This window comes from Youngimonas ophiurae (nom. illeg.) (assembly GCF_049803795.1).
Lineage (GTDB): Bacteria > Pseudomonadota > Alphaproteobacteria > Rhodobacterales > Rhodobacteraceae > Thalassobius.
On the sequence record NZ_JBNAGJ010000006.1, the window covers coordinates 1 to 55,918 of the forward strand.

Sequence of the window (55,918 nt, forward strand, 5' to 3'; positions counted from 1 at the left end):
ACGGCCGCGCGGGTGTCTTGTGTATTGACGGTCTTGCCAATCGCAGTTCCGGGGGCCCAGACCGTCCCGCCTGACAGCGCTGACGTGCCGCCGACATATGCGGTTCGCTCTACCAGCAAGACTTTCGCGCCGGACAGGGCTCCGAAGACGGCAGCCGACAGGCCGGCGGCACCAGCCCCCATGACGATTACGTCATAGTGCTCTGACACCTGTTCAAAAGCCACAACGCTCAAAGTGTCCTCCCACAGCATCGAATCACGTTGGCACCCAACTTTTCACAAAATGAAAAACTTTTCCAGTTTTTAAATCTCTTTCATTTTTTATCTGTTCACCCTATAGTTTCGACAAGACATTGAGGAGGGCACAGAATGAGCAGTGCATTGGAAAAAGGCTTGTCAGTTGTTTCGTACCTTTCGAAATTTCCCGAAGGGGCTCAGATTTCGGACATTGCGCGCAATCTGGATCTGCCGGTGTCTGGCGTTCACCGTTTGCTCAAAGAGCTGGAAAACCTTGGCTATGCACAGCAAACGCGTGACCACGGCGACTATCGGCTGACCCTGAAGCTGGCGACTGCGGGTCTGAGCTTTCTGGCGCGCACCGGCATTCCCGATCTGAGCCAGCCGATTCTTGATAAGCTTGCTGTTAAATCGGGCGAGCTTGTCCGGATGGCGCTGTCCGACGGGCAGCAGCTTGTCTGGGTCGGGGTGGCGCAGGGCGCGACTGCGGGCCTGCGATATGACCCCGGCGCCGAGCAAGGCCAGATTGTACATCTTGCTTCGGCTTCGGGCGGCCAGGCGTGGCTGGCTGCCATGACCGACAATGATGCCGTCGAGGCTGTTGTGAAACAGGGGCTGGAAAAGGCCGACGGGGCGGGTGTGTCTGCGCCGCAAACGATTACTGAGCTGCTCTCGGTGATCGGCGATGTGCGCCAGAAGGGCTATGCGATGAATGCCAACAGTTTCATGCTGGGCATGGCGGCGATTGCGGTCGTGATCCGGCACCCGGACACGGATGATCCGATCGGAACGGTTTCGATTGCGGGCCCCTCGGCGCGGGCAACGCCAGAGCGGCTGCTGGAGTGCCTGCCCGATCTACAGGAGGCGGCGCTGGAATTGTCCAGGGCCAGCCATGCCGGGCGCAGTTTCAATGCCTGGTACGCCGACCTTCACGAAGGACGGAAAGAAGCGTGACTCACCCAATCGAGCCGGATGCTGTTCCGCAGGACGGCGACAGCTATGACTTGATCGTGGTCGGCTCTGGCGCGGGCGGTCTGTCGGCGGCTGTCACTGCGGCATATCTGGGGTTGCGCGTTGCGGTTCTGGAAAAAGAGCCCGTGCTGGGCGGGACATCCGCATGGTCCGGTGGGTGGCTTTGGATCCCGCGTAACCCGCTGGCCACAGAGGCCGGAATCCAAGAGCCGCCGGACGCCCCGTTGCAATATCTCGAAAGCATCATGGGCAATCGGGCGAAAGACCCGCGAATAGACATGTTCCTTGAAACAGGGCCCGAGATGGTGCGCTTTTTCCGCGATGAAACCGCGCTGGACTGGATTGACGGGAACGCCGTGCCGGATTTTGTCGATCTTCCCGGTGCGGCTGGTGGCGGGCGATCTGTCTGTGCGGCCCCGTATGATGCTCGTGGGCTTGGCCGCTGGGTGACGAAGCTTCGGCCGCCTCTTGGTGTCATCTCTCTTGCGGGGATGGGGATCGCTTCGGGCGCTGATCTGCGCCACTTCTTTAATGCGACGCGCAAGGTGTCTTCGGGGCTGTATGTTCTGAAGCGCCTGGGCAAACATGTATGGGATCTGATCCGCTATCGGCGCGGGATGCAGCTGGTCAACGGTAATGCTCTTGTGGCCAGGCTGGTGCGCGCGGCGCTTGATCGCGATGTGGCCTTGTTTGCCGACAGCCCGGTGCGCCAGGTGACCGTTGAAAATGGCCGGGTGGCCGGGGTTGTCCTGCAAACGGGTACAAAGCTGAGGGCCAAGGCCGGTGTGGTTCTGGCAACCGGAGGGTTTCCTCATAATACAGCGCTACAAGAGAAGCTGTTCGGCACCGAAACCGGCAAGAGGCACCATTCGGCGGCCCCAGCGGGCAATACTGGCGACGGTCTGAAGATCGCAAAGGCCGCAGGGGCCGGGATTGAGACTGATCTCGCCGATGCTGCCGCATGGGCGCCGGTGTCCAGAGTCCCGCTCAGCAATGGTGCATTCGCGAATTTCCCGCATCTGATCGAGCGCGCAAAGCCGGGGATCATCGCCGTTACGGGGCGCGGAGAACGCTTTACCAACGAGGCAGACAGCTACCACGCCTTTATGCGCAATCTGTTTGATGCCGCGCCGGATGTTTCGGACATTCACTGCTGGCTGATCGCCGATCATAGGGCACAGCGGCGATGGGGGCTGGGGTGGTCACGTCCGTTTCCGTTCCCGCTTGGGTCCTATCGGCGCAAGGGCTATCTGAAATCCGCGCGCAGTCTTGCGGGGCTGGCGGCGCAATGCGGCTTGGATGCGGCCACTCTGGAAAAGACAGTCCGTCGCTTCAATACCCATGCCGCCAAAGGCGAAGATCCCGATTTCGGGCGTGGTGCGTCGCGCTACAACCAGGTGCAAGGCGATCCGGATCACAGGCCTAATCCGGCCCTTGGGTCTCTTGTATCGGCCCCGTTTCACGCGGTGAAGATCGTTCCGGGCAGTCTGGGCACCTTTGCTGGCCTTGCCGCAGATGAATATGCCCGTGTGCTGGACGCCGGGCGCGCGCCGATACCCGGACTCTTTGCTGCCGGGAACGATCTAAGCTCGATCTTTGCGGGGCATTACCCCAGCGGGGGGATCACGCTCGGTCCGGCTATGACCTTTGGCTACATCGCCGCACACACCGCTGCGGGACGCATGGGCCCTGACGAAACATCCCTGAACACGGAAGGAGGCTTTTATGCCACTGCTTGATATTACCACGCTTAACACTCAGCTTTTCGCAACCCCGGCAATCGTGCCGGCATTGCAGGCATGGCTGGACGCCCCCGAGGCCAAAGGCACGCTTTTGGGCGCTTGGGCGCCGGATGTCGGCACGCTGAACGATATTCTTTTGCTGCGCCAATACGACGATGCCGAGGAAATGATCGCCGAGCGCACCCGCACCCGTCTGTCGGACAATCCCTTCGGTTGCATGGAACATCTGCGCGGCTGGACCGCAGACAGCTATATCCCGCTGGAGTTCACCCTGCCCGTGACGCCCGGTGACTATGGTAAGGTCTATGAAATCCGCACATACCAGCCCAAGCTGAACGGCATGGTCCCTACGATTGAAAAATGGGCAGAGGCCCTGCCCTCTCGTCAGGAATATTCGCCCTGCTCTGTTGCGATGTACTCGTTGGACGGGCCAACCCGCTTTACCCAAATCTGGCCCTATGAGAGCGCAAACCACCGGGCCGAACTGCGTGCCCAGGCCGTGGCCGAAGGTGTCTGGCCGCCCAAGGGTGGCCCGGCCTGGCTTTCGGCTGACATGGTTTCCACCCTTGCCGTTCCGCTTCCCTTTTCGCCGCTGAAGTAACCGATGGGTTATCGCTATTCGCTTGCTTTTCTGACAGTATCCGAGCTTTCACCGCCTCAGGCGGTGGAGGCCGCAGCAGACGCAGGATTTGACTATGTTGGGTTGCGTCTGCTGCCTTCGGGTATGGATGGGCCCTACCCGCTTCTGACCGATGTCGCATTGCAACAAGAGACCCGCGCGGCAATGCGTGATACCGGCGTAACCCTGGCCGACATTGAGATCATAAAAATCACGCCCGAGTTCAATATCCAACATACGCGGCGGTTTCTGGAAACGGGCGCGGCGCTGGGGGCCAGGCACATTCTCACTGCGGGATATGATCCCGATACGAATCGCATGATCGACAATTATGCAGCGTTTTGCGGTTTGGCGCAGAGCTATGGCATGACGGCGGATCTTGAATTCATGCCATGGACCAGCGTGACGGATGTTGGCGTGGCCGGGGCAATCGTTGCTGCGGTGGGTCACCCGTCTGCCGGTGTTTTGGTGGATGCGTTGCATGTGCAGCGGTCCAACAGCCCCTTTTCCGCCATTGCGGCGTTGCAGCCCGGCTGGGTTCACTATGCGCAGCTTTGCGATGCGCCGGGCGTTTTTGACACCAGAGACGAAGCCTTGATCGCGACAGCGCGCGAAAACCGACAGATGCCGGGCGACGGGGATTTTGATTTCGGTGCGCTTCTGGATGCGCTGCCGGATGATATCGTGCTAAGCGTCGAGGTGCCTCAGTTGCACCGGGTCTCGAAGGTTCCGGCCGCGCGGCGTGCCGCCGAGGCTTTGACAAAGGCCAAGCGCGTTGTTGCCACCGGGCCGAAGGGAAAAACCTGAGGCGGGATGGCGTATCCGGGCCTTGTCTTTTGTCTGGTAGACAGGACATTCCCAGGGCGCTGTTTGCCAGGCTCAGCGTCTTTCCGTCAGATGGATGCCTGCGATGGTACAGCGTACTGAACCGCCGGCTTTTTCAAGCGTCGGAATATCCAGCGGCACCAGACGCATGTTCTGACCCAATGTGGCGCGCTGGTCTGCGGTCAGGGCGTCGAATGCGGTTTGCGACAGCGCCAGAAGACGGCCACCCCTGCCCTGAAGCTCGATCGCATTCCCGGCAAAAGCGGCGATCTGCGCTTCGCTCAGCTGGACAATAAAACGCCCGCTTTCCGCAAGCCGTTCCAGAACCTCGTGGCGCCGGGCGGTATCGGTGATCATGTCTGCTCCGATCAGCACGAATTCCGTCCCGATACACATCAGAACATTGGTGTGATAGATCGGCACCCCGCGCGTGTCTGCCGCCGGAAATACCATCGGTTCGAAATTGAAATGGGTGCAGAAACGCTCTAGGGCGATGGGGTTCGTCCGATCCGAGGCCACCGCATAAGCGACACGGTTGATATGATCCAGCACCATTGCCCCGGTGCCTTCAAGAAACAGCCCGTCCGGTTCAAGCCCGGAATAGTCGATGACATCCTGCACCCGATACCGGGCCTTGAGCATCTCGATAATATCGGCGCGGCGTTCCAGTCGGCGGCTTGGGGCTTTCATCGGGTAGATGGCCACATGCCCGCCGATATGAGTCGAGAACCAATTGTTCGGAAACACGCAATCGGGGGTGGCGGGGTCCCTGCCCTCAAAGACATGCACCCGGACGCCGTGGCTTTTGAGCGCGGCCACCGCTTTGCTATGTTCCGCATAGGCCTGGCGCGACAATGCGGCACTGTCCGCGGCGTTTTCGTTCGACTGAAACGCATTGTCATGGGCCGTTTCCGTGTTCACCGTGAAATGATGCGGCCGCACCATGACCACGGCCGCCGGCGCCTGAGCCGAGGCGCGGGTCATGCGGCACCGCCGTTGGCGCGCTGTACCATCCCGAAAAGATCGCGGGGATCGTCCGGGTCTGCCAGAAGATCAAGCTGTTCATACAGGTCGGTGTCCGCAATCTGATCACGGATATAGCGCAGGGCCGAGAAATCCTCGGTTGCAAATCCCACGCCGTCGAACAGGGTGATCTGACGCGCGTCACGGCGGCCCGGCGTGGCCCCGGTGATCACCTGCCACATCTCGGTTACCGGGAAATCCTCGGGCATCTGCTGAATCTCGCCTTCGATGCGGGTTTGCGGCGGGTATTCGACAAAGACATCGGCGCGATTCAGGATGTCTTTGTGCAATTCGGTCTTGCCGGGGCAATCGCCGCCAATGGCGTTGATATGCACCCCCGCGCCGACCATGTTGTCGCTTAGGATCGTGGCATATTGCTTGTCTGCGGTGCAGGTGGTGATGATTTGCGCGCCCTCAATGGCCTCTTGCGCGGATTTGCAGGCGGTCAGCTCAAAGCCCTGATCGCTCAGGTTGCGCATCGCCTTGTCTGTGGCGCGGGGGTCAATGTCATATAGCCGCAGCTTGGTGATCCCGCACAAGGCCTTCATCGCCAGAGCCTGAAACTCCGATTGCGCGCCATTGCCGATCATCGCCATGGTGTCAGCGTCCCTGGGGGCAAGATATTTCGCCACCAGAGCCGAAGTCGCTGCCGTGCGCAATGCGGTCAGCACCGTCATTTCGGTCAACAGTACCGGATACCCATTTCCCACATCGGCCAGCAGGCCGAACGCGGTGACAGTCTGGCGCCCTTCGCGCGTGTTTTTGGGGTGACCGTTGACATATTTGAAACCATAGGACACGCCGTCCGATGTGGGCATCAGCTCAATCACGCCGTCCTTGGAATGCGCGGCAACCCGTGGCGTTTTGTCAAAGCTTTCCCAGCGTTTGAAATCGTCTTCGATATAGGCGGCCAGCCCGCTCAGCATCTCGGGCAGGCCGATACGATGCACCAGACGCATCATGTTCTCAACACTGACAAAGGGGACAAAAGCAAGATCAGAAGGCGGAATCACAGACATTTCAAAGTCCTTTTCTGGGGGTCAGGGATGACTATCGGACAGAGCAATTTGTATAGAAAATAGTGAACTTGTACTATTTTTAACCTCTGACTATACAATTTGATCTATACCTTTGTGCATATTGAGAGACCCATGGCCGAACCTGGTGGAAAACACATTTTTGACGATCTGGATCGCGAATTGATCGCGCTGCTGCGCAAGGACGGCCGCGCGCCGGTGTCGAAGCTGGCCGAGATCATGGGGGTCGCGCGCGGGACTGTGCAGACGCGGCTGGATCGGCTGCTGGCGTCGGGGGCGTTGCTGGGGTTCACAGCGCGGGTCCGGAAGGATTATGACGAAACGGCGGTGCGGGCGATCATGATGATCGAAGTCGAGGGGCGCACGACGTCCCATGTGATTTCGCGGCTGCGCGGCTTGCCCGAACTTCAGGTCTTGCATACGACAAGCGGCAAATGGGACTTGGTGGCGGAAATTATCGTCGAAAACCTGAACGAGTTCGACCGTCTGCTACGTGAAGTGCGGCTGGTCGATGGCGTGCGCAACAGTGAAACAAGCATCCTGTTGTCCTCAATCTGAGCCAGGCCCCCTGCCCTATTCCCCGAATGCGGATTCTCCGTGGGTTAATTGAAACCAGCCGAGGATCAGAGACGCTCGCCCAGCAGCCGGTAACACCAAAACGCTTCGTCTGTCTGGATCGCTTTGTTCAACCGCGCCGGAGAGAACCCGGTTGCCCGCCGAACAGCCCGCCCCATGTGCGACTGGTCGGAATATCCTGCCTCAAGGGCGATTTCAGCCAGCGTGCTTTCGGGGTGCCGCTGGACCGTGTGGTGCAGGTTTTCGAAAGCCGCATAGAAGTTGAGAGCCCGCTGATTTTGGCCGCTCGTCTGCTTCAGGCGGCGCTCGATGCTCCGCAGGCTGCGCCCTGCCCCGCTCAGTGCGGCGCGCGTCGTCGCGGCCTGAGCCCAATCGGCGATACCGCCCAGTTTTCGCCAGCCCGCAGGCCGGGCGTCACGCCAGATTTGCTCGAATGCCGCACACAGGGTTTCCCATCCTTGCCTGGGCTCGGGCGCGGTGCCGAAACGTGCTAGCGCGGTTTCGATCCATCCGGGCACCGCCTGAAAATCCGGGTCTCCTCCGATGCGCAGCCAGGCGTCGTGGTAAATCCCGATCGTAATTGCGGTAACCTCTTGGGGGGACCAGCTGGATACAGGGGCGTCGGACGGCCCCATTGCAAAACACCGCGGGAATGCTGTGCCCATGGTCATGCCTGGCGGGCGCTTTACGGCTGAGATGTCCCGCAATGCCCCATGAATCACATAGCTGACCGAGACCAGAGGAGACGCCGGAAAGTGGTTGATCCGGTCTGCATCTGACAGAGGCACGCCGCGCGTGTCGCGGTAGATCCCGGCGAACAGACACGCCGCCAGAGCGTCCGGCGGCAGCAGAAGTTTCGAGATCGGAAGCGGCACAGGGGTCTCAGACATGTCGCACTCGTTCTATATCCTTCCCCCCTGCCCCGGCAATGAAAGAAGACCCCGACAACAGAGGTGATCCATGGCAAAGCTCGTTTTCTCCGGTCCGGTCCGATACCGCCTGCGCAGTCTCTTGGCGTTGCAGCGCGTCACACTGCAAACGGTTTTCAGGCGGCTGACAGGACGTCCGATCATGCCAGATTGGGACATCGGTTTTGAGATCGGCGTGAGGTTCTGGCGTCACCAGTTCACAGCGGCGATGACTGCTCTGCGGCTGGAAGACGGGCGCAAGATATTTGACAGTCTTCAGACCGAAACCGATGACCTCTACGATGTCCTCATTCAGGAAATTTCTGAGCCGAAAGGCACCTGGTATCTGCCGCGTCATCGACGGGGGGATACGACGGTTCTGCATTTCCACGGTGGCGGTTATGCGTTTTACGGGGGGATTAGCCGCAGGCATGTGGCGATGCTCGCGCATCGTCTGGGGGTTCCGGTTTTTGCGCCTGATTACCGGCTGACCCCCGAGCACCCCCACCCCGCTCAGGCCGAAGATGCCCTGACGGCGTGGCACCATGTTTTATCTCGGGTGCCCGCCGAACAGATCGTCGTGACCGGAGACAGCGCCGGCGGGCATATGGCGCTGATGCTGCTTCAGTCGCTCAAAGCGCAAGCAGAGGCGCAGCCCGCATTATGCGTTGGGCTTTGCCCCTGGACCGACATCGCAGATCGCGGCGATAGCCTGCACAGCAATGATCGTTACGATCTGGTCCAGGGGTGGATGGCGCTGAAATTCGGAGAGTGGCTCGATCCGGGGGGTGTTTATGGGCGCGCGCAGCTGTCCCCGATCAGTCACGATTTCTCAGGGCTTGCGCCGATCTATATTCAACTGGGGGGACGGGAAGTCTTGCGGGATATGATCCTAGAATTCGTTGAGGTTCAGAAAACGATGGGCGCGGCGATTGCCTGTGATCTGTGGCCGGATATGCCGCATAATTTCCACGCCTACGACAGTTTGAAACAGTCCTCGACCGAGGCGCTTGCGAAGCTTGCAGATGTTGTTGAACGCCGCCGCTTGCCCGGTGATACTGGGGATTAAGTCGGCCCCGGCCCCTGTGTCGGGTCGTTTACAGCTGTAAACATGACAATCAGGAGCATGGTGCATATAGTCTCTACTTGCGTTAACAGACACTATATCGTGGAAAAATCTTGACTTAGCGCCGTGAATCACGGCTCTTATCCCCAAGTGGCGCGAAAAAGGCCACATTTTCGAATTTGGGGCAACTAGATGATTCCTGTGACACCACTTGCAAATGAGAAGCCCTCGGCTCTTGCGACTGATATTTCCGAGCGGTTGAACGCTGCCATCCGCGAGCACCTTCTGTCTGCATTTGCCCCCGATAGCACGAAAACGCTCCGTCCTTTTTCCGCGCCCGAGGCGGCCGACCTGCTGGGCGTTTCCGGCCAGTTCATGCGCAAGCTGCACGCTGAAGGGACAATCCCCGAGCCCGCAGATGTCCGGGGTGGGCGGCGTTTCTACACTGCGCAGGAGCTCTGGAACGCGCGTGAAATCCTTGAAAAATCATCGCGCAAGAAAGGACGTTATCTGCCGCGCCGGACTGGCGATGAAAAGTTGCAAGTCTGGCAGCTGATGAACTTCAAGGGGGGCTCTAGCAAGAGCACCACAAGCATCCATCTTGCGCATTATTTCGCGTTGCGCGGCTACCGCGTGCTGGTCGTTGATCTGGATCCGCAGGGCTCGCTGACTTCGATGTGCGGCATCAGCCCTGAGATCGAATTTGACGGGCTGACGGTCTATGATGCGATCCGCTACGACGATCCCGTCAACATGGCGGATGTCGTGGTTCCCACCTATTTTCCGGGGCTTTCGATCGCGCCTTCGCGGCTGATGCTGTCCGAGTTCGAAACCGAGTCGGCCGTGCATTCAAATCCGGACCAGCCATTCTTCACGCGGATTCGCAACGCTCTGGCCCAGGTCGAGGACGATTTTGACCTGGTGCTTATGGATAGCCCTCCGCAGCTTGGTTTTCTGACCATCGCGGGGATGGCGGCGGCAAGCTCGCTGATCGTTCCGCTGACGCCCTCGATGCTGGATGTTTCCTCGACCGCGCAGTTTCTGGAACTGGCCGGTGCCTATATGGGCGTGATCGAGGAAGCCGGCGCGACGCTGCAATACGATCACTTCAAATTTCTGATCACCCGCGATGAGCCTACGGATGTGCCCTCGCAGCAGCTGACCTCGTTCATGCGCGCGCTTTTTCAGGATCGGGTCATGTCTGCGACGGCTTTGAAAAGCACGGCGATCAGTGACGCGACGATGCTTAAACAGTCAATCTATGAGGTGGTCCGCGCCGAGATGACACGCGCGACCTATGATCGTGCAAAGGGCGCGATGGACGCTGTCGGGCACGAGGTCGAGACGATGGTTCATCAATCGTGGGGACGTGAATAATGGCCAGAAAATCCCTTCGCGATATGTCAGGTATCGCCAGCACAATCGCGCGTTCTGGCAATTCGGCGACTGAAAGAAACCCCAAGACAAGCGCCCCCGCGTTGGGCGCGTTGCAGGGCTCTTTGGCGTCGATCCGAGAGCTGGACCCCAACTTGATCGACGACTGGGGCCCCAAGGACCGGCTGGATGAGTTTACAGCTGTAAACCCCGAGGATGACAGCGAGGGGTTCGAGGCGCTTAAGAACAGTATCCGCGAGGGCGGCCAGCAAGTCCCGATCCTTGTGCGCCGGTCCAAATCCGCGGATGGCCGGTTTGAGGCGATTTACGGGCGTCGCAGGCTGAAGGCCTGTCGCGAGCTTGGCATTAAAGTACGCGCAAATGTGCAGGATGTCGATGACGCCACGGCGCTGTTGGCCAAGGGGCTGGAGAACGCAGCGCGGCGCAATCTGTCCTTCTATGAAAAGGCTCGCTTTGCCGAGGCAATCCGGGCTGCGGGCCACGAAAGCGCGACGGTACGGCAGGTTCTGAACCTGTCTGCCTCGGGGCATTCTCATCTGACAAAGGTGACACAGAATGTGCCGTCCAGCGTTGGCGATCGGATCGGGGCCGCGCCCAGGTCCGGCCGCCCCAGGTGGACCGATCTGGCCGCGCTGTTCGCAGATCGGAAGCTCACCGAGAAATCCGCGCTGGACCTGCTGTCCAAGATCAGCGGCTCATTGACATCGGATGAACGTCTGGAGGCCCTGATCAAAGAGGCCTCTAAGCGTGGAACGAAAATGCCCAATAGCGCCCAAGAGATCACGCCGATGGAGGGCGTTGTCATCAAAGCGGGGCGCGGTAGCCTGTCTTTGTCCGTCAAGAAATCCGGCGTGAATGCCGATTTCGCGCACTGGCTCGAAGGCAATCTGGCCGAAATCATCAAGAAATCCTACGCCGAGTTTACAGATGTAAATTCGGGGGATGACAACTGAGGACGAGCAGAAAGGAGGAAAGGTAAACAAAGAAACCCCCGAAACCGAAGCTTCGAGGGCTGCTGCGCAAAGCGCAATTCTTAGATTAGACACCTAGAATCTAGCAGCCAGCGAATCGCCACACAAGAGAAAACGCTCCTGAGCGAACGGGATTTCTTTGTCTGCTGACATAAAATGGAAAAACATGATGGCGCTCCGCATGGGGCAACTGAGGCAGACATGGCTCAGAACGGGTATGCTATGTCTAATTTTAATTATTCCGCAGGTTGGCGGAAGGCGACGGCGGGGCTCGCTGTTGCCGAACGATATGCGCAGGATGGTGAGCGCGCAGCTATCCCCAAGCCGCGGGCCTTTGTGGCGGTAAAGCGGGTGGGGGCATACATTGGCCTCAAGGCCGGGGATATGCTGCTCCTCGATACGCTTGGGGCGTTTACGCAGGCGCAGGACTGGGAGCAGGGGCAGCGCCCGATCGTCTGGGCATCGAACGCCTATCTGATGGAGCAGACGGGGTTTTCGCTCTCGGCGCTGAAACGCCACGCCCGACGCTTGGCCGAGATCGGCGTGATCTCCTTCCAGGACAGCCCGAACGGCAAGCGGTGGGGCCGCAGGGACGCCGAGGGGCGCATCGTCGAGGCCTATGGCTTTGATCTGTCGCCGCTGTCCGCACGCGCCGAGGAGTTCGAGGAACTGCACGCCGAATTGCAGGCTGAACGCGAGCTCTGCCAGCGCCTGAAGCGTCAGATCACCGTGGCACGCCGCATGATCCGCGCGCGGATCGAGGCCGCCGTCAGCAGCGCGTTGCGGGGTCCCTGGACGCAGTTCACGAGCCTTTTCGAGGAGCTTCTGGACCGGCTGCCGCGCCGCCACGAGGCATCCGAACAGCTTGCCCTGCTGCTGGGCTGGTTCAGGGAACTTCAGGAACGTGTCAAAGCTGCCTATCTCAAAGCGACCGAGATCATAGAGCCTGTGGAAAACACTGCTGAATCTATTGAACAATCCAGTGAGAAGACTCAAGAAATGAACCCCACGGAGGTCATTTTTGACCCTCATATACTAATTACAAACCAACTTAATCCTGTAACTCGTAATTCCTCAGAAAATGAGGAAATCGCGGCCGTGGTGCCCAATGTTCAGCCCGAAGATCAAGTTGATAGGGATCTGGAAGAGTGGGTTGCCGAGGTGCGCAAGAAGCGCGCGGCACTGGATTTGCCGACTGTGATGCAAGCCTGTCCAGAATTCGCATCCTGGGCCCGCAACATGGGCGGGTTCCTGAAGGATTGGGGCGATCTTCATCGGGTTGCCGGTCAACTCAGGCCGATGATCGGAGTGTCTGAACACGCCTGGAACGTGGCGCAGGACCGGCTGGGCAAACAGGTGGCAACAGCAGCGCTGGCGCTTGTCTTTGAGAAACATTGCGCGGGCGAAGTGTCCTCGCCGGGCGGCTATCTGCGCGGCATGGTCGAGAAGGCCGGGGCAGGGGAGCTGCATCTCGAGCGCAGCTTCTACGGCAGGCTCAGCGGGCAGGCAGCGTGATGGAGCAGGGGGTCAGAGCCCGGCGGCCTTGGTCAGGTTCACGCGGAACCGGTCGCGTCGGCGCTGGTAGCGGCGGGTCATCTCGGCCGAGGTGTGCCCCAGCTGCTTCTGGACATAGCGTTCGTCAACCTCAGCCGAACTGGCAAGACCCGCGCGCAGGCTGTGACCGGAAAACAGCGCCAGGCGCTCTTTCTCGGGCAGGTCAGCGCGAATGCCAGCGTCCAGGACGGTGCGCTTGATCAGCCGCGCGACATGCCTGTCATTCAGCCGCTTATCGGACGCGCGTTTGCCATCGCGCGAGGTTCCGACAAAGACAGGGCCGAAGTCGATCTTGGCGAAATGCAGCCATTGTTCCAGTGCATGAACGGGACAAGTCTGATCCTTGGAGCCGCGACCGATCTCAACCTCGCGCCAGCCGGTTTTGGCATTGAGCGTCAGGAGGGCCCCGTTTTCGAAAAACTCGATCCAGCCGCCGGCGTCCGGCGTGTCATCCTTGCCCACGTCCAGGCAGACAATCTCGGACCGGCGCAGACCGCCAGCATACCCCAACAGCAGGATCGCCCGATCCCGCAGCCCGCGCAGATCAAAGGGCAGGGTGGCGACCATCGCAAGGATGTCTTCGGCAAGGATCGCTTCCTTCTGCATTGGTGGCTGGGCATGTTTCCGCTTGATCCCGGCCAGCACCGTCGCGATGTGCCGGTTCTTGCGATCGAGGGTGAAGCCACGCTGCGCATAGTTCCATGCCAGACCGGACAGGCGACGGTCTATGGTGCTGACCGATAGAGCAGGGGAGGGGCCTGATGCCAGGTCGGCGAGATAAAGCCCGATCATCTCGGGTGACGGTGGCCCTGGCTCGGCACCCTTCATCCGGCACCAGCGGGTAAAATGCGCCCAATCCTTCGCATAAGCCTTCAGTGTGTTGTCCGAGGCCGCAGCACGCGCATAGTCGCGGGCGGTGTCGACCAGTTGATCGAGCGTGCCGGAGCCAGCCACGTGGGTGGGCAGGGCGATACTGTCGCTTTCCTCTCGATCTCTCTCGTCGACGCGAGCATCATCCAGCTCACCAGAGGGGGCTGACATCGATTTCTCGGTCTCTGAGGGCATCTTTCCAGTGAATCCGGCGATGAAATTGAACTGCCCCCGCAGCATATCTCTTTATGTCCGATAATGCAAACTTATTGGACATAAATAGGAGCCATAGGGTGGGGCGGTTTCTACACTATATTGTGGCAGAAAGCGCCGCCATGAGATAGTCTTGTGGCATGACATACGCCCGGCATGATCACATAGACGACCCTGACACCCTATCTCGGATGCCCTCTTGGGTCACCTCGACGCGCGCGGAAACCCTTGAAGATGTGGCCTTTTTGTCAGGTGCGGCGCTCAGCCACCTGCATCTTGTGTTGAACCTGGAAGAGGTCCCCCAGAGCTTGTTGCGTGAGAGGTTGGCGCTATGTGCGGCGGAGGCCTGCGTTGCCCATTCAGGGCGGCCAGAAAGGGTAGGGGATCTGCGGGATGCAGTTCATTTGCTGCGCCCCGGCGATTTGCCGGGACCCGCAGGGGAAACCTACCTGTCCTGGCGGCGGGCCGTGGAGCGGCCGACCTCGGTTAAGGCGCTGCATCGCGCCTTGCCTACTATCGAGGCTGGGCAGATTGCCGAATGGCTGGATGCCGGGCAGGGCGCTCCGGTGACCCGCGCCGCGATGGTGTTGGAAACCGTGTTGGCCGACGTACCGCGACAGGATGTGGCAGCATTGGTTCTGGCGGATGCCGCGCTGGCACAGGCGCTGGGTTGGAACCATGTTCTGCCGCTCCTGGCGCCCGGTCTCAAGCGGACCGACTTGAGGAAGGGTGGCACAGAGCTAGGAATGGCCTGTCATCGTGCTATGACCAATTCGGCAATCGAGGTCGTACGGCTGGCCGCGGAACTGGCGCGCCGGACAGCGCATTTGAAAGAGGTCGCGCCACGGCTCCGGGCCAAGGGTGCCGGGGACGCCGTTGATATGTTCCTGGCTCGCGATGCCGTGGCCCCTTCGGCCTTGCCCTTGCCGGATCGCGCCGCGCGGCGGCTTTGCGACCGGCTGGTTGATCTCGGCGCGGTCCATGAACTGACCGGCCGCGACACGTTCCGGCTCTACGGGGTGTAGAGATGGCCAGGGACCACGCCGAACCCGATCTGGACAGAGAGCTCGAGGAATTGCCCACCGAGTTGCGCTGGCGCGAATGGATGCGCCGGGTCGAGGCGGTTCTGTTCGCCTCTGCGTCACCAGTACCGCGCGAAGACCTCGCCCGCGTGGTGGGGCAGGGGACCTCGGTTGAGTTGTTGATCGAGGATCTTGCGTCAGATCTGGGCGGGCGGGCCTTTGAGATTGCCGAGGTGTCCGGCGGATGGATGTTCCGAACGCGGGCCGTTTATGCCCCGGCGATCCGCGCCGCCGCAGATGTGGGCGAGCAGGTGCTGGACTTGAACGAGTTCGATGTCGCCGTGCTGGCTGCGATAGCCTATCACCAGCCGATCACGCGCTATGGGTTGAAGGACATCTTCGGTAGGGAGATCAGCCGTGACCTGATTGGGCGCCTGCATGCGCGCGGGTTGATCGGCACCGGGCCGCGCGCGCCCAGACGTGGGGCGCCCTATACCTTCGTGACGACAGAGCAATTCCTGGTGGCCTTCGGGTTGGAAAGCCTCGCTGATCTTCCGGATCGAGAACAGTTGGAAGATGCAGGGGTAGCTGGAGACCAATCGCCGCCTTTAGTGCCGGGCGACAAAGAAACCAAATCTCAAACGGTTACCTTGTAGTGTGCGTCCGGGAATCTTGCTATTTTGAGCGAGATCGCTATATTTGGATCGCTATGACCCAAGAGATGCAAACAGCTTTGCTCACGACCGTGAACGCACCGTACCAGACTTATCTGGACGGCGGCGCGTTGGCGGCTGCGCTGAATACGGGTGATATTGCGAAAGGCCAGGTGAACTCGTTCTTCACGGAAACGACCGTGGCGGAACAATTGGCCTTTGCAGAGCTACATGGCGTTCTAGAAGACACCTTGACCGCGACCGCGACGGCATTCGCCACATGGTCCGGTCAGAAGCTTCCCCTTCTCGCGTGACGCCGTTTCCATCCCGTTGGGAAGATCTCCTCAAAGAAGCCTACAATATCATCGACGCCGTAAATCGCGATGGTGACATTCTGGGCGGTTGGACCTTCGGTGGTGGCACGGCGATGATGTTGCAAATCGACCATCGTGAAAGCCACGACGTCGATCTGTTCCTCGATGATCCACAGTTGTTGCCCTACGTCGAAGCGACTGTCGCTGAGATGCAATTCCAAATCGGGACCCCCACTTACAACGGCGACGGACGCGGGCACCTCAAGATCGCTTTCGAAGAAATCGGTGAAATCGACTTCATCGTCACAGGGCATGTGACGACCGACTACGCTGTGGAGTGCTCAATACTCGGTCGAGATGTGCTTTTGGAAACCATTCCGGAAATCATCGCGAAGAAGATCCGGTTTCGAGGCACGCGCATCCAACCCCGTGACGTGTTCGACATCGCCGCAGCCATTGAATCCGGCTATTGGTCGGAGATCGAAGCTGTTCTGGCTGACAACACGGATGCAGTGGCCATCGCTTCGGAACGCCTTGCGGACTTGTCGCCGAACTATGTCGAGACAGTCATTGGGCAACTTATGATCCGACCTGCGTTCCGAGACCTGGTGCCACGCGCGTTGCCAATTGTAAGAGAGCTCTTCGACAACCGCTAAGTTGAAGAGCACGCCAAGCTCAAATTTGCTGAACAGTGAATATGGCCTATTTCGCGAACCTAGCTTGAACCGCAAGATGGGTGATCCCGAGCGAGTGCACATTTCTCATTGTGGCGGTGTGGATGATTTTAGCTTCCCACCATCAACCTCCATGTCCCATCCCCGTGCGAGCAATGGGATCGCGGGTCTGGCAGACGCCGCCGCCCGCGCAATGGTCTGCCCGCTCTATTCGCTGACGCTCCCGTGTTGACCATGTCCGGGCGGCTTATTGCGTCCGCCATTTCCTCCCGCGTCCCGCACGGGGACGAGACAATGGAGGATCACATGGCAAAGCCCGACATCTACACCCGCATCACCGAGAAGATCATCGCCGATCTCGAAGCTGGCACCCGACCCTGGCACAAGCCCTGGAATGCCGAGCACCTCGCCGGTCGCATCACCCGGCCCTTACGCCACAACGGCATTGCCTATCGCGGTCTCAACATCGTCCTGCTCTGGGCCGCTTCCGTTGCCCATGGCCACGCTGCACCCACCTGGATGACGTATCGCCAGGCTCTCGAGCTCGGCGGGCAGGTCCGCAAAGGCTCCAAGGGCCAACTCGTCATCTACGCCGACAAGATGCGCAAAACCGAAACCGATGATGCAGGTCAAGACCACGAGGTCGAGATCCCCTTCATGAAGGGCTACACGGTTTTCAACGTCGATCAGATCGAGGGATTACCCGAGCAGTACTACGCAGTGGCCGAGCAAATGCCAGAGGTAGTTGAGCGCGATGCCACCGCCGAAGCGTTCTTTGTGGCCACCAAGGCCAATATTCGCCATGGCGGTAACCAAGCCTTCTATGCGGTCGATGCTGATTACGTGCAGATGCCGCCCTTCGAGACCTTTGAATCCCAAGAGGCGTATTTTGCAACCCTTGGCCACGAAATTTGTCACTGGACTCGCCACCCGAAGCGCCTTGATCGCTGTTTCGGAAGAAAGAAGTGGGGCGACGAAGGTTATGCCCAGGAAGAGCTCGTAGCCGAACTTGGGGCTGCGTTTCTGGCAGCTGATTTGGGCCTGTCGCTGGAACCGCGTGAAGAGCATGCCGCCTATATCGCGCATTGGCTCGAAGGTCTTCGCAACGACAAGCGGTTCATTTTCCAAGCAGCCGCCCATGCGCAGCGGGCTGTCGACTACCTTCATGAGCTTCAACCTAAAACCGTTGAGACCGCCGCTTAGGCGGCCTCAACTCGGGCTGGTTCGCGATGTGCGGTACTGGAATTGCGGACCTTCACCGCGCCGTGCGTGAACTGGTAAACTGTGGACAAACCCGACTTTTGCTCGCGCAGCTATTGCTCACGCAGAAAGCCCTCGCATGTGCGACAAGCATTTTGCCGCGATGCAGCCTATTGCGCCGAAGCGGTCGTTGAACCACGTCACAGATCGCCGAACCCAATCCGACCTTTCGCTGCCCTTTATATTAGGTAATGCCGTTCTGATCGCGCGGTTCGGCCCAACCTAAGGTCACTCCGAGGCCTGCTATTCCAATGATAGCCGCTCCAGCGATCTGCATTGGACTTATTATTTCATCGAATACCAAAAACCCGAATCCAACCGCAGCAAGCGGGTTCAAAAACGCGCAAATGCCAATCGTCGCGATGCTCAGCTTAGGATAGGACGCATAAATCATAATGTAGATGCCGCCTGTGTGTATGACCCCAAGGCCAATGAGCCACAGCATCGAGTTCTCGGGCGCAGTATCAATAGCTGAAATTCTTAACAATGGAGCGAATACAATCATCCCGCAAAGGCAATGTATGATAGTGAGATGAGCAGGCCGTACAGATTTCAGAGCGCGAGAGGAGAGTGTCGAACCAGCGTAAAGCATGGATGCAAGCACCGCGAACGAGATGCCTTTGAACCAATCGGTATCACCTACGATGTCCCCAATGCGGGGCCAGATCACGGCGATGAGGCCGCCAAATGCCAACAGAAGCCACACTCCCTTAGCTTTGGAAATCTTTTCGTTCAGAAACACAGCGGCGAACACGACGATCCAAAATGTCTGAAAGTGATAGATGATTGTCGCAAAACCGATGGAGATCAGACGATAGGCCTCAAAAAGTGCTGCCCAGTTGGCCACCAGGAACAAGCCACTAAGCGCGATCAATGGGTAAAGACGCTTCTCAATCTGACCAAAGCCATTCAATTGGGAAGTCAGCAAGCACCAGAACAACAAGGAGGCAGCCCCCAAAAACACCTGAAGAAGACAACATTGAATGTTGGCTGACCCGACAGAACCGAAAAAACACCCGAAGACCCGAGTACGATCACTGCAAATGCCAGCGTGAAACCGCTCTTCAGATCAACGGTTTGAAATGTCGGGGTGAATGTGTTGTTCATTCCTTGGGAAATCTAATGTATTTGTTTTGCCCGTAAGCCACGCATTACTGATCTGCCAAAAATAAGTAACATACCTATTCTCTATAAAAGTGGATCGTCATTGTGCAGGCGGCATCCCGCAAAGGAACTATAGCTTGATACTCAGGTGATCCATAAAAAGCTTGAGCGGCTTCCATGCTGGGATATCGGAACACAGCAGCGATGTGCGGAGTTTTTTCACTTCCCTGCATTGTCCGTTCAAATTCGCCTCGAACAACGACCTCAACATTATGCTGTGTCATAAGGGCAGCGGCGGCAGAAACGTATTCACGGAATTTCTGTGTATCTTTGATCTCAGCATATGAAAAATTCAGTACAGGCATCGGTGGTTCTCCACTCGGTTTGTGTTGACGATTATCTGGTTTCGAAAGCGGGTTTGGATGGTTCAAATGGATAACTCCATTTGATGACGATGAGCGCTGTGACAGTGACTTGTATCACTGCAAAAAACAGCATCGCAGATAGAAGACCGAGCAGATCCGCAAGCGCGCCGCTGGCGATTACGGGAAGAGAGAAGCCGAAGTAGGCGTAGACAAATAGCCCGGCTGTTGCGCGCGCCCGGTCATCCGGCGCACGCAAGGAGACCTCCGCCAAAGAGGCGAGATAGGTGAAACCGTAGCTCGCTGCGCTGGTGATGCAGGTGCCGACAAGAACAAATGCAAGCACCTTCATCCAGACACCGGCAAGAAGAACGAGAAAGCCAAGCGGGATCAGAAAGAAACCGAGAGCGAGAGCACGCCCATTGGTCATGCGTCTTGCAATCGGCTGGCACAGGAAACCCACGAAGATTGCCAAAAAGATGACCAGACCGGTCCACCCCCCGAGATTGTTCTCTGCCAGTTCCAGTGGAACGACAGCGATGGTCATGCCGGTTGTGGACCATGCCAGTGCCATTGCCGCTCCAAAGACCCATGTTCCATCGGGGAACACCGGAAGGCGCAATAGTGAGACCGGCCTTGGCTTGTCGATGCGGGGCAGTGTCAGGGCAATTATCGCAAGGATAGGAGCAGCCGCGAACAGGGCAATGTAGCTGGCTGGTAAGAGCGTATGACCTTGCAGGCCGAGACTGATACCGGTTGCTAGTGCGCCGCCGCCAAAACCTAGAGATGTAGCCGAAGTCACAATTAAGGCCGCATTCTTCGCGCGGTCAGCGCCCAGGATTTCCGTCATGTAGGCGGTTCCGGCTGTTGTGGCCAGGCCGGTGCCGATCCCGAGCATGAAACGTGCGATCACTAGGCTGATCCAGCTTGGGGCTTGTACAAGTAGTGCCGTCGCCAAGGAGCCAAGGATCAGAGCCAAAGCAATCGGAATCCGCCGTCCAATCCGATCTGAAAGCCCGCCGAGCAATAGCAGCGTCGGCATCAGACCCCCGACATATGCCGCAAACGCTATAGTTACGGCCGTCGCGCCCACATTACTTTCCGACGCGTATCCGCCGGGGGCGGGCAGCGAGGTGCTGATCGCAGCATTTCAATCCGGCAATGACGAGGGGTTGCGCGACGTGCTCGAGCGCGCCGAGGAGGCAGGCATGGACAGCGAAGAGCTGGTGGCCCGGATTGCAGCCGGCGGGACCCGGAACTACGGAATGGCGCAGGATTGGGTCGAGCGGGACATGAACGCTGTGCTGGCCAAAGACGGTCTGAGCGTGGAGACGGCCAATGACGACCAGCTCGACGCCGCGCTGGAAAAGGTCGACGGGGTGATGGACGCGCTGATGGAACGCGCCAAGGAACTGGGCGTCGAGATCGGTCGGACCCTCGCTGACGAAGAACAGGAGATCCTGCCCCTCATCGATGAGGATGACCGGACGCCCAATCCCTACCTGCAGGACCTCGCCGACATGCTGCGGGACGGCAAGCTCACCGAAGAACAGGAAGAGACGGTCGAGCGGACCCTGCAATCCGAGCTCTTCAAGGAGTTGGGCGCAGAGGGCTTGGCCGAACTCCGTCGCGGCAACTACGAGGTGCTGGACGCGGCCCTGCCGAGCAAGCTCGACCAGATCACCGTCACGCAGGAGTTCCTGGAGATGACCTTCGAGGAGACCGGCGACCAGGTCTTCACCGACCGCGCCGCCGGGCTGCAGCAGGACAAGGCGACCGAAGTGGCGCGGCTGCGCGGCCAGCAGGAGGCGCAGGAACTCGGCCGTGATCGCGGTCTCGACGACGAGATGGAATTCTAAAGAGGAGATGACCACCATGACCAAGACACTTCCCCTCTGGGCCGCGCTTCTCTTCGGTGTGATCTGCGGCGCCGTCATCGGCACTATCGTCGCCGCCTTCTACCTGACCCTGGCTCTGAAAACCGGCTTTGGCAGCTTCGACATGCTGGCGCTCTGGAAGGCGAGTACGGCTACACGCGCAGCGCACCCCGAGGCCTTCAAAGTGGGTTTCGGCGCCGTCTGCTTCGGGGCGATCGGTCTCGGCGCCCTCGCGCTCGCCTGGACCTGGAAGAAGGAGCAGGACGATTACGGTTCCGCGCACTGGCAGACCAAGGCGGAGCTGAAGAAGAACGACATGCTGCAGGCACCCGGCAAGGGTTTCGTCTGTGGCAAGCTTGGCGCGCCAAACTCTAGGCCCGAGTTCATTTCCTCGACCACCATCCCGCATGTGATGATGGTGGCCCCAACCCGCGCCGGTAAGGGTGTGGGTTTCGTGATCCCGAACCTTCTGAGTTTCGCGGGCTCGGTCGTGGTGCTCGATGTGAAAGGCGAGAACTTCGAGAAGACTGCCCGGCTACGGGCGCTGAATGGTGACGAGGTCTATCGCTTCAGCCCGTTTGATTGGGCCAATGCCACGCATCGTTACAACCCGCTGGCCCGGATCGCCAAGGCCCCGAGCTTTGCGCAGCGCTTCACCGAGGTCTCGATCCTCGCCGACCTCTTCCTCGACAAGGACAACAAGACGCTCGATACCTTTTCGGAGGCGGGCAAGTCGATCTTTGTCGCGGCGTGCCTGCTGGCGATCCAGCGCGGCACCCCAAACCTTGGCGAGGTGAACAAGATCGTCGCGGGCGGCGAATACAAGAACGCCCAGTACAAGACCTATGCGGACGAGGCTGAGGAAGACATCCTGCGCGAACTCTGGACCAATGCGGCTTCAGCCTCGTCGCGGCTTCTGACCTCGAACATCCAGGCGCTGATGACCGCCGGCCTCAAGCAATGGGACAACCCGGCGGTGCGCTCGGCCACCGAGGCGAGCGACTTTGATTTCTCGACATTCCGGAAGATCCCGCAGTCGCTCTACATCGCCGTCTCAGAGGATCACATCGCGACGTTGGCGCCGCTCCTGCGCCTGATGTTCGCCGATCTCATCGCGTCAATCCGCCTGAACGAACCGGGCCCGGATGAGCCCTGGCTGGTCATGATGATGATCGACGAATTCCAGCAGATGGGAGCCATGCCCTACCTCGAACGCGCGATTCATTCGCTGGCGAGCTATGGCGGCCGCGTCGCGATGATCGCGCAGTCGCTGGCCTCGCTTGATCGCATCTATGGACCCGAAGGCCGCGAGAGCCTCGAGAACGGGGCAGGGCTGAAGCTCTACATCACGCCACGTGATCAGCGGACGGTGAAAGAAGTTTCCGCCGCGGTCGGCAGCACGACCCGCGAGGCGGTCACCCGGATGTATGGCCGCAACAAGGGCTTCCTCGGGGCGACTTCGACCTCGGCGCGGCTCGAAGAGCGGCCGCTCCTCTCCGAGACCGAGGCGCGCCTAATGGATCCCGACGAGGTGATCATCCTCGCCTCGCCGCAGCATCCGATCAAGGCGAGCCGGATCAAGTATTACGACGATCCCTTCTTCAAGGTGATGCTCGCCCGCCAGGAGGGCAAACCCTTCCCCTATCCGCCAAGCGTGCAGGGTGTGGGTCCTTGGGGCGGCGACAGTGAAGACGAGGTCGGCGCTGATGAGGCAGTTAAACCAGCCGAATGCGCGCCTGTGCGGGATCGTTCGCAGCGGCGTGAAGCGCGCGCGATGCGCGTGATTGCGATGGAGGCGGGGCGCGGGCAACCTGAACCAGAGACGCTTGAGCGGGAAGTGGACGTGCCGAAGGAATGGGAGGCGGCGCTCTACGGCCAAGAGGATTTCATCGAGGAGTTGTTGGGAGGGTGAAGTTGGCGGAGGCCCGGATTGTTAGAGCGGACCTTTGCGATCAGCGCGGAGAAGTTCGGTCGGAGCCCTTAAACACCTTAATGTCGTGATTGTTAAGTTCTATCAGCCAGTCGCGATTTGAAACAAAATCGAAATCGTTATCCAATTTTGGTCGCATGACGCCCCTCGCATCAAACGAGAGGCGCCATTGTTCCGACGCTGGGCTAGAATAGTCAGGTCATTTCAGCAGAACATCCATCGGTACCGCTTCGCTGATTGTCCACTGGTCCACCGCAGCGGGTGTGCCATTCGAGATTTCGATGATCTGCATCTCTGCCGAATTCTGATGGTGCAGTTCGCCAGAGAAGCTACGCGGACCAAAAGCGGTCGGTTCGTTCTTCATCTTTTCCAGAGCGGCAGTCACGGCAGCCCCTTCCAGTGTGCCTGCACGCTCCACGGCTTTTGCCCACAAATCGATCAGGATATAGCCGGGATAGGCATATTGGCTGGCCGGGCGGGATCCGGTTGCAGCCTCGTAAGAGGTGTTGAAAGCTTCAACCTCGGCCCGCGGATCATCGCCATAGATCGACCCCTGTACCGGCACCACAAAACCCGACAGATTGGGCACCGCATCAAGCCAATAGGAACCATCCACCGCCGATCCGTTCAGGATCAACGAATTGATCCCTGCGGCACGGATTTGACGTACAGCAGCGGCGGCGCCCGGAATGTACGAGCACAGCATGATCACATCAGGCTCTTCCGGCAGGGCCTTGATACGGCTGATCTGGCTGGCGATCGAGGCATCGTTGTTTTTGAACGTGTCGCGCCCGGTGATCTCGCCGCCTGCCTTGGGGAACATCCAGTCAAAGCCGGTGCAGATGCCCTTGTTGTATTCAATCGTGGTGTCGAGCAGCACGTAACCCGTTTTTGCGTCGCGCCGGTCCGTCGACCATTCTGCCATGGTGGCCCCCTGTACAGCTGCCAGAACCGAGCCCGAGAAGCTGTTCGGGCCGACGCCCTGAATGCCCGCTTTCACGTCTTCGGCGCATAGGAAGAACGAGTTCTTGCCGTCAGCTTCGGCAGCCAGCGCGGCGGGCGCCCCGAAGTCGTAGTCGCAGCTGACAACCATCATATCGGCGCCTGCATCCAGAACCTGCAATCCGGCTTTGGCCGATTGTGCGCGATCTGTCTTGGTATCGACCTCTATCCATTTGACTTGCTGACCAAGCAGCCCGCCGTTTGCATTGATTTCATCAATGCGGATCTTGGCGGCAGTGGCAGCGGGGGTGTCATAGGCCTCCATCCAGCCGGATTGAGCGATGGCGAAGCCGACCGTGATGTCGTCGGCGGTGGCTGGCACCGCAAGCGTCAGGGTCAAAGCCGAAGCAATGAGTGTGTGTTTCATGAGATGGTCTCCTCTGTTGGTTGGATTAGTTGATTGGATTAGTTGGTCGAAGATTGCTTGCTTGGGGATCGCTGTGAGACAAATTGGAAGCTCAGTTCCTTGCCTGCCAGCAACCCAGCTGGACGCAGGATCAGAACAAGGATCATCACAACGCCGATCAGAATTTCCTGCGCTCCGCTGGGCAGTGCGATTTCGCTTGCGCCGATGGTCATGCCCTGTTCCAGACGCACCAGCGTTTCAATCAGCAGGGAAAGGCTGAGCACGCCGACAACCGCGCCAGACAGGCTGCCGATGCCACCGATCACAAGCATGGCCAAGCTGATGAAGGTAATGCCCAGATAGAAACTGTCGGGGTTCAGCACGCCAATCGAATGCCCCAGAAGCGCGCCGGACACGCCGGTGAAAAAGCCGCTGACCACAAGCGAGAGCAGGCGGTGACGATACATGTTGATACCTGAGGCGCTGGCCGCGACCTCGTCTTCTCGGGTGGCACGCAACGCAAGGCCACTGGCAGAGTTGGCATAAAGGTTGGCCGCGATAATCGCCACAGAGGCCCATGCCAGAGCAACCCATTGATCGACATAGCGGGCCAACCCGACCACCGACGAAGTCGCACCGGTCACACCTTCCCAGTTGGAATAGACCGTGTTGACAATTGCCAGGAACGCGAAGGTGGCGATCGAGGCAGCGATCCCCGACAACCGCAGGATTGCCGCGCCGGAAATCAGCGCAACAAGTGCCGCCAGAAGGCCCGACACGATCGCGGCGGGCAGCACCGGCCATTCAGCCTGCGCCAGCCAGGGTGGCAAGTCGGGCAGAAACAGGGATTTCATTTGCGGTTTCAGCGTCAGCCAGGCCGAGCAATACGCACCAATCGCCATATAGCCCGCATGACCGAAGCTGACCACGCCAGAGTTGCCGACAAAGATCCACAGACCCACGACAAGAACCACCCGGATCAAGGTTTCGGCGGCCATTCGCCCCAATGCCTTGTCCCCTGTCAGGGTGACGGCGATGACGAACAGAACAAGCAGTCCGATCAAAACCACTGGCGTCGAATAGGCGAGAAGCCGGTTTTGTGCATGTTTACCCATCATGGTTCAGATCCTTGGTTTGGCAGAGCTGGGCACGAACAGACCCTGCGGACGCATCAGCAGGCAGACGATGACCAGCGTGTAGAGAAACGCATCGCGGAAGGGGCGCACCTCAAGCGGCAGGAACGCCTGAAGCAACACCGAAGCGGCACCGATCAGGAACCCAGCCGCCACCGCGCCCGGCAGCGATCCCAGCCCACCGATCACTGTGGCGATGAAGGCCACCAGCATGATCTGACCACCCATGCGGACATCGGCGACACCTGTCTGAGTGGCCATAATCAGCGCCACCGCCGCGGCCAGAGCCCCCGACAGGGCAAAGGCACCGGTGATGACCACGTTGGCCCGCACGCCCAGAAGCCGCGCCATCGTGAAATTTTCGGCTGCGGCCCGCATCTCAAGCCCCAGCCGGGACTTTTTCAGCAACAGCGCAAGGGCACAGACCACCACAAGCGTTGCCAGGATGACGATCAACTGCAGCAATGGCACCTGTGCCCCGGCCAATGCCACGGGCGTATTCAGATCGGGCCAGAGGCTGATCGCCTTTGGACGCCCGCCATACACCGCCAGAAGCGCGTTCTGGATCACAAAGCCCAAGGCAAACGATGAGATCATCATTGCCACAGGCGTGGCCTTGCGCATGTGGCGAAACACCAGGGCTTCGCTGGCGATCGCGGCCCCGGCCCCTAAACCCAGGAGGATCGGGATCAACAGGAAAGCCGGGGCCTTGCCAAGAAACATCACCGCGACCGCTTCGGTCGAGGGAACGATCAGGGCAAAGACGCAAAAGGCGATGTATTCGCCATGTGCAAAATTCACGAGGTTCATCACCCCGAAGATGAGCGCGATACCAAGAGCGGCCATCGCATAGATGCCGCCAAGGGAAGCCGCATCAAAGAAAAGCTGGGCAAGCGAACTCATTGCGCGGCCTCCTTTTGGGATTGTCCGAAATAGGCTTCGCTGAGCAGGTCTTTCTCGGCAAAGGTCGCGGCATCGCCATCGCCGACAACAGCGCCACCGCGCAGCAGAATCATGCGCCCGCCCACACGGGCAGCGCGGGTCGAGCTTTGTTCGACGATCAACAGGGTCAGCCCGCGATCTTCCTGCAGCTGCACCAGCGTGTCATAGACCTGATCGACGATCTTGGGCGCGAGCCCAAGCGACGGTTCATCGACCATCATCAGTTTCGGGTTGGTCATCAGCGCACGGCCAATGGCCAGCATCTGTTGCTGCCCGCCTGACAGGGCACCGGCGCTGGCATGGCGTCGATCACCCAGAATGGGAAACGCTTCGAAAATCTCAGCGATGTCACCCTCAATGGCGCTGCGGTCGCGGCGCAGACCGGTTCCAACCCTCAGGTTCTCTTCGACGGTGAGGCTGCCGAAGATTTCGCGCCCTTCGGGCACCATTGACAGGCCCAGCCGGGCGATGGCCTCGGGTGGGCGCCCGGTCAACAGATCGCCATCCATTTCTATCCGGCCATGGCTGGTGGCAACTGCGCCGCTGATCGCGCCCAGAAGCGACGATTTTCCGGCGCCGTTTGGCCCCGAGATAAAGACCCTCTCGCCCTCTTCCAGATGTAGGGTCACGTCGGTTAGTGCCGGCACCTTGCCATACCGAACCGACACATCAAAAACGCCTAGTTTGGACATCACGCGGCCTCCTGATCTGCGCCGAGATAGGCGTCGCGCACGGCCTGGCTGGCCAGGATCACGTCGACATCGCCTTCTTCGATGACCTGACCTGCATCCAGCACGTAGACATGGTGCGACACCGACAGGACCAACCCGACATTGTGCTCGATCAGCAAAACACCCGTGCCCAGCTCTTCGGCGACGCGTTTGATCAATGCCGCCAAATCCGCGGCCTCGGCTTCGGACATGCCTGCGGCTGGTTCATCCAGCAAAAGGAAATCCGGGGCAAACATCAGCGATCGGGCAATGCCCACGCGCCGTTCATCGGTATAAGGCAAACCTGCGGCGGGCTGCTCGGCAAGATGGGGGATGCCCATCCAGTCAAGCAGCCGCAGCGCCTCGGCCTCGGATGCTGAGCGCGCATGGCCCAGCCCCACTCCGGTCACTGCCAGATTGTCCAGTACATCCAAGCCAGTGAACAAACGCCCCGCCTGAAACGTCCGGGCCACTCCGGCCCGGCGCAATTCATGTGGCGGCAAGGTGCTGACATTCCTGTCCCCGAGCGTCACTGTCCCGCTGGTCGGGGCCTGGAAACCGGTCAATGTGTTGACCATGGTGGTCTTGCCCGCGCCATTGGGACCAATCAGCCCATGTACGGCACCCGGAGTAATTGTCATCGTGACATCGGTGAGGGCCTTGAACCCGCCGAAGGCCACTGTCACCCCGGATGCCGCCAGGGAGGAAATCTTATCTTTCCGCCGTGCCATCGATCAGACCTCGGCCAGTTCTTTGAGCTGATCGACCTGACCTGCCTCTGATGCGGCATCTGCGGTCAACACATAGACCCCGCTGTCGTGCAGGCTGACAGTCCAGCCCGGCTCTACCACGATGGTTGTCGTGACTTCCTCGATCACAGCAGGCCCGTGCAGCGTATCCCCGGCACCCATGGCCGAACCGTCATAGACCGGCGTGTCCTGCGCGATGCCATCGGCGTTGAACACCATTGGGCGGGTGCCCTTGAGGGTTTCATGCGCCCCTTTTCCGGCAGCGATGGTCATGCGGTCGGGTTTGTCTACGTGACCGGCAATGGTGCTTTCCACGTTGACGATTTCCACCGCATTGTGCGGTTCGTCATAGGTGAAAAGCTCTTTGTGGCGGGCATGGAACGCGGCCTTGATGGTTTCCAGTGTTGCCTCGGTCACTTCGAACGGATCAATCTCGACCGTGCATTCATGCACCTGGCCGACATAGCGCATATCCAGCGAGCGGCGGATCGAGATACGGTCCTCGGCGAACCCATCACCTGCAAGGTCGACCTTGCCGCGCGCTTCGAGCGAGTTGAACAGATCGTCCAGCTTTTTGGCGGCCTCGGCCCCTTCCAGACGGATCGGTGCAGGTGCCATGTAGTTGTATTTGACGTCCGAAATGATCTGACCATAGGCACACAGCCCCGAGGCCAGTTTGGAAATCAGCACTTTGGAAATGCCCATTTCACGCGCCAGCGCCGTGATATGCGCCCCGGTGGCCCCACCGGCCCCCATCAGCACGAAGTCACGCGGGTCATAGCCGCGCTCGACCGAAACACGGCGGATGGCGTTGACCATGTTGTTGTTAACGATGGTGAACATGCCATAGGCGGCTTTCTCGACGGAAATACCCAGCGGGTCTGCAAGGTTCGCCCTGATCGCGCCACGCGCCTTTTCCACGTCCAGCGGCAGGCGGCCACCGACAAGACCGTCGGCATTCAGATAGCCCAGCACAAGGTTGGCGTCGGTCGTGGTCGGGTTCTCACCGCCCTGGCCGTAACAGGCCGGTCCGGGCTCGGACCCTGCGGATTGCGGCCCCATCTGCATCAGCCCCATCGAGTCGATCCAGCCGATCGAACCACCGCCCGCGCCCAAGGTTTCCACCTGGATCATCGGGATACCGATGCGATAGCGCAGGAAGTCGATGTTCTTGTTGACATTGGCCTGACCGTCCTTGGTCAGGGTAATGTCGAACGAGGTGCCGCCCATGTCACAGGTGATGATGTTCTTGTCACCCCACGGTTCGGCCACGTCCAGTGCCGCTTGTGGTGCCGATGCCGGACCCGAGTTAATCGCATAAACCGATTGGTCGCTGACCACCTTGCCAAGCGCCAGACCGCCGTTCGACTGGAAATAACGCACGGGATGCTGGCTGCCCAGTTCGCGGAAATAGGCGTCGATCGCTTCGACATAGCGCTGCAGGATCGGTGCCAGATAGGCGTTCACGATGGCGGTCGAGGTGCGGGTATATTCGCGCACCTGCGGATACAGCTGGCTGCCCACGGTCAGGCGCACATCGGGCATCATCTCGCGGACGATCTCGGCGGCGCGGTTTTCATGCTCGGGGTGCAGCACCGACCAGACAAAGCTGATCGCGACCGATTCAACACCTTCGGCGATGAAATAGCGGCAGGCGGCGCGCACGTCTTCCTCGTTCATCGGCGTCTTGACTGACCCGTCCGAGATCACCCGTTCGCTGACCCCTTTGCGCAGGTGACGCGGCACCAGCATGGTCGCGGGGGGATAGTCCGGGTCATAGCGATAGCCGTCTTCCTTGTGACCCAGGCGGATCTCGATCGAGTCCTCGTGCCCCTTGGTGGCAATCAGGCCGGTCTTGGCCCCGGTATGGGTGATCAGCGCGTTCAGGCCAACCGTGGTGCCGTTGATACACAGGTCCGAGTTGGACACGATTTCCTGCGCCGTCAGCCCGGTTTCTTCGGTGATCAGGGCCAAGCCATTCTTGATGGCCTTGGTCGGCTCGGTCGGGGTCGACAGAACTTTGAAGATCCGCGTCCCGCCCTTTTTATCGGCAAGAATGAAATCGGTGAATGTGCCGCCGGCGTCGATGCCCAGACGATATTGGGTTCGCATAGTAATATTCCTTTCAGTCAGGGGCTTCAGGCCGCAGCACGGGCTTTGGCCGTGGCGTCTTCGTCGATAGAGAGGGTGTCGGCGTCGGAAATGACCACGCCATAGTCGAGCCGCGCGCCCTCGATCGAGACGAGGCCATTGCGGACGTCTTCGACCACCTTCAGGGGGTCACGCTCAAACGGGTTGCCAAAGCCGCCACCGCCGGGGTTCAGGTTGGCGGCGATCTCGCCGGGTTTGATGGTTTCGATCACGTTATCGGTGATGATCTGGGTTTCCCCATCGCGGGTGATTTCAAGACGGCCAACCTTCTTGTGCACCATTTCGGATTTCGCCCCGGCGGCCCCCATGGCCGGAATGCGACGGCCTTCGCCGAACGTCACAAGGGTCATGTCGGTGTCCAGAGGTTCAACCGCCCAGCGTGTGCCGGACCCACCGCGGAACTTGCCCGCGCCGCCGCTGTCTTCCATCAGCCCGTATTCGTGAATGATGATCGGATAGGAGTGTTCCAGCATCTCGATGTCACCCGAGGTCAGCGCGCCAAAGCAGCATTCTGGTCCGCAGGCATGCCAACCATCCTGGCTGGCCGTGGCCCCAGCGCCCGAGATGATCGAGGCCAGCACCATGGTGACGTATTCCTCGTCATGGCGGCTGTCCCACCCGGCGATGTTACAGCCGTTGGCGTGGCCCCAGCTGGCCGACACTTTGTCGGGCGCGGCCTGCTCAAAGGCCAGACGCACCGCATCGGTCAGCGTTTCCATTGGCGTCGTGGTACAGTTCATATGCGGTGCGGGCGACTGTGCGTTACACAGCGAACCCTTCTTGCCCATGTCCACCGTCACATTGCGGTACAGCCCTTCGTTATAGGGCGGCGGCAACTGGGCGAACATCATCAGGCCGAGATAGACCCCGGAATAGGAGTTCCCTTCGTAGGAGTTGATGAAATAGGGCACCTGCGGCGGGCTTTCGATCTCGATATGGCAGCTGTCGCCAGTGATCGTCACCGTCGCGGTGATGTCGAAATCCCCAAACCCATGGCCCGCGTCTTCGAGAACGGCGGTCCCGGAATAGGTCCCGTCCGGCACCTGCGCGATCAGCCCGTTCATGTGGGCATTCGCCATGTCGAGCAATTCGGCAATACATTCCTGCACCACGTCCTTACCGTATTTGTCCATCAGCGCAGTCAGGTTGCGCGCGCCCACCTGGCAGGCCCCGATCAGGGCGTTAAAGTCGCCTTCCTGGTCGCGGCGTGCGCGCATGTTCGTCAGGAGCATGTTCATGATGTCGTTGCGCGGAACACCCTTGTCCCACAGCTTGATCGGCGGAATCCGCAGACCTTCGGCAAAAATTTCCTTGGCCTCGGGGTTATAACCCGCCGGAACCGGCCCACCGATATCGGTCAGGTGGCCTTTGCAGACCGTCCAGAAAACCAGCTCGCCTTCATAGAACACAGGGTAATACATGCAGGTGTCGATGATGTGGCTGCCACCATAGGCCGGATCGTTGTGCAGGATCAGGTCGCCTTCGTGGATGTCTTCGCCAAAGAAGTTCGCCACCGATTTCATCGCCGGGATGAGCGACCCGAGGTGGATCGGAATGTCCTGCCCCTGCAGGATCATTTCAGGCGTGTGGTTAAATAGTGCCGTGGAATAATCATGCGCCAGATTGAACACAGAACTGCGCGCGGTCTTTTCCAATGCCAGCGTCATTTCGCGCTGGGTGGTTTCCAATACCCCCCGCACCACGGAAAGTGTAATAGGGTCTACTTGTCTCTTTGCCATTCGTTCTGGTCCTCTGCATGGGCACAGAAAGGTCGCCCGACGGGTGTAATTTCTTTCCCCGATCTGGCGCGCTCCTCCTGCGCGTCGATCACATTCAACCAGCTTGTCGCAGCGCATCGCGGTGGTCTTGACGCTCCGCGCAGAAGCGTTTGCAAATTTGTGCAAAACATTTTGTCACTCAGCGCAAAACCGTTTGCGGCTGAGTGCAGAGCGGCCAATTTCTTTTGTTTTATTGATGTTTTCGATTAAGCTCATCAAAAGGAGGAACGCATATGACCGCCGAGTTCACATTCTCGACGGCCGCAACAGAACCGCAGCACCGCTCCAGCAAATGGAACGCGGTTGTGAATGAATCGTATTTTCCACTGGAGCTTCAGTTCCGCGATCCGATCCGGTTCAATGGCCAACTCAGCCGCATGTCCATGGGCCATGTCGCCATGTCCCGGCTGACCTCGGACCCTTTGAGCTACGAGCGTCGGCGCGCGCATATTCGTGACACGCACGAGGGCGAATACCTAATCACCCTGCCTCGGGCGACCTCAGTCGAGTTCCGCCAGCTGGGGCGGGAGGTGCGTTGTGATCCAGGCGGCTTCATCCTCGAACGTGGCGATGAACCCTACCGGTTCCTTTATGAAAAGCCCAATGACCTGTTTGTTCTCAAGGTTGGCCGCAAGGCGCTTGAGGAACGTGTGCGGCAACCCGACCGATTTTGTGCCCAAGTGTTCAACGCAACCACGGGTACGGCGGGCTTGTTTGCCTCGATGGTGGACCAGGCCCAATCAAGGCTTTCGGATATTGGACCAGCGGCAAGCGAAACCGTGGGACGCCAGCTTTTGGAACTGCTCGGCTTGGCGCTTGATGAAACCGCCGACGCCAGTACCAGCAACCTTTCAGCGGTTCGTTCAGCACACATCGCGCGGGTTGAGAAATTCATTCGGGAGAACCTGAAAAACCCCGACCTGTCGCCAGACCTGATCTCGGAAAGATGCGGTATCTCGAAACGCTACCTACATGACCTGTTCAAGGACGTGAACGGCACGGTCAGTCAGCAAATCCGTGACCAGCGCCTGATTGCGGCACGAGATCGCCTCGCCTCTGCGCCGGGCCTGCCGGTCGCGGAGGTGTCTTACCGCTTCGGATTCTCGGATCAAGCGCAATTCTCGCGCCTGTTCAAGAACAGGTTCGGGATCACTCCATCCGCGTTCAAATCCGAAATCAGCGGATAAAGCATCGGCCTTCGCCTCAAGAGAGGCAAAGGACCGAATTCATCATCGTATCAAAGCCCCTTGGAGCGGTAGCTGTCGGCAATCCTTTCGATCGACACGCAGTAGGCTGCGGTTCTCAGGTCCCCAATGTCCGGCCGCGCATGCCACAATGCGCGAATGGATTGGTAGGCGCTCCGCATCGTGTCATCGAGACCGGAACGCACAAGCTCAAGCTCATCAGCACCGCGCAGGTACCGCGACTTGAAGTCCGCTGACAATTCCCAGGTCGTTCCGATCGCTTTGGACAATCGTTCCAGTTCGTCCACGACAAGCTGATGCCGGGCTTCTTCCTGTCGCCGCTGCATACGTCCGAACTTGATATGGCTCAGGTTCTTGACCCATTCGAAATAGCTGACTGTGACACCCCCGGCGTTGGCATACAGGTCCGGAATAATCACGGTGCCTTTCGCACGCAGGACTTCATCGGCGTGGAATGTGATTGGCCCGTTAGCTGCCTCGATAATAAGGGGCGCCTTGATGCGTGCTGCGTTGTGCTGATTGATCACACCTTCAAGGGCTGCCGGGATGAGAATATCGCAATCCTCTTCAAGCAGGGCAGGCGCATTTTCGACGTAAAGAGCATCAGGGAACCCGGTCACCCCGCCGTTCTGCAGGATCCACTGGCGTACGGCCTCGACATCCAGCCCGGACGCGCTGAACAAACCACCATCATGCTCAAGAATGGCGACGATATTGGCGCCATCTTCTTCAGACAGGAACTTGGCCGCGTGATACCCAACGTTACCCAACCCCTGCACGATCACCCGTTTTCCGTCGAGCGATCCTTGCAATCCGGCCCGTGCCGCGTCTTCGGGATGCCGAAAGAACTCACGCAGACCGTATTGCACGCCGCGTCCCGTCGCTTCGACGCGGCCCTCGATTCCACCCGCCGACACCGGTTTGCCGGTCACGCAGGCTTGAGCATTGATATCGGTCGTGTTCATGCGTGCATACTGGTCGGCAATCCACGCCATTTCGCGTTCCCCCGTCCCCATGTCGGGGGCGGGCACGTTCTGCGACGGGTGGATCAGGTCACGCTTTGCAAGCTCATAGGCAAACCGTCGCGTGATCCGCTCAAGCTCTTCTTCGGAGTATTGACGTGGATCGATGCAAAGGCCGCCTTTTGAGCCACCAAAAGGTGCCTCGACCAAGGCGCATTTGTAGGTCATCAGCGACGCCAGCGCTTCTACCTCGTCTCGGTTCACATCCAGCGAATAGCGGATACCCCCCTTCACCGGCTCCATATGTTCGGAATGAACCGACCGGTAGCCGGTAAAGGTCTCTATCCCACCACGAAGCCGGACCCCAAAGCGCACAGTATAAGTGGCGTTGCAAACGCGTATCTTCTGTTCAAGACCCGGCGAAAGGTTCAAGAACTGAACCGCCCTGTCGAACATATGATCAACAGAGGCGCTGAAGCCATGTTCCAAAAGCGGATCGGGAATGTGTACGTGTTCCATGACACCCTCAGAGCTTCTCGGTGAGTTCTGGTACGGCAGCGAAGAGGTCAGCAACGAGGCCAAAGTCTGCAACCTGGAAGATCGGTGCTTCTTCGTCCTTGTTGATCGCGACGATGACTTTCGAGTCTTTCATACCAGCAAGGTGCTGGATGGCGCCCGAGATGCCGACTGCGATGTAGAGGTCGGGTGCAACGACCTTACCGGTCTGACCAACCTGCCAGTCGTTCGGGGCATACCCTGAGTCAACTGCGGCACGCGATGCGCCAACGGCGGCGCCCAGCTTGTCGGCGAGTTTCTCGATCAGGGCAAAGTCCTCTTCCGAACCAACGCCACGACCACCGGACACAACTACGCCAGCCGAGGTCAGCTCGGGGCGGTCGCTTTCGGCAACCTTGTCTTCAACCCAGGACGACAGGCCGGGGTTTTCGGCAGCACCAACGGTTTCAACCGAGGCAGACCCACCTTCGCCAGCGGCGTCGAAGGTCGAGGTGCGGAAGGTGATGACCTTTTTCGCATCCGACGAACGCACAACCTGGTTGGCGTTGCCGGCGTAGATCGGGCGTTCGAAGGTGTTGCCGTCAACCACTGCGGTTGCGTCCGAGATCACCATGACGTCCAGCAGGGCTGCGACGCGCGGCATCACGTTTTTCGCGTCGGTGGTGGCCGGAGCGACGATGTGCTCGTAACCATCCGCCAGCGACACGATCAGCGCTGCAGTCGATTCCGCCAGGCGGTGGCCCAGGGTTTCGTCTTCGGCGACCAGAACCTTGGCGACGCCGTCGATCTTGGCAGCCGCTTCGCCCGCTGCAGCGGCAGACCCGCCCGCGGCCAGAACGGTCACGTCACCCAGGGCTTTCGCCGCGGTGACAGCCTTGGCGGTGGCGTCCAGCGCCAGTTCGCCGTTGTTGACTTCTGCGAGAAGAAGAACAGCCATTACACAGCCCCCGCTTCTTTGAGTTTCTCTACCAGCTCGTCAACCGAACCAACCACGATGCCTGCGGCGCGGGCTTCGGGCTCGGCGGTGCCGACGATTTCCAGACGCGGGGTGACGTCGACGCCATAGTCGGCGGCGGTCTTCTCATCCAGCGGCTTTTTCTTGGCCTTCATGATGTTCGGCAGCGACGCATAGCGCGGCTCGTTCAGGCGCAGGTCGACAGTGATGATCGAGGGCATTGCAACCTTGATGGTTTGCAGACCGCCGTCCACTTCGCGGGTCACAACAGCGTTGTCGCCGTCGATGTCCAGCTCAGAGGCGAAGGTGCCTTGCGACCAGCCCAGCAGAGCCGACAGCATCTGACCGGTGGCGTTCATATCGTTGTCGATGGCTTGCTTGCCGCAGAGAACAACGCCGGGCTGCTCTTCTTCGACAACTTTTGCCAGGATCTTGGCGACGGCCAGAGGCTCGATGTCGGTGTGCACGTCATCGGCGGCCACAACCAGGATGGCGCGGTCGGCACCCATGGCGAGTGCGGTGCGCAGGGTTTCCTGGGCTTGCTTGACGCCAATCGAAACCGCGACCACTTCGTCAGCCTTGCCGGCTTCCTTGAGGCGGATGGCTTCTTCAACGGCAATCTCGTCGAACGGGTTCATCGACATTTTCACGTTTGCGAGATCGACACCGCTTCCGTCCGCTTTCACGCGAACTTTTACGTTGTAGTCAATCACGCGCTTTACAGGCACGAGTACCTTCATAAGCGATAGACTCCTATTGAAACTAACGGGTGGGCACCGGGGTCTCGCCCCGGTAATCATAGAAACCGCGGCCAACCTTTCGGCCCAGCCACCCGGCCTCGACATATTTGGTCAGCAGGGGGCAGGGCCGGTACTTGGTATCGGCCATCCCGTCGTGCAAAACGTTCATGATCGCAAGACAGGTATCTAGCCCGATGAAATCCCCAAGCTCGAGAGGCCCCATCGGGTGATTGGCGCCCAGCTTCATGGCAGCGTCGATGCTCGCCACGTTGCCGACACCTTCATAAAGCGCATAAACCGACTCGTTGATCATCGGGATCAATACACGGTTCACGATGAACGCGGGATAATCCTCGGCGCTTGCGGAAACTTTGCCGATCCGCTCGATCAGGCCCAGCATCGCCTGATAGGTTTCCTCAGACGTGTTGATGCCCCGGATCAGTTCCACAAGCTTCATGATCGGAACAGGATTCATGAAATGCAGCCCGATAAACCTTTCTGGGCGGTCCGTCCCTGCGCCAAGCCGTGTGATCGAGATGGATGACGTGTTGCTTGCAAGAATGGTGTGGGACTGCAGGGACGGCTGCAGGTCTGAAGAAATGCGGGCCTTTATGTCTTCGCGTTCCGTGGCCGCCTCAATCACCAGATCGCATGCGCCGAGCTCCCCCAAATCGGTTGTCGTGCCGACCCGGGACATCACGTCAGCTTTCTCGATATCCGTCGCCTTACCACGGGCCACTTGCCGATCGAGGTTCTTGGAAATACGCGCAACCGCGCCTTCCAGCGCATCCTCTGATAAGTCGTTCAGACGTACATCAAAACCGGATGCGGCAAACACCTGTGCTATCCCGTTGCCCATCTGCCCGGCACCGATGATCCCTATTGTCTGAAACGTCACGAGGTTTCCCCTGCTAAAACGGCCAGAGCTAGCAAAAGTGCGTTGATACGGCGCGCGGCTGAGTCCGAACGCGAATTCAACAGCACCGGCACACTTGCCCCAAGCACCAGTGATCCGGTTTCTGCCTGGCCGTGAAATTTCCAGGATTTCGCGACGGCATTCGCCGCCTCGATTGTCGGAAACAGCAAGAGGTCGGCCATACCTGCGACCTCCGACTGATCCAGTTTCTTGCTGATCGCCGCCGAACGGCTGACAGCGACGTCATAGCCAAACGGCCCGTCCACGACGAAACCTGGCAATTTCCCGCTGCAGCTTTCCTCGCTCAGCGCGGCCGCATCGCGCGTCGCTGACAGCGCGTCTGACACTTTCTCGGTCGCGGCCACCACCGCAACCTTGACCGGATCTACACCAAGCCCACGAAAAAGCCGAGCCGTGTTCAGGATGATCTGCCTCTTCTGGTCAAGATCGGGCGCCGGAACGATACCGTTATCTGTCGCGGCAAGGAACTTGGGATAAGACGCCATTTCCGCCACGGTCACGTTGGACAAAATCCCACCGTCGCGCAGTCCGTTTGTGCGGCTCACAATCGCGCGCAGATAGGACGTGCTGTCAACATGGCCTTTCATCAGGATACCGGCTTCCCCTGCGCGCACTACTTCGACGGCCTTGTTGGCACATTCGGCGGGCGTTTCGGCATCACGCAAATCAACCCGCTCCGCCACGTCCGCAGGCACATGCCGCGCGATCGAACCCACATCTCCGGTCACGACGACGCGCCCGACAAGGCCAAGTCGCAACGCGTCCGCAACTGCGTTGAGAACCTCCGGATCGTTCCCACCTGCAACGCACAGGCTTCTGGCGCGTCCGGCGTTGGCAAACCGTGCCATCAATTCTGCGAACCCGGCGCCCGACATCAAACCGCCTCAGCCATTGGCTGAACCGGCCACGTCATCGCCGCTTCTTCTCCCGCCAAAACCCGCACCGCCCCTTCGGCCAATGCCAGGCATTCGTTGCTGCCCGGATAGACGACGATATCCGCTATACGACCAACCTTTTCCTTCAAGGCGGCAACAATACGAGGGCTGTTCACCAAGCCACCTGTAAGTATGATTCCGTCCAGATCGAAATCGGCAACCGCGCCCATGGCACCAATGGCCTTGGCAACCTGCAGGATCATGGCGTCATAGACCAACCGGGCTCGTTCATTGCCATCATCGACCATGGCTTCGACCTTGCGGATATCCTTGGTGCCAAGATGGGCGAACACACCGCCATTGCCATAGAGTTTCTTCAGCAACTGGTCCTTGGTGTAGGTACCCGAATAGCAAAGCTCGATCAGCGGAAGAGGCGGCAATCCTCCCGCGCGCTCGGGTGTGAACGGAGAAACCTCCATCCGGTTCGAGCTGTCCACAAGCCGCCCATCCACCAAGGCCGCAATCGAAAAACCCGCGCCCAGATGCGCGACCACCGTCCGCAATTCATCCAGCGTTTTTCCCTTGGATGCCGCCAGTTTCCGACCACACGCCCGGATATTCAGCGCATGAACAAAGCTGAACCGGGGAAGCTCGGGGCAGCCGGTAATCCGTGCCACGGGGGGCAGTTCATCCACGCTGACCGGGTCGACGACAAAGGCCCGCACACCATGTTGAAACGCAATCCCCGCAGCAAGCGGTGCGCCGAGATTGCTGGCATGGTGATATGTCGGATTATAAAGCGCGAACTGCACCAGTTCCGCGTTTACTTCGATCACACCGGGCGGGACGGGTGTAAGCATGCCGCCGCGCCCGGCACAAGCAACGAGCCTGTCGGTTTCACCCATCTCCTCAGCCAGAAACGCCGAAACGCATTCCCTCCGATAAGGCAGCTGCGCCGCGATACTGCGGAACCCCGCCATGACGGTTTCGTCATGTTCAAGGGTCCGCACACACACTGCGTACAGACCTTCAGCCCGTGTCTCGTAAAGCGCACAGCGCGTGGTCGTGGTGCCGGGATTGATTGCCAGGACAAGTTCTCGCGACATGTCTGATCACCCCGCGAAACTATAGGCGGTCTTGACCACAGTATAGAACTCTGCCGCATAGCGCCCTTGTTCACGCGAACCGTGAGATGATCCTTTTCGACCTCCAAAAGGCACGTGATAATCAACGCCCGCTGTGGGCAGGTTGACCATGACCATACCGGCCTGGCTCTTTTGCTTGAACGTGCGCGCGTGTTTGAGACTGCCGGTGCAGATGCCCGAACTCAAGCCGAACTCGGTATCATTGGCCACGGCAAGAGCCTCATCAAAATCCGCAACCTTGATTATCGACGCACAGGGGCCAAAGATTTCCTCGCGGCTCGACCGCATCTCGTTTGTTGCATTCACGAACATGGCCGGGGCCTGGAAATACCCTTCCGTCTCCTGGTTCAGTCGTTCACCACCAATAACCTCGGCCCCTTCTGCGCCCGCGATGGCGACATAGTCGAGGTTCGATAGCAACTGTTTCTCGGACACGACGGGTCCGATCTGAACCGACGGATCGAGCGGATTGCCAACGGTGAGGGCCTTCATTTCCGTAGAAAGACGCTCGACAAACGCGTCATGAATCCCGGCCTGAACAATGATCCGGCTCGAGGCCGTGCAGCGCTGTCCCGTAGAGAAAAACGCACCGCTCAAAACCGCAGGTACCGCGATATCCAGATCCGCATCATCCAGAACCACCATCGGGTTCTTGCCACCCATCTCGAGTTGGACCTTCTTCATGTGCTGCGCCGCCGTAACCGCCAACCCACGCCCAACCGGAACCGAACCGGTAAAGGAAATGGCATCCACTTGCGGATGGGTTGAGATCGCATTACCCACAACAGACCCCTGCCCCATGACAAGGTTGAACACCCCGGCGGGACACCCTGCATCATGGATGATCTCTGACAGAACATGCGCGCTGGCCGGAGTCAGATCGGCAGGTTTGAACAGCACCGTGTTGCCATAGGCCAGCGCCGGGGCAATCTTCCATGCGGGAATGGCGATCGGGAAGTTCCAGGGCGTAATCAGGCCAACGACACCAACCGGTTCGCGCACAACGTCCACATCCACATCCGGGCGAACCGAAGCAATTGCATCACCGGTCACACGAATGGCTTCCCCCGCGAAAAACCGGAAAATCTGGGCGGCCCGAACCGTTTCCCCAATGGCCTCGGCAAGGGTCTTGCCTTCTTCGAGCGCCAGAAGAGTGCCGATCTCGTCCTTGCGCGCAAACAATTGCTGCGCAACCGCCTCGAGCAGGTCCGAACGCACCTGGGGCGAGGCGTTTACCCAGCTGGGCAAGGCAGCACGCGCCGCCGTCGCGGCGGCATCAACCTGTTCTGCGGAGGCACGGGCAAAATGCCCGATCAATTCGGAGATATTCGCAGGATTACGGTTTTCAGACGCGTCTACACCGTCCAGCCACTGGCCGGCAATAAGGTTCTTTTTCATGACAAGCTCTCGGAGTTAAGGCAAATGGGCGGTCAAAACCGGTCCAGAAAGGCCTGCTCCACGGTAAGGAAAACCGCGGGATAGGCGAGTTTGAAATCAGGCAAAGGCCTGCAACCCTGTCTGTGCGCGCCCGAGGATGAGGGCGTGCACGTCGTGGGTGCCTTCATAGGTGTTCACGGTTTCCAGGTTGACCATGTGACGGATCACGTGGAAATCGAGGCTGATGCCGTTGCCGCCATGCATGTCGCGCGCGTGACGGGCGATTTCCAGCGCCTTGCCGCAGTTGTTGCGTTTGATGATCGACACCATTTCCGGCGCGGCGTTGGCCTCATCCATCAGCCGCCCCACTCGCAGCGCCGCTTGCAGGCCCAGCGAGATCTCGGTCTGCATGTTGGCCAGCTTGAGCTGAAACAGCTGCGTCTGCGCCAGCGGCTTGTTGAACTGCTTGCGATCCAGCCCGTATTGACGCGCCGCGTGCCAACAGAACTCGGCCGCGCCCATCGCGCCCCAGGCGATGCCGTAACGCGCCCGGTTCAGACAGCCGAACGGTCCTTTGAGCCCTTCGACATTGGGCAAAAGCGCATCGTCGCCCACCTCGACATTGTCCATCACGATTTCACCCGTGATCGACGCCCGCAACGACGCCTTATTCTCGATCTTGGGCGCGCTCAGCCCCTTGGTGCCCTTCTCAAGCACGAAGCCGCGGATCTTGCCGCCATGGGCGTCGGACTTGGCCCAGACCACGAAAACATCCGCAATCGGCGCGTTGGAAATCCACATTTTCGAGCCATTCAGCACATAACCGCCGTCGACCTTCTTGGCGGTGGTCTTCATGCTGCCCGGATCCGATCCGGCATCGGGTTCGGTCAGGCCGAAACAGCCGATATATTCCCCCGAGGCCAGATTGGGCAGGTATTTCTGACGCTGCTCTTCGCTGCCATAGGCATAGATCGGGTACATCACCAACGAGCTTTGCACCGACATCATCGAGCGATAGCCTGAGTCAATCCGCTCGACCTCTCGCGCGACCAGGCCATAGCTCACGTAGCCCGCACCGATGCCGCCGTATTCTTCGGGGACCGTGGTGCCCAACAGGCCCATCTCGCCCATTTCGCGGAAAATCTCGGGGTCGGTCTGCTCGTTCTCAAAAGCCGCCGTAACGCGCGACATCAGCTTTTCATCGCAATAGGCCTTGGCCGCATCACGGATCATCCGCTCGTCTTCAAGCAGCTGACTTTCCAACAGAAAGGGATCTTCCCAGTTGAAGGCATTCAGGTCGGGTTTCGATTGGGGGGCGAGGTCCTTTGCCATCTCTCCGGTCTCCTTATTCCGCGGCTTGCGCGGTTGCATTGATTGCGGCCTCGATGGAGGCCTCGAGGATATCCAGCGCCTCGTCGACATGCGCCATCGGCGTTGTCAGCGGCGGCAGCAGGCGCACAGCGTTGGCGCGCGTTCCGCAAGGAAGGATGATCAACCCGCGCGCTTCGGCTTCGGCCACGATGGCCTGAGTCAGCGCTGGGTCCGGCGCATTGGTCTGACGATCCGTGACCAGTTCAAAGGCAATCATCGCCCCAAGCCCGCGTACATCTCCAATCGCCTCCATGCCCTGACGTGCGGCAATGTCGGTCAACCGGCTCTTGATCATGTCGCCAATCTCGGTCGCACGTGCGCAGAGGCCTTCTTCCTCAATTACGTCGAAAACGGCATTTGCTGCGGCAACCGCCAGCGGGTTCCCTGCATAGGTGCCACCGATGCCGCCAACCGGCGCTGCGTCGACTATTTCGGCCCGGCCGGTCACGGCGGATAGCGGGAAGCCCCCCGCAAGACCCTTGGCCATCGTCACGAGGTCAGCAGCAACGCCTGCATGCTCAAAGGCAAACATTTTGCCAGTCCGGGCAATACCGGCCTGCACCTCGTCGGCGATCAGAACGATACCGTAATCGTCACAGATCTTGCGAAGGGCACGCAAGAATTTAGGCTGAGCAATGTTGAAACCGCCCTCGCCCTGCACGGGTTCGATGATCATTGCCGCCACGCGCTCAGGGTCGATCGAGCTTTTGAACATGTTGTCCAGAATGGCCAGAGACTGTTCCACGGTGACCCCATGGAATTCGTTCGGGAAGGGCGCGTGCAGAACTTCCGGCGGCATGGCGCCAAATGCTTTCTTGTAGGGCGTGACCTTGCCGCAAAGCGCCATACCCATCAGTGTCCGACCATGGAACGCACCAGAAAACGCGATGACACCGGACCGGCCGGTATAGGCGCGCGCCATCTTGACCGCGTTTTCAACAGCCTCTGCACCGGTCGTGACCAGCATACTTTTCTTATCGAAATCACCGGGGGTAGAAGCATTCAGGCGCTCGGCCAGTGCAACATAGCCTTCATAGGGCGCCACGTGAAAACAGGTATGCGTGAATGCTTTCGACTGTGTCGCGACGGCTTCCATCAACTTGGGGTGACGGTGGCCGGTGTTGTTCACGGCAATACCGGCTGCAAAGTCAATGAACCGCTTTCCGTCAACATCCCAAAGTTCGGCGTTTTCGGCGCGTTCGGCATAAATTCCACGTGTAGCGACGCCAATGGCGACGGCAGAGGCCCGGCGGGCCTTGAGATTGTCAGTGACGGTCACAACGATTCTCCTTCGGAACGCTCAGAATTGCATACACCATTGCTCAATATTAAGAGCATTACTAGCAAAAAATTGCGCAGCATACGACGGAGCTGTTACAATGACGCGAACCGAAAAAGGAGTGGACGGTATGGCCGATGATTTTGACGTTGGTGAAAGACTCAAGACACTAAGGACACAATTTGGATTATCTCAGAGGCAGTTAGCCGATACCGCCAATGTTCCGCATGGCCAGATTTCCATGATCGAAACCAACCGAAGCAGTCCCTCTGTCGCATCTTTGCGCAAAATATTGGGCGGAATGAACATTACGATGTCAGAGTTTTTTGAGCCTGAAACGGTCAGCAACCAACATCCCTTCTTCACCCCATCCGAATTGCGCGACCTAACTTCGCTTCTCTACCAGAACGACGATCTGGCGCAGAAGATGATCACCATCAAGCAAGTCGGCGATGCCAAGGCCCACGGGCTTCAACTGTTACATGAACGGTACGAAGCCGGGGCGGACACCGGTGAGTCGATGATCGAACATGAGGCCAACGAGGGCGGGATCGTGATTTCAGGTGAAATCGAAGTCACTGTGGGCGAAGAGGTACGCGTTCTGAAGGCTGGTGATGCCTATCTCTTTGACAGCCGGGAACCACACAGGTTCCGCAACATATCTGATCGTCCGGCAGTGGTCATTTCGGCATGCACACCTCCCTATCTTTAGAGCTATTAGGCAGTTCAAAGCTCACCAAGGAACAACCGTAAATTGCATTGATCCCACGGCGGCGTTCGGAGGTGCCAACAAGCACTCCAACGTTACAATTAGATTTGTCTGACTATCAGAGATTGCTTGAAACTCGGCCTCGTTCGCACTCAGGCCATTCCTACAAGTTGCAGCTAATGGCGGCAACCTAGACACCCATTTAAAAGCCGCCATCAGACCGGCAGATAGAACTCCGTAATCCCCCGCTTCCCGTCGGCCCGCCCGAGCTGCACAATCACATCAATGGACTTCCGGATGTATTCGCGCACCTCGGCGAAGGTCAGCGGTGTGCCGGCCTGCAGCACCATGATCGCCAACCGATCGATAGCGAGTTCGGCAGTCTCTGCGTGGAGGGTGGAGACCGACCCACCATGGCCGGTGTTGATGGCCTCGAGATAGGTCAAGGCCTCGGCGCCGCGTAGCTCGCCAACGATGATCCGGTCGGGGCGCATGCGGAGGGAGGCCTGAAGGAGGGCGTTAGCGCTGCGTTGCGAGCCGGCGCTGCGGTCGGCCAGGAGTGCGACGGTGTTGGGTTGACCGGGGAAGAGTTCGAGGGCGTCTTCGATGGTGATCAGCCGTTCGAGCTCGTTCACGTAGGTAAGAAGATGGCGGGCGAAGGTCGTTTTGCCGGTCGAGGTGCCGCCGCTGATCAGGACGTTGAGCCGCGCCTCGACCAGGGTTTGCAGCGCGGCCTCAAGGTTCTCCTCTGCCAGACTGGCGGTGTTCTTCATCTTCTCAGCGCGGAGCGCGTCGAGCGAGACGGCCTTGCCGAAGAGATAGGTTGGCGCGTAGTCCCTGACGCTGCCCGAGGCGAAGAGGCGGATGGTGATCGAGGCGCCGCGATCTATGGCGGGCGGTACGGCAACCTGGACCCGGAGGGGACGGCCCGCATATTCCACCTTGCCGGAGACGAGGGGGTTCTTTTCAGAGACGCGCGCCTTGGCATCGCCGACGATGGTCTGGGCCATGTTGAGCGCGGTGGTCCGGTCCACCGTCTGGCCTTCGTGGCGCATGGCGGCGTCGCCTGCGACCTCGAGCCAGACCTTGCCATCCGGGTTGATCGCGATCTCGACCACGTCGTCGCGCCGCAGAAGGTCGCGGAACGGGTCGAGATAGCGCTCGAGGTAGGAGGCTGGGCTTTCTATCCGGGTCAATAGATCACCACATCCTGGTCCACGAGCACGGTGACCGAGGCGCCCTGATCAACATAGATCGTCGGGGCGATCGAGACCTGGTCGGCGATGACCGAGCCGACCGCATCCCGAAGATCGCTGCCGACATAGCGAGGCAGTAGTTTTCAACGAGCAGGGGCAGGGGGGTGCGGTGGCGGTCGCGATTGGGGTCAGTCCGCCAACTCGGCAGACTTCTGTACGGCGGCTTTCTGGTTGCCCGCGGGATCCGCGGTCAGAAGCGAGGGTTGGAAGCGCACGTCCTTAACCTGGGTAATGCCAACGAAGTCGAGCCACCAGGACAGATAGGTCGAGTGGAAGTCCGCCCCGTATTTGGCCGGGGCGCCCGGTGCGTAAACTCCCGCACTGTAAAATACGCGCGCGACTTTGTTTTCCAACAGACCGCTATACCCGTCCTCCGGATCAAATCCGAACAACAGACCCGGCTGGGTGATGATGTCGATATATTGCTTGAGCTTATAGGGAACGCCGCCATTCCACATCGGCACCGAAAGGACATACTCGTCGGCAGAGGTAAAGCGCTCGGTGATGGCGACGATCTGGTCCCAGGCCGTCTGGCTGGAGCTGTCCATCTCGCCCACGCCGAAGAATGTCATTTTGGCCGCGGCCTTGTCGCCGTCAAACTCTGGCAGATCCGCTTGCCACAAGTCCAGAAGGTCAATTTCGACGTCAGGGTGCCGCGCTTTTTGGGCTGCAAGATAGGCATTAGCAAGTTTGGTGGATTGCGAGGCGTCGCCGCGCGGCGAGGCCATGATATGCAGAATCTTGGTCATGGTTTTCTTTCCTTTGCTGGGTTTGGTTTGATGACGGTCGGCGGGCTTAGCGCGCCATAAACCGAAGAATTTCATCGGAGATTTCAGATACATGAGTTTCCAGGGCGAAATGGCCGGCGTCGTAGAGGTTCACCTGAGCCTCTGGTAAGATGCCCTGAAGTGCTGTGACCCCGGCTTGGGTGAAAAACGGGTCATTGCGACCCCAGACAACCAGAGTGTCAGGCTGCGCCTGCTTCAGATACTCATGCCATGACGGATAGCGTGCGATGTTGTCTTGATAGTTCCATAGATACTCCAGCTGGATCTCGGAATTGCCGGGCCGATTCAGCCCAGCCTGATCACTGACCCAGGCGTCGGGGCTGACCTGATCGCTTCGGCCGGAGCCATGGGTGTATTGCCATTGGGTGGTCTCGGGTTTGAAGAACGCACGCAATGGTTGCTCGGTCTCGGCTGTGCGCTCCGCCCAGAAGGGCGCAAACTGTGCGACGATGTCCGGGTTCCACCCCTCGGCATGGAAGGTGGCGTTCTGGATGATGAGCCCCTCGACGCGTTCAGGGTGTTTTTGTGCCAGGCGCAGGCCGACAGGGCCGCCAAAATCCTGCATATACAGGGTGTAGCTTTCAATCCCGAGGCCTTGGGTAAACGCGTCGATCGTTTCCGCAAGTGTCGCGAAGTCGTAGTCATAGCCTTCGGCATCTGGCGCAGAGGATTGCCCAAAGCCGGGATAGTCCGGTGCGACGACATGGTATTCTTGGGCAAGCTTTGGGATCAGATCCCGAAACATGTGTGACGAAGATGGAAATCCGTGGAGCAGCAGGATCGTTGGTGCGTTCTTTGGGCCCGCTTCGCGATAGAAAATCGACACTTCGCCAATCTCGGCGCGGTTGTAGCTGGGTCTGTCCGAATTCATTGCCTCTGCCCATGTGCCTGAGCCGAGCAGGAATGCGGCGAGGGGGATTGCAGTTTTTAAGGGGCGTGTCATGTGCAGTTCCTTTGGTAACCTATGAAAATAAAATAGACGGTTACTTTTGGGTAGCTGTACAAAGGCAAATTTAAAAGTTACTTTTACGTGATTGGGAGTGAGATCGCGTTGGCTGGAAATAACTTTCTAAATGGGGTGTGTCCGGTTATATTGAGAGGCTGTCCGACTGATCCCTTGCCAATGAGGCCGATATGACCACTGCGAATGACCGAATGGGCGCGATGTTCGTTGGTGAACACCTGGCTCTCGATTTCCTGAACTCGGTTGCCGCGCCAAAGGGGACGCTTATTGACTGGCTGCAGACCGAAGCGGATCTCTTGGAATGGCTTGAACGCTCTGGACTTTGCGAAGCGGATGAACTTGTTACCATTCAAAAGGGGGCTCGGGCTGGCGAACTTGCAGTGGCCCTGAAAGAAATACATGACTTCCGCGACGCCTTGCGCGACTTCATCCAGATTGCCGCTGGGCAGGAAGAATTGCCGCTCACCCATCCGGTGATTGCCAGAATCAACGAGATTTTGCGCGGCGGGCACATGACCGCGCAGATCGAGACCTCGCAGGCAGAGGATGGTCAGACAACGGCGCTTGTTCTGAGAAAAAAGTTCGAGCTTGGCAGCCCGCGGGACCTGCTGACCCGTATCGCCGAAGCCAGTGCCAAGCTGATCTGCGAAGCTGACTTCACCTATGTCAGAAATTGCGAGGGTCCGACCTGTACCTTGTATTTTCTGGATATCAGCAAGAACCACAAGCGGCGCTGGTGCAGCATGAAGGTCTGTGGAAACCGCGCGAAAGCTGCTGCGCACCGAAAGGCCAAAGCTGCGTCCTAGAGCCCGTAATCAAACGGCGCTTTGGCCTGGCGTTTTTCAACCTGACCCAGATTCTGAATCTGCGCACCGATCTACACCTCGCGTGCTGTGAAGAACCTTGTTGACAAATTAGGACAAGTGTCCCAGAAGTCAACATTAGGACAAACGACCTATGATCGAATCTGGGAGATCAAAGTGAGGCACGGCCTCTTCTCGTCCGCCTGGTTGACGAGGTTTGAACGTCCATATTGAAAGGTTTGAAAATGGCAGCATCCGCAACACGAGAGAAGATCGTCATTTCAGCCGATAGGTTGTTCTATGAACGCGGTTTCGAAGCCACTTCGTTTGCGGATGTCGCCGAAGCGGTCGGAATATCGCGGGGCAACTTCTATTACCATTTCAAGACGAAGGACCAGATCCTTGATGCGGTTATCGAGCGTCGCATTAAAGAAAGGCACGAAATGCTAGGTAGTTGGGTCGAGGCCGACCAGACACCGAAGCAATGCGTTGCGCGCTTCATTGGTATCTTGTTGATGAACAATAAAAAAATACGGTCGTTCGGGTGTCCTATCGGGACATTGTTTTCGGAACTGGCAAAATTGAATCACCCAGGCGAATCCGGCGCACGAGAGCTCTTTGATCTGTTTCGTATCTGGCTGCGCCGTCGTTTTGAGGACATGGGACGGGTGCAGGATGCCGACGCACTTGCGATGCATATTCTGGCGCGCAGCCAGGGGGTGGCCATGTTGGCCAATGCCTACCCGGACGAGCCGTTCCTTGAAAGCGAGGTCGATCAGATGGTGGCCTGGCTCGATGCGGTGGCTGAACAGAAAACTCAAAAAGGCTGAAAGGGCTGAACATGTATATCATCACGTTGACACTCACAGAACTGAAATCGAAAGCGCCGGACTATATGGCCGCGCATAACGCATGGATTGCGCAAGGTTTCGAGGACGGGGTATTTCTGCTGGTTGGCGGTCTCAAGCCTCAGGGAGGCGGGGTCATTTTAGCAAGTGGTTCTGATATTACTTCGATTGAAGAGCGCGTTTCTGAAGACCCGTTTGTGGCCGAAGGCATTGCCACACCCCACATCCAAGAGGTTGCGCCCGCCCGCACCGATCCTCGGCTGTCCTTTTTGTCCAAGGCGGCATCATAACCGGCTACATCGGGTCAGATGGGCAAACTAGATGCAATTGGGCAGGGTCCGCGCCGGAGTTTCTCGACTCCCATGATCAAGAGCGGGGCTCTGCCTCAAATGATCGTCGAGCCATTCCCCTTTGGGCAGGATTTAGGCTACTCTCTGCTCCTGCCAATTGGGTGCGCGGCCGCGGCTTTTCCGGAACCATGCGCAAGTCAGAGAATGGGATTTAAGAGCATCGCGCTTAGCCACATTCCCAACCCGAAAACGGAATGATTGATCACGCTTTTCAAACGCATTTTCCACGGCTCTGGCGCTTTTGACATGGCAACTCCCCATCCGAACAACGGTTGAAAAATGAACCAAGGCACAAGAACAGTGGCAAGCCCAAAGAGTAGACCCTGCCAGAGTTGAGGCATGTCGAAGAACGCTGGACCAACCAAGACGGCGAAGCTGATCCCATAGACCACACCGAGGGCGATATGGGCACCCCATCCGAGCACTGCTTCATGGCCAACTGGCGCAGACGTTCGAATGTCGTCATGGACAAAGCCCTTGTACGCGAGTGACCCAACCCAACGGCCGACTAAACAGTAAAACCCGTGGGTCATGGCCCAGCCTTGGCGTAATACTGCAACAAGATCAGCAATAACGGTTGCGCCCAGCCCGGCTGCGGCTCCAAGAAACAGTAACTCCGCGACATTCATGTGCTTTCCTTTCTTCAACGAATCCCGCATCTTTTCTGCAACTTGAAGCAAGGTTTAAGTCAATATGTATCGGCTGGATATCGCGGAAGTCGCTCAACGTAGCGGTTTGCCCCCCTCGACTTTGCGTTACTACGAAAAGCGGGGCTTGATCGCGTCAGATGGTCGGCGAGGGCTGCGCCGTGAATACGATGACGGAGTGCTCACACGTCTTGCGTTGATCGCACTTGGCCGTAGAGCTGGTTATTCGCTTGATGAGATTGGAAATCTGTTTCGCCCACAGGGCGGCAAGCTGGAAATCAGTCGCGGCGAGTTACGCAACCAAGCAGATACTTTGCGAAACCAAGCGAAAGAACTGCACCTAACAGCGGATTTACTGGATCATATCGCAGCGTGCACTGCGCCATCCCACCTTGAATGCCCCAGATTTCAAAAGATCCTGATGGGGGGTCTCAAGCCCCAGGAAGATGAATGATGCTTCGGTTCGGTGCGGAGTTTGGATAGCGCGCGACAGCTAAGACTTGCTGCGGAAACCTGTGCGTCTGCTTAGTTAATCACGCGCGTCTTTGGTGCTGGTAAGGCGGGCTGAACATTCTCGAAAAGATGGCCGTAAAGAGAAATCCAATCGTGGGTTTCTAACGTACTGGTCAATGTATTGTTCATGCCAGAAGGTTCGTTGAGCGTGCAGATCGTTTGGTTCAAAAGAGACCTACGGGTGAAAGATCACAAGGCTCTGGCAATGGCGGCCGAGCTGGGGCCCGTTTTGCCGCTCTATATCGTTGAGCCTGAGCTTTGGCGTCAGCCAGATGCGTCCTATCGCCAATGGGCATTTATCGCCGAAACCCTGTCCGAACTTCGAGAAGATCTGGCCCGCCTAGGGCAGCCTCTATTGGTGCGCAGTGGCACGGTGATTGATGTGCTTGCGGACCTGAAGAAGCGGTTTGGTATCACGGCGCTCTGGTCACATGAAGAAACAGGAAACGGCTGGACATATCAGCGCGATCTTGAGGTTGCCGCATGGTGCAGAGGCCAGGGGGTGCCGTGGCACGAGGTGCAAAACCATGGGGTGTGGCGCAGGCTAAAATCGCGAAACGGCTGGTCTGGTCACTGGGACGCGTTCATGAAACAACCTGTATCAAGCGCGCCCCGGCTGGCGCCGCTCGGCCTGGACGTTGGGGGCATTCCTTGCGCTGGTGATCTTGGTCTGGCTTATGATACGTGCCGTGATCGGCAGGCAGGGGGCCGCCGCGCCGGGATTGAGCGCCTGAACAGTTTTTTGAACACGCGCGGCGAATATTATCAAAGCGCCATGTCCAGCCCGGTTCAGGGCGCGACGGCCTGTTCGCGCCTATCGCCCTATTTGGCGTGGGGTGCGCTATCAATGCGCGAGGTAGCGCAGGCCACAGAGGCAAGACGGCATGCCTTGCCGCCAGAAGCCAAGGCATGGCGCAAATCTCTGCGGTCGTTTTCTGGGCGCCTGCACTGGCATTGCCACTTCATTCAAAAGCTCGAAGATGAGCCAAGAATCGAGGTTGAGAACCTTCATCGCCTCTATGATGGTCTACGCCCTCGAACGCCCGATGCAACATTGTTGGCTGCGTGGACGCGGGGGGAAACCGGGTATCCGTTTTTGGATGCCTGTATGCGGTCCTTGCGCATGAGCGGCTGGCTGAATTTTCGGATGCGAGCGATGGTAATGGCGACGGCGTCTTATCATCTGTGGCTCGATTGGCGGGCGCCGGGGCTGCATTTGGCGCGCATGTTCACCGATTATGAGCCAGGCATTCATTGGAGCCAGGTGCAAATGCAGTCTGGCACCACAGGTATCAATGCGGTGCGCATCTATAATCCGGTTAAACAAGGGTACGATCAGGATCCGAAAGGCGTTTTTATTCGCAAATGGCTGCCTGAACTGGCCGCGATCCCCGACTCTTATATCCATGAACCATGGAAGGCCGATAACGCGGCCAGCGTGATCGACGCCACGTATCCCGCGCGCGTGTTTGACCATATGCTGGCGGCCAAAGCCGCGCGCGAAAAGGTATGGAGCATTCGGAAAGGCCGGCAGTTTCGGGAGCAAGCCCAAGCCATTGTGGCCAAACATGCCAGCCGAAAATCCACGCAACGCGCCCGCAAAAAAACCGCGAAAGTAGCCAACACACGGCAACTCAGCCTACCATTCGGAGAGCCATAATGAAGATGCGCAAGAAATCAGGCTTGCCCGTTAAAACATGTCCTGTTTGTAAGCGGCCATTCATATGGCGCAAGAAGTGGGAAAAGGTTTGGGACGAGGTGAAATATTGCTCGAAGCGTTGCCGGGGCGCGGCATGACTGATGGGTTCGGCTTGAGGAAAATATCCCCACCAAACTGCGCGATCTGAACCTAACCGCCAGCCTGATCACAGATCCCCGATGAAAGATAAAACCTTGCTCTCAGCGACACTTCTGTTGCCCAATCAACTCTTTGCCGCGCACCCCGGATTGGCGGGATCACCGGCCAGGGTGGTTCTCTTCGAAGACCCGCTGTTTTTTGGGGATCCACAATATCCGGCAAAGTTTCACAAACAAAAACTGTGGCTGCACCGGGCCAGCATGGCGCGATATCAGCAGGATTTAATCGCCCGTGGTCTCAAAGCGACGATCTTCCAATATGACGGGCGTGCCGATGCTTGCTTGCGCTTGTTTCAAGGTCTCGCCACTGAGGGGATTACGCGGGTGGCCATGGCGGACCCGGTGGATTTCATTGCCGAAAGGCGCTTGCGCAAAGCCGCAGGCCAAGCTGGTATCCGGTTAAATATCCTTCCAACGCCAGGCTTTTTAAACACCCAGGCCGACAATCACGCATGGGCCCGCGGGCGGCAGCGATGGTTCATGGCCGAGTATTACAAAAGCCAGCGCCGCCGTTTGGACGTTTTGATGCAGGGCGATCAACCCATCGGCGGGCAATGGAGCTTTGACGAAGACAACCGCAAAAAGGTACCCAAAGCCCTGCTAAAAAGCCTGCCCTGGATTGATTGGCCGTTATCGGATGATATCGACGAAGCCGCGCGCAGAAGTGTGTTGCGTGATTTTCCACATGCGATTGGGGAGCTTGAAACGCTTTACTACCCGACCTCGCATAGCGCGGCGGCGGCCTGGCTAAAGCAATTTCTCGAACGCCGTTTCGAACAGTTTGGCACCTATGAAGACGCAATTGTAGAGGGTGAGAACTGGCTCTGGCATGGGGTGTTAACGCCAACCCTGAACATCGGCCTGCTGACGCCCCGGCAGGTTCTTGATGCTGCCCTAGAGACCGCAGAGCGTAGGGCTATCCCTCTCAATTCGGTCGAGGGTTTTATACGTCAGATCATCGGGTGGCGTGAATTTATGCGGGCCACTTACCAAGATCTTGGTGTCCCCATGCGTACCACCAATCATTGGAACCATCATCGCCCCATGCCCACCGCGTTTTACGATGGGACAACAGGCATTGACCCGCTTGACGATACAATCCGCCGTGTCCTTAAAACCGGCTATTGCCACCATATCGAGCGGCTGATGGTCATCGGTGGCTTTATGTTTTTATGTGAAATCGACCCAGATGATATCTACCGCTGGTTCATGGAGATGTTCGTTGACAGCTATGATTGGGTGATGGTGCCCAACGTCTATGCCATGAGCCAGCACGCGGATGGGGGGCTGATCACCACAAAGCCATATTTTTCTGGCTCGAATTATATTCGCAAGATGAGCCATTGGGGCAAAGGGCCTTGGGCGGATATCTGGGATGGGCTATATTGGCGGTTTATTTTCAAACATTCCGATGCCCTTTCCCGTAACCCTCGCTGGGCCATGATGTGCCGCACTGGTGCGCGGATGCCCACGGAAACTAAAGCCGGACATTTGGCCGTGGCCCAAAAGTTTCTGGCGCAATTCGATGAATAAACAGACCAACCGAGAGTTCCTGAATATCCCGGCTCCGGGCGCGTTTGGGGCAATGTTTCTGCTGTCTGAGAATGAACCTTTTTCGAACAACGGGTGACTTACTGGCCATGATAACCCGCAACGCGAAAGGTGCTTTCACATGCCGATGCCCCATCTGACGAAAATCCGCAAAAACGCGGAGCTGCACAAAGTATTCCTGGCCTATCTGAAATCCAAGAAGATCATCAATCTATATAAGGCGGTGCTGACCCTGGGCACTCCGGAACAGGGGGTGCCGTTCTTTACCGAAAAAACCAACGCGGCCGAGCGGGCTTTTCTTGGGAAACTCAGCCAGGTGATGCTGGTGGCCTGGGCCAATGCCAAGAAGCGGGCCGAAAATGAGGCGGCGGCCAATAACGAGACGCTCAATGCCGGAGAGCTGCACCAGCGGATCATGAAAGACCGGCGGCTTGAGAATCATTTTTACGAGATGATGAAACGGACCGAACAGCTGTTCGAAGACCTGTCCAAGGGCGATGAATTCCTGAAGTCCAAACCCTACAAGGCCTATATCCGCAAGGCGATCAAGAAAGAAGACAAGGCCCTGAAAAAGGATCTGAAGCTTGAGGCCGAAGTGGATGACATCATCGGCCTGGCCTTCGCGGTCGAGGCAGGCAACGAGGCCGAGGCCCGCAAACTTGCCGATCTGATTGCCGAAACCGATGCGGTGAAGAACAAGACCAAGAAAAAGGCCAAGGGCGCCACTGTCATCGCCATGATGCGCAAGGCAATGGCCAAGCGTAATCTCATCACCGGATAATGCGCGATGGGGGCCTTGCGCCGCCCTTGATCTGTTGGCCGTTCCCGTCACTACACCTGCGCCCATGAGGCCGCAAAACGACGGGATGGCCCGGCCGTTTCAGATCACGGGGGAAGATCGGCCATACGGTCCCCAAGGCATTTCCCCACATATTCCCCTGCGGCCCGAACCTTTTCCTGGCCCGGCGGTACTTACGAAAAACCCAGTAGAGAGAGGAGTTCTCATGACCCATATTTCCCGACGCCAATTCGGTAAGATTGCCCTGAGCGGGCTTGCAACTGTTGCCGCGGCCAGCGCTGCGGGCGCAGCGGACGAGGCTGTCGTTCACAACGTGGCCATCAAGGGCATGGCCTTTGATCCTGCCGTCCTGACCATCTCGGCCGGGGATACGGTGGTCTTTACCAACATGGATGGCGCGCCCCACACGGCCACCGCCAAAGACGGCACCTTTGACACCGGGCGTTTGAACCGGAACAAACAGTCGGCGCTGGAATTTGGCAGCGCCGGAACCTACGCATACTATTGCGAGATTCACCCCCGCATGACTGGTCAGATCGTCGTCAAATAAACGGTCAGACCCGTAATACGGCGCCGGGTGTCTAGCCGGCGCCGTGCTTGGCCAGAAAGCGGCGGATTTCGTCCATGCAGTTTTGCCAGGCCGGTTCGTCACCCAGAATGATGTGGCTTTTGCTTTCCAGCGTTACCAGTTTGGCATTGGGAATCTCGGCCGCCAGCTCGCGCCCGCAATCCAGCGGAATGCGCAGGTCATCGCGGGCATGCAACACCAGTGTGGGCACTGTGACCCGCGGCAACAGGTGGCGCACGTCGATATGGCCAAAGGCCTCTTGAAAACGCACGGCATTTTCAGCTGAGGTGCATTGGCGCTGAAACTCGTCAAACCAGGCCAGGCGCTCTTGATCGGCGTCAGGCATGAACGTCTGTGAAAAGATGTGCCGGTAAGCGGGATTGGCCGTTCCCCAGCCGTGGCGCGTCAGGGTCAGCACGGCTTCGCGTTGTTCCTGCTCGTGTTTGGGCAGCCCGATCCGCCAGCCCGAGGCATAGCCGCCGATCAGGATAAGCGCCGTCACTTTCTCGGGGTATTTCACTGCATATTCGATGGATACCGCACAGCCCTGCGACAGGCCAAGCAGGGGAAAGCGTTCAAGCCCCAGATGATCCACCACCGTTTCAAGGTCTTCCACGAAAGCGCGAAAGCTGATCTCGGGCACGTCCCAGTCCGACAGGCCATTGCCGCGCTCGTCATACCGGATCAGCGTGTTTTCGGTGGCCAGCTCACGGAACGTGTCGCCCCAAATCGGGCTTTCCCAGTCAAGTTCCAGATGGTTCAGCCAGTTCGCGGCCTTCACGATTGGCGGGCCATCGCCGACGCTGGCATAGGCGATGCTGACCCCGTCGGCGGCCTTGCAAAAGCCGATGGTCTGGCGGTCGGGCGCGGCCGGGTCGGCGGGGGCGGG

General features: G+C 58.8%; 56 protein-coding genes (1 of these 56 cut by a window edge). 27 read left to right on the top strand and 29 right to left on the bottom strand.

Going from position 1 to position 55,918, the window contains the following annotated elements:
- Positions 1 to 224 (bottom strand): FAD-dependent oxidoreductase (locus ACP15O_RS13470; RefSeq protein ID WP_425096804.1); only part of this gene is annotated, 224 nt, incomplete at its 3' end.
- Positions 225 to 368: 144 nt separating this feature from the next.
- Between ACP15O_RS13470 and ACP15O_RS13475 the strand changes: the two genes are divergently transcribed.
- Genes ACP15O_RS13475 through ACP15O_RS13490 form a run of 4 tightly spaced genes read left to right on the top strand, consistent with a single transcriptional unit; the run spans position 369 to position 4,376 of the window.
- Positions 369 to 1,190: an IclR family transcriptional regulator gene (locus ACP15O_RS13475; RefSeq protein ID WP_425096633.1), complete on the top strand. Its 822-nt coding sequence runs from the start codon at positions 369 to 371 to the stop codon at positions 1,188 to 1,190.
- The gene (locus ACP15O_RS13480; RefSeq protein WP_425096634.1) at positions 1,187 to 2,947 is read left to right on the top strand and encodes an FAD-dependent oxidoreductase; all 1,761 of its coding nucleotides are present in this window, start codon (positions 1,187 to 1,189) and stop codon (positions 2,945 to 2,947) included. Before ACP15O_RS13475 ends, ACP15O_RS13480 begins: the two co-directional genes overlap by 4 nt.
- Positions 2,934 to 3,551 carry an NIPSNAP family protein gene (locus tag ACP15O_RS13485; RefSeq protein WP_425096635.1) on the top strand — a complete coding sequence of 206 codons (618 nt, stop codon included), beginning with the start codon at positions 2,934 to 2,936 and terminating at the stop codon, positions 3,549 to 3,551. The genes ACP15O_RS13480 and ACP15O_RS13485 overlap by 14 nt, the downstream gene beginning before the upstream one ends.
- A 3-nt stretch (positions 3,552 to 3,554) precedes the next feature.
- Positions 3,555 to 4,376, top strand: coding sequence for a sugar phosphate isomerase/epimerase family protein (locus tag ACP15O_RS13490; RefSeq protein WP_425096636.1), 822 nt, complete (start codon positions 3,555 to 3,557; stop codon positions 4,374 to 4,376).
- Positions 4,377 to 4,448: 72 nt separating this feature from the next.
- Here the strand turns inward: ACP15O_RS13490 and ctlX are convergent, their stop codons facing one another.
- Positions 4,449 to 5,378: a citrulline utilization hydrolase CtlX gene (gene ctlX / locus ACP15O_RS13495; protein ID WP_425096637.1), complete on the bottom strand. Its 930-nt coding sequence runs from the start codon at positions 5,376 to 5,378 to the stop codon at positions 4,449 to 4,451.
- Positions 5,375 to 6,430: an ornithine cyclodeaminase gene (locus ACP15O_RS13500; RefSeq protein WP_481937780.1), complete on the bottom strand. Its 1,056-nt coding sequence runs from the start codon at positions 6,428 to 6,430 to the stop codon at positions 5,375 to 5,377. Before ACP15O_RS13500 ends, ctlX begins: the two co-directional genes overlap by 4 nt.
- 138 nt (positions 6,431 to 6,568) lie before the next feature.
- Between ACP15O_RS13500 and ACP15O_RS13505 the strand changes: the two genes are divergently transcribed.
- The gene (locus tag ACP15O_RS13505) at positions 6,569 to 7,012 is read left to right on the top strand and encodes an Lrp/AsnC family transcriptional regulator (RefSeq protein ID WP_425096639.1); all 444 of its coding nucleotides are present in this window, start codon (positions 6,569 to 6,571) and stop codon (positions 7,010 to 7,012) included.
- 65 nt (positions 7,013 to 7,077) lie between these two features.
- On the opposite strand, the gene ACP15O_RS13510 is transcribed toward ACP15O_RS13505, so the two are convergent.
- Complete coding sequence (locus tag ACP15O_RS13510) at positions 7,078 to 7,920, bottom strand: AraC family transcriptional regulator (RefSeq protein WP_425096640.1); 843 nt, start codon at positions 7,918 to 7,920, stop codon at positions 7,078 to 7,080.
- A 181-nt stretch (positions 7,921 to 8,101) separates the two neighbouring features.
- On the opposite strand from ACP15O_RS13510, the gene ACP15O_RS13515 reads away from it, so the two are divergent.
- From ACP15O_RS13515 to repC, 4 genes are all read left to right on the top strand, one after another.
- Complete coding sequence (locus ACP15O_RS13515; RefSeq protein WP_425096641.1) at positions 8,102 to 9,007, top strand: alpha/beta hydrolase; 906 nt, start codon at positions 8,102 to 8,104, stop codon at positions 9,005 to 9,007.
- Between the two features lie 189 nt (positions 9,008 to 9,196).
- Positions 9,197 to 10,381, top strand: coding sequence for a plasmid partitioning protein RepA (repA, locus tag ACP15O_RS13520; RefSeq protein WP_425096642.1), 1,185 nt, complete (start codon positions 9,197 to 9,199; stop codon positions 10,379 to 10,381).
- A complete protein-coding gene (gene repB, locus ACP15O_RS13525) occupies positions 10,381 to 11,352 on the top strand; it encodes a plasmid partitioning protein RepB (RefSeq protein WP_425096643.1) in 972 nt (323 codons plus the stop codon). The genes repA and repB overlap by 1 nt, the downstream gene beginning before the upstream one ends.
- A gap of 219 nt (positions 11,353 to 11,571) precedes the next feature.
- On the top strand, positions 11,572 to 12,885 hold the full coding sequence (gene repC, locus ACP15O_RS13530; RefSeq protein WP_425096644.1) for a plasmid replication protein RepC: 1,314 nt from the start codon (positions 11,572 to 11,574) through the stop codon (positions 12,883 to 12,885).
- Between the two features lie 12 nt (positions 12,886 to 12,897).
- Here repC and ACP15O_RS13535 read toward each other — a convergent pair whose 3' ends face one another.
- A complete protein-coding gene (locus ACP15O_RS13535) occupies positions 12,898 to 13,989 on the bottom strand; it encodes a tyrosine-type recombinase/integrase (protein WP_425096805.1) in 1,092 nt (363 codons plus the stop codon).
- 158 nt (positions 13,990 to 14,147) lie between these two features.
- Here ACP15O_RS13535 and ACP15O_RS13540 point away from each other — a divergent pair, with 158 nt between their 5' ends.
- The 5 genes from ACP15O_RS13540 to ACP15O_RS13560 all read left to right on the top strand — a co-directional run bounded on the left by ACP15O_RS13540 (position 14,148) and on the right by ACP15O_RS13560 (position 17,873).
- A complete protein-coding gene (locus ACP15O_RS13540) occupies positions 14,148 to 15,032 on the top strand; it encodes a DUF1403 family protein (protein WP_425096645.1) in 885 nt (294 codons plus the stop codon).
- Positions 15,033 to 15,034: 2 nt separating this feature from the next.
- Positions 15,035 to 15,685 (top strand): SMC-Scp complex subunit ScpB, encoded by a 651-nt coding sequence (scpB, locus tag ACP15O_RS13545; RefSeq protein ID WP_425096646.1) that lies wholly within the window; start codon positions 15,035 to 15,037, stop codon positions 15,683 to 15,685.
- Between the two features lie 53 nt (positions 15,686 to 15,738).
- Positions 15,739 to 15,996 carry a hypothetical protein gene (locus tag ACP15O_RS13550; RefSeq protein WP_425096647.1) on the top strand — a complete coding sequence of 86 codons (258 nt, stop codon included), beginning with the start codon at positions 15,739 to 15,741 and terminating at the stop codon, positions 15,994 to 15,996.
- Positions 15,963 to 16,652: a nucleotidyl transferase AbiEii/AbiGii toxin family protein gene (locus ACP15O_RS13555; RefSeq protein WP_425096648.1), complete on the top strand. Its 690-nt coding sequence runs from the start codon at positions 15,963 to 15,965 to the stop codon at positions 16,650 to 16,652. Before ACP15O_RS13550 ends, ACP15O_RS13555 begins: the two co-directional genes overlap by 34 nt.
- Before the next feature lie 324 nt (positions 16,653 to 16,976).
- Complete coding sequence (locus ACP15O_RS13560; RefSeq protein WP_425096649.1) at positions 16,977 to 17,873, top strand: ArdC family protein; 897 nt, start codon at positions 16,977 to 16,979, stop codon at positions 17,871 to 17,873.
- 241 nt (positions 17,874 to 18,114) lie between these two features.
- Here ACP15O_RS13560 and ACP15O_RS13565 read toward each other — a convergent pair whose 3' ends face one another.
- The 3 genes from ACP15O_RS13565 to ACP15O_RS13575 form a co-directional block, all read right to left on the bottom strand.
- Positions 18,115 to 18,894 (bottom strand): DMT family transporter, encoded by a 780-nt coding sequence (locus ACP15O_RS13565; RefSeq protein WP_425096650.1) that lies wholly within the window; start codon positions 18,892 to 18,894, stop codon positions 18,115 to 18,117.
- 217 nt (positions 18,895 to 19,111) lie between these two features.
- On the bottom strand, positions 19,112 to 19,399 hold the full coding sequence (locus ACP15O_RS13570) for a DUF1330 domain-containing protein (RefSeq protein ID WP_425096651.1): 288 nt from the start codon (positions 19,397 to 19,399) through the stop codon (positions 19,112 to 19,114).
- Between the two features lie 31 nt (positions 19,400 to 19,430).
- On the bottom strand, positions 19,431 to 20,537 hold the full coding sequence (locus ACP15O_RS13575; protein WP_425096806.1) for an MFS transporter: 1,107 nt from the start codon (positions 20,535 to 20,537) through the stop codon (positions 19,431 to 19,433).
- Between ACP15O_RS13575 and ACP15O_RS13580 the strand changes: the two genes are divergently transcribed.
- Both ACP15O_RS13580 and ACP15O_RS13585 read left to right on the top strand, forming a co-directional pair.
- Positions 20,530 to 21,255, top strand: coding sequence for a hypothetical protein (locus ACP15O_RS13580; RefSeq protein WP_425096652.1), 726 nt, complete (start codon positions 20,530 to 20,532; stop codon positions 21,253 to 21,255). The genes ACP15O_RS13575 and ACP15O_RS13580 overlap by 8 nt on opposite strands.
- 16 nt (positions 21,256 to 21,271) lie before the next feature.
- Positions 21,272 to 23,185, top strand: coding sequence for a type IV secretory system conjugative DNA transfer family protein (locus ACP15O_RS13585; RefSeq protein WP_425096653.1), 1,914 nt, complete (start codon positions 21,272 to 21,274; stop codon positions 23,183 to 23,185).
- A gap of 217 nt (positions 23,186 to 23,402) precedes the next feature.
- On the opposite strand, the gene ACP15O_RS13590 is transcribed toward ACP15O_RS13585, so the two are convergent.
- The 7 genes from ACP15O_RS13590 to capB are packed head-to-tail and all read right to left on the bottom strand — an operon-like array spanning position 23,403 to position 31,975.
- Positions 23,403 to 24,572, bottom strand: a complete 1,170-nt coding sequence (locus ACP15O_RS13590; protein WP_425096654.1) for an ABC transporter substrate-binding protein — start codon at positions 24,570 to 24,572, stop codon at positions 23,403 to 23,405.
- 38 nt (positions 24,573 to 24,610) lie between these two features.
- Positions 24,611 to 25,669, bottom strand: coding sequence for a branched-chain amino acid ABC transporter permease (locus ACP15O_RS13595; protein ID WP_425096655.1), 1,059 nt, complete (start codon positions 25,667 to 25,669; stop codon positions 24,611 to 24,613).
- 3 nt (positions 25,670 to 25,672) lie between these two features.
- Positions 25,673 to 26,587: a branched-chain amino acid ABC transporter permease gene (locus ACP15O_RS13600; protein WP_425096656.1), complete on the bottom strand. Its 915-nt coding sequence runs from the start codon at positions 26,585 to 26,587 to the stop codon at positions 25,673 to 25,675.
- Positions 26,584 to 27,318 carry an ABC transporter ATP-binding protein gene (locus ACP15O_RS13605; protein ID WP_425096657.1) on the bottom strand — a complete coding sequence of 245 codons (735 nt, stop codon included), beginning with the start codon at positions 27,316 to 27,318 and terminating at the stop codon, positions 26,584 to 26,586. Before ACP15O_RS13605 ends, ACP15O_RS13600 begins: the two co-directional genes overlap by 4 nt.
- On the bottom strand, positions 27,318 to 28,067 hold the full coding sequence (locus tag ACP15O_RS13610) for an ABC transporter ATP-binding protein (protein WP_425096658.1): 750 nt from the start codon (positions 28,065 to 28,067) through the stop codon (positions 27,318 to 27,320). Before ACP15O_RS13610 ends, ACP15O_RS13605 begins: the two co-directional genes overlap by 1 nt.
- 3 nt (positions 28,068 to 28,070) lie before the next feature.
- Positions 28,071 to 30,197: a caprolactamase subunit alpha gene (gene capA / locus ACP15O_RS13615; RefSeq protein WP_425096659.1), complete on the bottom strand. Its 2,127-nt coding sequence runs from the start codon at positions 30,195 to 30,197 to the stop codon at positions 28,071 to 28,073.
- A gap of 26 nt (positions 30,198 to 30,223) precedes the next feature.
- Positions 30,224 to 31,975, bottom strand: a complete 1,752-nt coding sequence (gene capB, locus ACP15O_RS13620; RefSeq protein ID WP_425096660.1) for a caprolactamase subunit beta — start codon at positions 31,973 to 31,975, stop codon at positions 30,224 to 30,226.
- A 272-nt stretch (positions 31,976 to 32,247) separates the two neighbouring features.
- On the opposite strand from capB, the gene ACP15O_RS13625 reads away from it, so the two are divergent.
- A complete protein-coding gene (locus ACP15O_RS13625; protein WP_425096661.1) occupies positions 32,248 to 33,201 on the top strand; it encodes an AraC-like ligand-binding domain-containing protein in 954 nt (317 codons plus the stop codon).
- Between the two features lie 50 nt (positions 33,202 to 33,251).
- Here ACP15O_RS13625 and ACP15O_RS13630 read toward each other — a convergent pair whose 3' ends face one another.
- The 9 genes from ACP15O_RS13630 to gabT form a co-directional block, all read right to left on the bottom strand.
- The gene (locus tag ACP15O_RS13630) at positions 33,252 to 34,700 is read right to left on the bottom strand and encodes a Glu/Leu/Phe/Val family dehydrogenase (protein WP_425096662.1); all 1,449 of its coding nucleotides are present in this window, start codon (positions 34,698 to 34,700) and stop codon (positions 33,252 to 33,254) included.
- Between the two features lie 7 nt (positions 34,701 to 34,707).
- Positions 34,708 to 35,634: an electron transfer flavoprotein subunit alpha/FixB family protein gene (locus tag ACP15O_RS13635; protein ID WP_425096663.1), complete on the bottom strand. Its 927-nt coding sequence runs from the start codon at positions 35,632 to 35,634 to the stop codon at positions 34,708 to 34,710.
- Entirely contained in the window at positions 35,634 to 36,392 is a 759-nt protein-coding gene (locus ACP15O_RS13640; RefSeq protein ID WP_425096664.1) for an electron transfer flavoprotein subunit beta/FixA family protein, read from the bottom strand. Before ACP15O_RS13640 ends, ACP15O_RS13635 begins: the two co-directional genes overlap by 1 nt.
- 22 nt (positions 36,393 to 36,414) lie before the next feature.
- The gene (locus ACP15O_RS13645; protein ID WP_425096665.1) at positions 36,415 to 37,290 is read right to left on the bottom strand and encodes a 3-hydroxybutyryl-CoA dehydrogenase; all 876 of its coding nucleotides are present in this window, start codon (positions 37,288 to 37,290) and stop codon (positions 36,415 to 36,417) included.
- On the bottom strand, positions 37,287 to 38,177 hold the full coding sequence (locus ACP15O_RS13650; protein WP_425096666.1) for a phosphate acyltransferase: 891 nt from the start codon (positions 38,175 to 38,177) through the stop codon (positions 37,287 to 37,289). The genes ACP15O_RS13645 and ACP15O_RS13650 overlap by 4 nt, the downstream gene beginning before the upstream one ends.
- Positions 38,178 to 38,203: 26 nt before the next feature.
- Positions 38,204 to 39,310, bottom strand: a complete 1,107-nt coding sequence (gene buk / locus ACP15O_RS13655; protein WP_425096667.1) for a butyrate kinase — start codon at positions 39,308 to 39,310, stop codon at positions 38,204 to 38,206.
- A 6-nt stretch (positions 39,311 to 39,316) separates the two neighbouring features.
- A complete protein-coding gene (locus ACP15O_RS13660) occupies positions 39,317 to 40,747 on the bottom strand; it encodes an aldehyde dehydrogenase family protein (protein ID WP_425096668.1) in 1,431 nt (476 codons plus the stop codon).
- A 96-nt stretch (positions 40,748 to 40,843) separates the two neighbouring features.
- The gene (locus tag ACP15O_RS13665; RefSeq protein ID WP_425096669.1) at positions 40,844 to 42,058 is read right to left on the bottom strand and encodes an acyl-CoA dehydrogenase; all 1,215 of its coding nucleotides are present in this window, start codon (positions 42,056 to 42,058) and stop codon (positions 40,844 to 40,846) included.
- A gap of 13 nt (positions 42,059 to 42,071) precedes the next feature.
- Positions 42,072 to 43,376 (bottom strand): 4-aminobutyrate--2-oxoglutarate transaminase, encoded by a 1,305-nt coding sequence (gene gabT / locus ACP15O_RS13670; protein ID WP_425096670.1) that lies wholly within the window; start codon positions 43,374 to 43,376, stop codon positions 42,072 to 42,074.
- Positions 43,377 to 43,506: 130 nt separating this feature from the next.
- Between gabT and ACP15O_RS13675 the strand changes: the two genes are divergently transcribed.
- Positions 43,507 to 44,088: a cupin domain-containing protein gene (locus ACP15O_RS13675; RefSeq protein ID WP_425096671.1), complete on the top strand. Its 582-nt coding sequence runs from the start codon at positions 43,507 to 43,509 to the stop codon at positions 44,086 to 44,088.
- A 212-nt stretch (positions 44,089 to 44,300) separates the two neighbouring features.
- Here ACP15O_RS13675 and ACP15O_RS13680 read toward each other — a convergent pair whose 3' ends face one another.
- The 3 genes from ACP15O_RS13680 to ACP15O_RS13690 all read right to left on the bottom strand — a co-directional run bounded on the left by ACP15O_RS13680 (position 44,301) and on the right by ACP15O_RS13690 (position 47,072).
- Positions 44,301 to 45,272: an ATPase, T2SS/T4P/T4SS family gene (locus ACP15O_RS13680; RefSeq protein ID WP_425096807.1), complete on the bottom strand. Its 972-nt coding sequence runs from the start codon at positions 45,270 to 45,272 to the stop codon at positions 44,301 to 44,303.
- Positions 45,273 to 45,469: 197 nt separating this feature from the next.
- Positions 45,470 to 46,090 carry an FMN-dependent NADH-azoreductase gene (locus ACP15O_RS13685; RefSeq protein ID WP_425096672.1) on the bottom strand — a complete coding sequence of 207 codons (621 nt, stop codon included), beginning with the start codon at positions 46,088 to 46,090 and terminating at the stop codon, positions 45,470 to 45,472.
- A gap of 46 nt (positions 46,091 to 46,136) precedes the next feature.
- Positions 46,137 to 47,072 (bottom strand): alpha/beta fold hydrolase, encoded by a 936-nt coding sequence (locus ACP15O_RS13690; protein ID WP_425096673.1) that lies wholly within the window; start codon positions 47,070 to 47,072, stop codon positions 46,137 to 46,139.
- Between the two features lie 191 nt (positions 47,073 to 47,263).
- On the opposite strand from ACP15O_RS13690, the gene ACP15O_RS13695 reads away from it, so the two are divergent.
- The 3 genes from ACP15O_RS13695 (at position 47,264) to ACP15O_RS13705 (ending at position 49,034) form a co-directional block, all read left to right on the top strand.
- Entirely contained in the window at positions 47,264 to 47,899 is a 636-nt protein-coding gene (locus tag ACP15O_RS13695; RefSeq protein ID WP_425096674.1) for a CGNR zinc finger domain-containing protein, read from the top strand.
- A 242-nt stretch (positions 47,900 to 48,141) separates the two neighbouring features.
- A complete protein-coding gene (locus tag ACP15O_RS13700; protein WP_425096675.1) occupies positions 48,142 to 48,726 on the top strand; it encodes a TetR/AcrR family transcriptional regulator in 585 nt (194 codons plus the stop codon).
- A gap of 11 nt (positions 48,727 to 48,737) precedes the next feature.
- Complete coding sequence (locus ACP15O_RS13705; protein WP_425096676.1) at positions 48,738 to 49,034, top strand: YciI family protein; 297 nt, start codon at positions 48,738 to 48,740, stop codon at positions 49,032 to 49,034.
- Between the two features lie 197 nt (positions 49,035 to 49,231).
- On the opposite strand, the gene ACP15O_RS13710 is transcribed toward ACP15O_RS13705, so the two are convergent.
- On the bottom strand, positions 49,232 to 49,723 hold the full coding sequence (locus ACP15O_RS13710; RefSeq protein WP_425096677.1) for a DUF2938 family protein: 492 nt from the start codon (positions 49,721 to 49,723) through the stop codon (positions 49,232 to 49,234).
- Between the two features lie 64 nt (positions 49,724 to 49,787).
- Between ACP15O_RS13710 and ACP15O_RS13715 the strand changes: the two genes are divergently transcribed.
- The 6 genes from ACP15O_RS13715 (at position 49,788) to ACP15O_RS13740 (ending at position 55,011) form a co-directional block, all read left to right on the top strand.
- Positions 49,788 to 50,195 carry a helix-turn-helix domain-containing protein gene (locus ACP15O_RS13715; protein ID WP_425096678.1) on the top strand — a complete coding sequence of 136 codons (408 nt, stop codon included), beginning with the start codon at positions 49,788 to 49,790 and terminating at the stop codon, positions 50,193 to 50,195.
- Positions 50,196 to 50,381: 186 nt separating this feature from the next.
- Positions 50,382 to 51,914, top strand: a complete 1,533-nt coding sequence (locus ACP15O_RS13720; protein WP_425096679.1) for an FAD-binding domain-containing protein — start codon at positions 50,382 to 50,384, stop codon at positions 51,912 to 51,914.
- A gap of 5 nt (positions 51,915 to 51,919) precedes the next feature.
- A complete protein-coding gene (locus ACP15O_RS13725; RefSeq protein WP_446033527.1) occupies positions 51,920 to 52,051 on the top strand; it encodes a DUF2256 domain-containing protein in 132 nt (43 codons plus the stop codon).
- A gap of 81 nt (positions 52,052 to 52,132) precedes the next feature.
- Positions 52,133 to 53,644 carry a cryptochrome/photolyase family protein gene (locus ACP15O_RS13730; RefSeq protein WP_425096681.1) on the top strand — a complete coding sequence of 504 codons (1,512 nt, stop codon included), beginning with the start codon at positions 52,133 to 52,135 and terminating at the stop codon, positions 53,642 to 53,644.
- Positions 53,645 to 53,783: 139 nt separating this feature from the next.
- On the top strand, positions 53,784 to 54,443 hold the full coding sequence (locus ACP15O_RS13735; protein WP_425096682.1) for a hypothetical protein: 660 nt from the start codon (positions 53,784 to 53,786) through the stop codon (positions 54,441 to 54,443).
- A 223-nt stretch (positions 54,444 to 54,666) separates the two neighbouring features.
- Positions 54,667 to 55,011: a cupredoxin domain-containing protein gene (locus ACP15O_RS13740; RefSeq protein ID WP_425096683.1), complete on the top strand. Its 345-nt coding sequence runs from the start codon at positions 54,667 to 54,669 to the stop codon at positions 55,009 to 55,011.
- A 31-nt stretch (positions 55,012 to 55,042) separates the two neighbouring features.
- Here the strand turns inward: ACP15O_RS13740 and ACP15O_RS13745 are convergent, their stop codons facing one another.
- Positions 55,043 to 55,918: the 3' portion of a bifunctional AfsR/SARP family transcriptional regulator/alpha/beta hydrolase gene (locus ACP15O_RS13745; protein WP_425096684.1), read on the bottom strand. It continues 696 nt past the right edge of the window; the window shows 876 of its 1,572 coding nt (coding positions 697-1,572); its start codon lies off the right edge, out of view; it ends in the stop codon at positions 55,043 to 55,045.

Excerpts from the sequence above, each read along its gene's own strand:
- ACP15O_RS13475 (WP_425096633.1), top strand. The coding sequence starts at position 369 with ATGAGCAGTGCATTGGAAAAAGGCTTGTCAGTTGTTTCGTACCTTTCG.
- ACP15O_RS13485 (WP_425096635.1), top strand. The coding sequence starts at position 2,934 with ATGCCACTGCTTGATATTACCACGCTTAACACTCAGCTTTTCGCAACC.
- ACP15O_RS13490 (WP_425096636.1), top strand. The coding sequence starts at position 3,555 with ATGGGTTATCGCTATTCGCTTGCTTTTCTGACAGTATCCGAGCTTTCA.
- ctlX (WP_425096637.1), bottom strand. The coding sequence starts at position 5,378 with ATGACCCGCGCCTCGGCTCAGGCGCCGGCGGCCGTGGTCATGGTGCGG.
- ACP15O_RS13505 (WP_425096639.1), top strand. The coding sequence starts at position 6,569 with ATGGCCGAACCTGGTGGAAAACACATTTTTGACGATCTGGATCGCGAA.
- ACP15O_RS13510 (WP_425096640.1), bottom strand. The coding sequence starts at position 7,920 with ATGTCTGAGACCCCTGTGCCGCTTCCGATCTCGAAACTTCTGCTGCCG.
- ACP15O_RS13515 (WP_425096641.1), top strand. The coding sequence starts at position 8,102 with ATGCCAGATTGGGACATCGGTTTTGAGATCGGCGTGAGGTTCTGGCGT.
- repA (WP_425096642.1), top strand. The coding sequence starts at position 9,197 with ATGATTCCTGTGACACCACTTGCAAATGAGAAGCCCTCGGCTCTTGCG.
- repB (WP_425096643.1), top strand. The coding sequence starts at position 10,381 with ATGGCCAGAAAATCCCTTCGCGATATGTCAGGTATCGCCAGCACAATC.
- repC (WP_425096644.1), top strand. The coding sequence starts at position 11,572 with ATGGCTCAGAACGGGTATGCTATGTCTAATTTTAATTATTCCGCAGGT.
- ACP15O_RS13535 (WP_425096805.1), bottom strand. The coding sequence starts at position 13,989 with ATGCCCTCAGAGACCGAGAAATCGATGTCAGCCCCCTCTGGTGAGCTG.
- ACP15O_RS13540 (WP_425096645.1), top strand. The coding sequence starts at position 14,148 with ATGACATACGCCCGGCATGATCACATAGACGACCCTGACACCCTATCT.
- scpB (WP_425096646.1), top strand. The coding sequence starts at position 15,035 with ATGGCCAGGGACCACGCCGAACCCGATCTGGACAGAGAGCTCGAGGAA.
- ACP15O_RS13550 (WP_425096647.1), top strand. The coding sequence starts at position 15,739 with ATGACCCAAGAGATGCAAACAGCTTTGCTCACGACCGTGAACGCACCG.
- ACP15O_RS13555 (WP_425096648.1), top strand. The coding sequence starts at position 15,963 with ATGGTCCGGTCAGAAGCTTCCCCTTCTCGCGTGACGCCGTTTCCATCC.
- ACP15O_RS13560 (WP_425096649.1), top strand. The coding sequence starts at position 16,977 with ATGGCAAAGCCCGACATCTACACCCGCATCACCGAGAAGATCATCGCC.
- ACP15O_RS13570 (WP_425096651.1), bottom strand. The coding sequence starts at position 19,399 with ATGCCTGTACTGAATTTTTCATATGCTGAGATCAAAGATACACAGAAA.
- ACP15O_RS13585 (WP_425096653.1), top strand. The coding sequence starts at position 21,272 with ATGACCAAGACACTTCCCCTCTGGGCCGCGCTTCTCTTCGGTGTGATC.
- ACP15O_RS13590 (WP_425096654.1), bottom strand. The coding sequence starts at position 24,572 with ATGAAACACACACTCATTGCTTCGGCTTTGACCCTGACGCTTGCGGTG.
- ACP15O_RS13595 (WP_425096655.1), bottom strand. The coding sequence starts at position 25,669 with ATGATGGGTAAACATGCACAAAACCGGCTTCTCGCCTATTCGACGCCA.
- ACP15O_RS13600 (WP_425096656.1), bottom strand. The coding sequence starts at position 26,587 with ATGAGTTCGCTTGCCCAGCTTTTCTTTGATGCGGCTTCCCTTGGCGGC.
- ACP15O_RS13605 (WP_425096657.1), bottom strand. The coding sequence starts at position 27,318 with ATGTCCAAACTAGGCGTTTTTGATGTGTCGGTTCGGTATGGCAAGGTG.
- ACP15O_RS13610 (WP_425096658.1), bottom strand. The coding sequence starts at position 28,067 with ATGGCACGGCGGAAAGATAAGATTTCCTCCCTGGCGGCATCCGGGGTG.
- capA (WP_425096659.1), bottom strand. The coding sequence starts at position 30,197 with ATGCGAACCCAATATCGTCTGGGCATCGACGCCGGCGGCACATTCACC.
- capB (WP_425096660.1), bottom strand. The coding sequence starts at position 31,975 with ATGGCAAAGAGACAAGTAGACCCTATTACACTTTCCGTGGTGCGGGGG.
- ACP15O_RS13625 (WP_425096661.1), top strand. The coding sequence starts at position 32,248 with ATGACCGCCGAGTTCACATTCTCGACGGCCGCAACAGAACCGCAGCAC.
- ACP15O_RS13630 (WP_425096662.1), bottom strand. The coding sequence starts at position 34,700 with ATGGAACACGTACACATTCCCGATCCGCTTTTGGAACATGGCTTCAGC.
- ACP15O_RS13635 (WP_425096663.1), bottom strand. The coding sequence starts at position 35,634 with ATGGCTGTTCTTCTTCTCGCAGAAGTCAACAACGGCGAACTGGCGCTG.
- ACP15O_RS13640 (WP_425096664.1), bottom strand. The coding sequence starts at position 36,392 with ATGAAGGTACTCGTGCCTGTAAAGCGCGTGATTGACTACAACGTAAAA.
- ACP15O_RS13650 (WP_425096666.1), bottom strand. The coding sequence starts at position 38,177 with ATGGCACGGTTTGCCAACGCCGGACGCGCCAGAAGCCTGTGCGTTGCA.
- buk (WP_425096667.1), bottom strand. The coding sequence starts at position 39,310 with ATGTCGCGAGAACTTGTCCTGGCAATCAATCCCGGCACCACGACCACG.
- ACP15O_RS13660 (WP_425096668.1), bottom strand. The coding sequence starts at position 40,747 with ATGAAAAAGAACCTTATTGCCGGCCAGTGGCTGGACGGTGTAGACGCG.
- ACP15O_RS13665 (WP_425096669.1), bottom strand. The coding sequence starts at position 42,058 with ATGGCAAAGGACCTCGCCCCCCAATCGAAACCCGACCTGAATGCCTTC.
- ACP15O_RS13675 (WP_425096671.1), top strand. The coding sequence starts at position 43,507 with ATGGCCGATGATTTTGACGTTGGTGAAAGACTCAAGACACTAAGGACA.
- ACP15O_RS13685 (WP_425096672.1), bottom strand. The coding sequence starts at position 46,090 with ATGACCAAGATTCTGCATATCATGGCCTCGCCGCGCGGCGACGCCTCG.
- ACP15O_RS13690 (WP_425096673.1), bottom strand. The coding sequence starts at position 47,072 with ATGACACGCCCCTTAAAAACTGCAATCCCCCTCGCCGCATTCCTGCTC.
- ACP15O_RS13695 (WP_425096674.1), top strand. The coding sequence starts at position 47,264 with ATGACCACTGCGAATGACCGAATGGGCGCGATGTTCGTTGGTGAACAC.
- ACP15O_RS13700 (WP_425096675.1), top strand. The coding sequence starts at position 48,142 with ATGGCAGCATCCGCAACACGAGAGAAGATCGTCATTTCAGCCGATAGG.
- ACP15O_RS13705 (WP_425096676.1), top strand. The coding sequence starts at position 48,738 with ATGTATATCATCACGTTGACACTCACAGAACTGAAATCGAAAGCGCCG.
- ACP15O_RS13710 (WP_425096677.1), bottom strand. The coding sequence starts at position 49,723 with ATGAATGTCGCGGAGTTACTGTTTCTTGGAGCCGCAGCCGGGCTGGGC.
- ACP15O_RS13715 (WP_425096678.1), top strand. The coding sequence starts at position 49,788 with ATGTATCGGCTGGATATCGCGGAAGTCGCTCAACGTAGCGGTTTGCCC.
- ACP15O_RS13720 (WP_425096679.1), top strand. The coding sequence starts at position 50,382 with ATGCCAGAAGGTTCGTTGAGCGTGCAGATCGTTTGGTTCAAAAGAGAC.
- ACP15O_RS13725 (WP_446033527.1), top strand. The coding sequence starts at position 51,920 with ATGCGCAAGAAATCAGGCTTGCCCGTTAAAACATGTCCTGTTTGTAAG.
- ACP15O_RS13730 (WP_425096681.1), top strand. The coding sequence starts at position 52,133 with ATGAAAGATAAAACCTTGCTCTCAGCGACACTTCTGTTGCCCAATCAA.
- ACP15O_RS13735 (WP_425096682.1), top strand. The coding sequence starts at position 53,784 with ATGCCGATGCCCCATCTGACGAAAATCCGCAAAAACGCGGAGCTGCAC.
- ACP15O_RS13740 (WP_425096683.1), top strand. The coding sequence starts at position 54,667 with ATGACCCATATTTCCCGACGCCAATTCGGTAAGATTGCCCTGAGCGGG.